This window comes from Mesorhizobium sp. P2_E6, from assembly GCF_056403835.1.
This window is the reverse complement of the sequence record NZ_JBFUEQ010000005.1, coordinates 451,349-505,495: the sequence shown is the minus strand read 5'-3', so window position 1 is coordinate 505,495 and position 54,147 is coordinate 451,349. Positions and strand designations below refer to the sequence as shown.

The following is a 54,147-nucleotide window of genomic DNA, read 5'->3' as shown; positions in this document are numbered from 1 at the left end:
CAATGTCATCTGGACCTTCCACTCCTACGATCCGTTCCTGCTCACCCATCAGGGCGCGACCTGGGCCGGCGACTTCATCCCCTATGTGACCGGCCTGCCCTTTCCGCTGACCGCGGTGCCACAGGCACAGCTCGAGGTGACGCTCGACACCATCCGCGCCAGGATCAAGGCCGAGGCACCGTGGACACGGCGGAGCGGCCTGCTTGCCTATCTCGACGAACAGGTCGCCAGCATGGACAGCCCCGACAAGCTGCTCGGCCTGATGGATGCGCCATTCAGACAAGTCGAGGCGTGGGCGAAGGCAAACGGCATCAAGCCGCAGAACGTCACGCTGGGCGAATTCGGCATGATCCGCCAGGAATATGGCAACGCCTATGTGATGCCGGCCGCGTACCGCGCCGCCTATGTCAGGGACATGATCGCACGAGCCGAAGCGCATGGCTTCTCATGGTCGGTGTGGAGCTATGGCGGCGCCTTCGGCATCGTCGATGCCTTCAACGGCGACAGAGCCGAGCCTGAGGTGATGGATGTGATCCGCGCCCTGCATTGACCGCTCAGCCAAGGTCGATCGACAGGATTTCAGGGCGCATCCCGAAACGCACCGGCACAATGCTGAAGCCAAGCCCGCCCGAGACGATCAGATTGCCGTCGTTCTCGACGACATGGCCATAGGCATAGCGATTGCCGAACCGCGACGGCACGACCGGCGAGTAGCCGAACAGCCGTACCTGTCCGCCATGGGTGTGGCCTGACAGGGTCAGCGACACCCGCGACGGTACGGTGGGAAAAATATCGGGTTCATGTGCGAGCAGGATGACCGGCGAGGCATCACTGACTTTGGCGAGCGTGCCGTCAAGATCGTCAAGCCCCTTGAAGCCGGCGCGAGCCCTGGTCGGCAGCAGGGCCAGCTGATCGGCGAGCCCGGCGATCCAGACGCCATGCCCGTCCTTCTCCAGGCGCATGACGTCGTTCTCCAGGACCGGGATGCCGACTTTCTCCAAGGCTTTACGCGCTATGGTCGGGCCGGCGCCGGCCCGCTGCGCGAAGCCATCGCCCCACCAGTCGTGGTTGCCAAGGATCGACAGCACCCCGAGGGGTGCCTCGAGGCCCGACAGCGCCGATGCCCATTGTGACGGCATCACCGGCCCGGTCACCAGGGGCATGCCGGCGATGTAGTCGCCAAGCAGGACGATCAGGTCCGCTTGCTGCGCATTCGCGTCTTCGACAAGCGAAGCGATCCGCTCCGGTGTCATCCACGGCCGGCAGGCATGGATGTCGGCGAGCGCGACGATGCGCAGTTTCAATCCCGCCGGCCAATGCGGCGGGGTCAGCGTGTAGCGCTTCACATGCGTCAGCAGCATCGGTTCGATGCCGACCGCATAGGCGCTGAGCGCGGCGACCGACAGAAACGACCCGCCGACGAAGCGCAGGATCCCGCGTCTGGTTATCATGCTCGGCTCCGGGACAAAATCGCGGCGACAGTCGCCAAGGCCGCGTTAAAGTCCATGATTGCGCCGGCAAACCGGCGAAGCTGAGGAGATTTTGCGCAAGGACGGTCACGGATCCTTGATCGCCGATCCCAGTCCAATCGTCCGGACCGCTACTCTTCCTGGAACAGGTTGATCTGCTGCTGCGCCAGATCCTTCGGCGCATCGAGGCCGAGGTGCCGCCAGGCATTGGCCGTCAGCATCCGGCCGCGCGGCGTGCGTTGGATGAAGCCCTGCTGGATCAGATAGGGCTCGATGATGTCCTCGATGGCGTCGCGCGGCTCGGACAGGCCGGCTGCGATCGTCTCGATGCCGACCGGGCCGCCGCCGAAATTGCGGGCGATCATCGACAGATACCGGCGGTCGAGGGCGTCGAGGCCGAGCGCGTCGACCTCCAGCCGGGTGAGCGCCTCATCGGCAATCTGGCGATCGACATGGCCATCGCCGGCGACCGAGGCGAAATCGCGCACCCGGCGCAGCAGCCGTCCGGCAATGCGGGGCGTACCGCGTGCGCGCCGCGCGATCTCCAGCGCGCCATCGTCGCCGAGCGGCATTTGCAGGATGCGGGCGCCACGCCGGACGATCTGTTCCAGTTCATCGACCGTATAGAAATTCAGTCGTACCGGAATGCCGAATCGGTCGCGCAGCGGATTGGTCAGCAGGCCAAGCCGCGTGGTGGCGGCGACCAGGGTAAAGCGAGCAAGGTCGATCTTGACCGAGCGCGCCGCCGGTCCCTCGCCGATGATCAGGTCGAGCTGGAAATCCTCCATTGCCGGATAGAGGATTTCCTCCACCGCCGGGCTCAGCCGGTGGATCTCGTCGATGAACAGCACGTCGCCTTCTTCGAGATTGGTGAGCAGGGCCGCGAGATCGCCGGCCTTGGCGATGACCGGGCCGGAGGTCGAGCGGAAATTGACGCCGAGCTCGCGCGCCATGATCTGCGCCAGCGTCGTCTTGCCGAGACCCGGCGGCCCGACGAACAGCACATGGTCGAGCGCTTCGTTGCGGCCCTTGGCGGCTTCGATGAACACTTTGAGATTGGCCCGCACCGCCGCCTGGCCGACGAAATCGTCAAGCGTCTGCGGCCGCAAGGTCTGCTCTGCATCCTCGCCGCGTTTTTCGGGCGTAATGAGACGGGGTGACAGGCTCATGGCACCTTCCTTGCACGCGGCAAGGACCTGAACAAGCGACGCCTCACCGCGCCAGTTCCTTCAGGCCGAAACGGATCAGCTTCGGTGCATCGGCATCCTCGCCCGCAGTCTTGAGCGCCGCCGCCACCGCATTGGCGGCTGTGTCGCGCGAATAGCCGAGATTGACCAGCGCCGAGACGGCGTCGGTGATCGGCGCCGGAGCAACGCCTTCGCCGAGTTCCTGCTTCAAGCCGATGGTGCCCGAGGCGGTGCCCGCATAGGCCGGCGCCTTGTTCTTCAACTCGGTGACGATGCGCTCGGCCACCTTCTTGCCGACGCCAGGCGCACGAGAGACCATGGCGATGTCGCGCAGCGCAATGGCGTTGGCGAGATCGGCCGGCGCCAATGTCGACAGGATGGCCAGCGCCACCTTGGCGCCGACGCCTGGCACATTGTTCATCAGCAGCCGGAACCATTCGCGCTCCAGCTGCGACTGGAAGCCGTAGAGCCGCAGCATGTCCTCGCGCACATAGGTCTCGATGAACAGCACCACCGCTTCGCCCGGCGCCGGCAATGCGGCCAGCGTACGCGCCGAGCAATAGGCGACATAGCCGACACCGTGGATATCGACGAGGCAATGATCCTCGTCGATTTCGTCCAGCGTGCCCTTGAGTTTGCCGATCATGCCAGATCTTTCATGGAAGATGGGCCCTCATGGGTACGTTTGAGGAGAGATGATGTCGAGATCCGGGAAGTAACTGCGATAGCGGGCAGCGTCGCGGGTCAGCAGACGATGTCCGGCAACGGTCGCATGGGCTCCGATGAAAAAGTCTGGCAACGTCCGCTCGCGAACCCCGCCAGCACGGCGATAGCGGGAATGCGTAACGCCTGCAAGGAATGCCGCGTCCCAAGGCAGGAACTCACGATCCATCTCAAGCATGTCGACTGCTTTTCGAAGCGCTGTCTCTGTCGCTATCAGCGGCGCGAGCTCGGACCAGATGATCGTATTGATCAGCAAGGCTCCATCGCGGCGACAGGAAACAATCGCCGATGCCGACCATTTTGTCAGCGGTCCGGCCGGTCCCCAGACGTCGATCAGGACATTTGTGTCAATCAACGTCGAGATCTTCACGCGGCCCCCTCAACCAGTCCATGTATTCGTCGGTCGTCATGCCCCCCAGATCCAGAGTCCCCTCCATCCGGTCAAGCACATCACTGAACCTGCGGGATGCCTCTTCCTCGGACAGGTTTTCGTTGACGGCGACAAGACGAGCGCCCTCGTCGGTGGCCACGAACTCCACCTCGGAGCCCGGGCCGATTCCCAGATGGTCTCTTATCTGTTTGGGGATTGTGACTTGCCCCTTGGTGGTCACGCGCATGGTAATACCTCTGAAGTATTACTTATCGCAGGAGGAACGGGAACAAGTCAAGAACATTGCTACCCGGCGAGCGCCATCCGATAGGCGACACTTTGCCGGTGATGCGCATGGCAGATGGCGATGGCGAGAGCGTCGGCGGCGTGTTCGGTATCGAAGGTGGCCTTTGGCAAAAGCACCTTCACCATCATGTGGATCTGTTTCTTGTCGCCATGGCCGACACCGATCACCGCCTTCTTGACGGCGTTGGGCGCATATTCGGCGACGACGAGACCAGCGCGCGCCGGCACCAGCATGGCGATGCCACGCGCCTGGCCGAGCTTCAGTGTCGCCACCGCGTCCTTGTTGACGAAGGTCTGTTCGACCGCTGCCTCGTGCGGCATGGCGGTGTGCAGGATTTCGGCGAGCCCGTCATGCAATTGGCAAAGCCGCGTCGCCAGAGCCGCCTTGTCGTCGGAACGCACGGTGCCTGAGGCAACGAAGCGCAGCGAATTGCCGAGGCTCTCGACGATGCCCCAACCGGTACGCCTGAGCCCCGGATCGATACCGATGATGCGAATCGCTTCCCCCATGCTGCCAGTCTACCTCCGACGGACAGCGATGCCAGCGAAATGTGAACAAACCGGAAACGAATGGCGCCGCCCAGGTTTAGCCGCGAGCGAAAGCCGTGTTCAGCAGGCTGATCTGGTCGGAAACCGGATTGGGGCGGCGGGCCGCCGGTTGCATGTCGACCACGGCGTCGGAGCCGTAGATCTCCTCGTCCATGCGGCGCACCAGCGCCTGCAGGCGCAGCGAGCGGGTGACGAGGTCGAGGAAATCCTCGGGCAGTTCGGCCCAGCCCGCGGCTTCGTCATGGGCGGAAGCGGTGTCAAGGCGCACCTTGGACTTCTCAGACGCAACCTGGTCGCGGGTCATCTCACCGGAATTCGCGGCGCGCTGCAAAAGCAGCCACGAGGCAACCTGCATCAGCCTTGTGGTCAGCCGCATCGATTCGGCCGCATAGAGCGTGGCCCCCAGCCTGGACAATTTCTTTGCCTCGGCCCGGCCCTTGCCGTCGAGATACTCCGCCGCCTGTTCGACCAGGCCCATACCTTCCTGGTAAAGCGGCTTGAAGGATTGCGTGAAAACCCGGCGCTCCGCCAGCTTGACGGTTTTCGCACTGCCCGTCGAAGGCTCGTTCATTGCTACGCCCCTGCACCTACAGCCGGCTGATTCGGCTCACTGCCGATACACCCGGCAGCCTATATGACTGAAGCTTCAAAATGCGCTTCGTCACCCGCGATGGCAAGCACATGTTTAACAGAAGGTTAACGGCGAGCCGACATCGGACGCCCCCGGAATCCAGACAAAAAAAGAGCCGCGGATAAGGCGGCTCTCAGGAGTTTAACAGGGAGGCGTCAAACAAAGTGGCTCCAACCACTCGGTAAGAATCCAGATCACTGGATGGACATAGTAAACACCTGTAAAGCTTAATGAAGCCTTAACGGCGCGCGTGTTTTTTGATCCAACGCCGCTGTCCTGTGCCGTAACAGCACAGCCCGAACCTCACCTCCAGAGTCCGTTTCGAAATTCGCTCTGGCGAGTCACATGGCGGTGGTTTCGAGAACCGGAGCGGAGCGGACATTTGGTCCGTGAGCACCGGAGGCGCAGAAAACCCCATCAGATGGCCGCCAGAGTAGAGTTTCCGGACAGGCTCTCGGCTCAGGCTTTCTTCCAGACGGCCGGCAAGGCGATGAAGGCAAACAGCAGCATGGCCGCGTAGAAGCCCATCGAAGAAATCCCGACCAGCGGTTCGATCGCGGCATTGCCGGCAAGCAGGAAATAGAGACCGATCAACAGGCCGATGCCGCTGATTGCCGTCAGCCAGAAATGGATCGTGGCGAGCATCTTTTGTCCGACTGCCGGAAATAGATGGTAGAAGAAGGCGAAGACCGCCGACATCAGCCATCCGGCCACCATCGTGTGGGCGTGGGTCGGCATCTGGCTATGGTCCTGACTGATCGCCATGTGCAGGCCGAGCGCCATCCCGCACAGCGAATAGATGATGGCCAGCGTGAAGAAATTCCGTGCTACCCCTTGCATAATGTCCCCTCGAATGCCTCTTCCCGTGTGCGGGAATGGGTTGTTGTCAGGCGAATCTTGTCGCCACCGGGCTCCCGGCATTGGCGCACTAGCATCGGCACTGTTTCCAGACGATGTCGCGCCAACCCCTCCCGACACTTCTCCCAATAGCAGAAAACCAGGAAGCGCATTCACCATCTCAGTGGCTTCGTGTGCTGGCTGCAAACTGAAACAGAACCGGCTTTTCGCGACATCGTTCCGAAACAGGCGCGGCGCTAAACGCTCGCTCGTCTGACGGCCGGCGCAAATCGCCCCTGCCGCATCCCCTCCAGAACACTCCGGGAGCAACCATGGACTGGTACTCGATCGTAAAATTCCTCCATGTCGTCACGGCCATTCTATGGGTCGGAGGCGGCTTCGTGTTGTTCCTCCTCGGCGTGCTTGCCGAGCGCGCCGGCAACATCGAGGAAAAGTTGCAGGCGATGCGCGCCAGCGGGCAGTTGGGTGGCCGTTTCTTCGCGCCGATGTCGATGCTGACCCTGATCTTCGGCCTCATCATGTGCAGTTTCTGGGTTGGCTTCTCGGATCTATGGATCATCATCGGTCTGGTCGGCTACGCGACGACCTTTTCGATCGGCATGTTCATCTTCAAGCCAACGGGCGAGCGCATGGGAGCGATGATCGCCAAGGACGGTATCACGCCTGCTGTTCTGGCCATCGGCCAGCGCATGATGAGCGCCGCACGCTTCGACTACGCAGTGATGCTGGTAGTCATCGCCGACATGGTGCTCAAGCCGACTGTGCATGACATCGGCATTCTTGCTGGCATGGTGCTGGTCGTCGTGGTCGGCGCCACACTGGCCCTTGGCGTCGACCGTCGCCTCGTGCCGAGCGCCGCCTGACACCGCCGAGATGATGCGGGCGGCTGCACGACCGCCCCCTCTACATGAGGCCGGCGATGCCGTCCCACAGTAGCTTTAGCGCCACCACCGCCACGGTAGCGTAGGTGAAGGGATAGAAGGTTTCCTGGCGCATGCGCCGCACCAGCCAGGCGCCGGCGACGGTCGAGAGCGGCGCCAGCGGCATCAGCACCGCCGAAGCCGTCAGATTGGCGGTGTCGAACTGGCCGAGCGCGAAATAGGGAATGAGCTTCAGCGCATTGGTTGCGGCAAAGAAGATCGCCGCGGTGCCCGACAGAATTTTGGGATCGAGCCGGATCGGCAAGGCATAGACCTGGAACGGCGGGCCGCCGACATGGGCGACGAAGCTGGTGAAGCCGGCGACCGTTCCCCAGATGGCAGCAGCGACGCGATTGGGCGCGACCGCGTGGTCGGCGCCATGGCGAAACTGCAGATAGAGCCAGCGCAGGACGAAGATGATGGCGACGGCGCCGACGATCAGCCGTACCGCCTCCTCGGTGACCAGTGCTGCCGTCAGCCAGCCGAGTCCGATGCCGACGACCGCGCCCGGCATCATGTCGACCAGCATCTTGCGGTCGTAGACACCCCACCATGTCCACACCGACACGATGTCCATCAGGCACAGGATCGGCAGGAGGATCGCCGCCGCCTGCACCGGCGGCATGGTCAGCGCCATCAAGGGCACGCCGACGAAACCAACGGCGCCGCCGAAGCCGCCCTTGGACAGGCCGACCAGAATGACCGCCGGAATGGCGGCCGCGTAGAACCACGGTTCGAGAAGCAGGCCTGACATGGGGAGGGGCTGGGCTGGAGGGAAAGCGTATCGACGTCTGAATAGCCCAGATTCCCCAGCGGAGCGACAGCAAATATACCGCACCGACCGCCGGCGTTTCACCCGGCGTCGATCAGGAAGCCTGCAAGATCTTTGCCTTGTCACGCGGGGCGGTTACGTCGAGAGGTGGCGGCCGCCGCCGGATCGGCTGCGCCTTGATGATGGCGGTGCTCGTCTCAGCCTTGTCGGCGATGCGGTCGAGAATGCCGTCGAGATCGCCGATCGAGCGCACGAACAGCCGGGCGACGAAGCAGTCATCGCCCGTCACCTTGTCGCATTCGCCAAATTCGGGGATCTCCTCGATCAGCTTCTGGACGATGTGCAGCTTGCCCGGCAAAGGCCGGATGCGCACGATGGCCTGCAACGTATAGCCTAGCGCCAGCGGATCGATCTCGACGGTGAACGCCCGGATGACGCCGCGTTCCTCGAGCCGTCGAAGCCGTTCCGAGACGCTCGGCGATGACAGCCCAACTTGGGCAGCCAATTCCTTCAGCGAAGTCCGCGCGTCCTTGATCAGAATTTCGAGGAGGCGTCGGTCGAGATCGTCAAGCATTTTACATTTCCCGCAAATTTGGAGGCGAGGCCTAATATAATTAGGTCAATCGTCTATACTACCTTTCTCATCAGATGGAAAGCTTCGTTGCCGCATGAGATTATACCGGCTCAACGGGTTCGGAGGTTTGTCGTGAACGATACAGTGCGCGGTACGGTCGAAATGTCCGCCGCAATGGCGATCCTGGGGACGATCGGATGGTTCGTCGTCATGTCCGGCCAGCCGATCATGGACGTGGTGTTCTGGCGTTGCGCGTTCGGCGCGCTGACGCTGCTTGTCATCTGCGCCGGGCTGGGGTTGCTGCGCAACAGCTTGTCGCTGCGCATCATCGGCTTCGCCGCGCTCGGCGGCGTCGCCATCGTCGTCAACTGGCTGCTGCTGTTCAGCGCGTTCTCGCGCGCGTCGATCTCGATCGCCACCGCCGTCTACAACACGCAGCCCTTCATGCTGGTCGGCTTCGGCGCACTGTTCTTCGCCGAGCGACTGACCCTGACCAAGCTGACCTGGCTGGCCATCGCCTTCGCCGGCATGGTGCTGATCGTGCAGGCCGCCCCTGATGCCGGCGATGTCGGCACCGATTACTTTACCGGCATCGTCATGGCGTTGGGCGCGGCTTTCTTCTGGGCCGTCGCCGCCATCGTCACCAAGAAGCTCAAGGGCACGCCGCCGCACCTGATCGCGCTGATCCAGGTCTGCGTCGGCGTCGTCATGTTGGCGCCCTTCGCAAATCTTTCCCAGCTTCCCGCCGATGCGTGGAGCTGGGCCATGCTGGCGACGCTCGGCATCGTCCACACCGGCCTGATGTACATCCTGATGTACGGCGCCATCCAGAAGCTGCCGACGCATCTGCAGGGGTCGCTGTCCTTCATCTACCCGGTGGTGGCGATCCTGGTCGATGTCGTGGCCTTCGGCCATCGGCTGCATCTGAGCCAGATTGTCGGCGCCACCGCCATCCTGATCGCCGCCGCCGGCATGAATCTCGGCTGGACGCTCTGGAAGTCGAAGGCGCCCGTCGCGAGCCCGCACCCGATCAAGTGACACAGGCCCGCCGGCGGCCCGGCGGGTCACAATCGCGATCCCGGCTGCCCGCCTGTTCAAAGCGGGCACTTTGCTCTATGCCGCAATCCAACCATCTTCGCCCGGCATAGGCGAAACGCGGGATCGAAGAACCATGAATGACGCAACGCCCCCCAACCGCTGTCGCATCGTGCTGATCGCGCCGCCCGGCGTGCCGGCGGCCCGTATCGCCGCGGCATTCGAAGGCGGCGATGTCGCCTCGCTGATCCTGCCGGAGAACGGCATGGACGAGGGCTCCTTCCAGGCTTTCGCCGAACAGATCGTGCCGGCCGCGCAGGCCGCGGGCGTCGCTGTCGTCATCGCCGGCGATACCCGCATAGCCGGTCGCGTCCAGGCCGACGGCATCCATGTCGAGGTCTCCAAGGCCGAACTCGCCGAGACGATCGAACATTTCCAGGCAAAGATGATGGTCGGCGCCGGCGGCGCCAAGACACGTGACGACGCGCTCGAGCTTGGCGAGACACGGCCCGACTACATCTTCTTCGGCCGCTTCGGCTACGACAACAAGCCCGAACCGCACCCGCGCAACCTGTCGCTCGGCAAATGGTGGGCCGACATGATCCAGATCCCTTGCATCGTCATGGCCGGATCCGACATCGCCTCGGTGGAAGCGGTGGGCGCCACCGGCGCCGAATTCGTGGCACTGTCGAGCGCCGTGTTCGCCGACGCCGCCGACCCCAGGGCAGCGGTCGCCAGCGCCAACGCGCTGCTCGACGAGACCGCGCCGCGTTTCGAGGACTGACGTGCCTTCGGCGACGCTTCCCCTCCAGGCTCTGCTTGCGGTGCTCATGGTCCAGGCAGCGGCCGCGGAGAACATCCCGCTGCCGCAACCCAAGCCGGAAGCCGGCGTGCATACGGACAAGCCGATCGACAAGCCGCTGCCGCAACCCGCCACCACGGCCGAGCCGGCGCCGCTGCCATCGGCCGATGCCATCAACCCCGATCGCTTCGGCGCAAAGCCTGCCGACGCCGCCTATGGCGCTTTCCAGCGCGGGCTATACAAGACGGCCTACAATCTCGCGTTGATCCGCGCGCAAAACGGCGACCCGGCGGCGCAGACGCTGGTCGCCGAGATCCTGTCGCGCGGGCTGGGAGTACCGCTCAATGCCGCGGAAGCGGCGAAATGGTACGCGCTTGCCGCCGAGCAGGGTGTGCCGGAATCGCAGTTCCAATACGCGCTGATGCTGCTCGATGGCCGGTACGTCAAGAAGGACGAGAAAGGGGCCTATGCGCTGATGCAGGCAGCCGCCGAAGCCGGCAACCAGCTGGCGCAGTTCAATTTCGGGCAGATGCTGGTCCAGCAGGACCCCGGCGACGCCGGCCTCGCCAGGGCGGTCTCCTACTACGAGCGTGCCGCCGCCACCGGCCTCGCCGACGCGCAATATGCAATGTCGCAGATCTATGCCAATGGCGTCGGCGGCAAGCCGCGCGACGACGCGCAGGCAAGGCGCCTGCTGGCGCAGGCTGCACGCCAGAATTACGACACCGCGCAGATCGATCTCGCAGCCTGGATGATCGAGGGACGCGGTGGCGGCCGTGACCTGAAATCCGCCTTCGGCTGGATGAAGCGAGCGGCGGAGGGCGGCAATGTCGCCGCGCAGAACCGCCTTGCCAAGCTCTATATGCAAGGCATCGGCACCGATCCGGATCTTGTCCTCGCCGCGGCCTGGTACATCGTCGCCCGCCGCGCCGGTCTCATCGACCCGCAGATGGACGACTTCCTGCAGGGGTTGGATGACGACCAGACCAAGCAGGCGCTGCAGAAGGCGAACCGCCTGCCCTGACCGGGAATCCAGGACCCGGCCATGCAGATGGAGTGGGTGCACCGGGGTCACGGGCTCGGCCTCATGCCCATGCATCTACTCCCTCAGCATCTGCCGAAGGGCGTGATGCGCGTCGCCGATGCGATCGCCAAATCGGTCGGTGCGGTCATCGACCAGAATGCCTGACCCGGCCTTCTTCGGCACCGCATCTCCAGACCCCGCCTGGGTGTTTCATCCCTGCCGCTTGGCCCCAGCCTGCCCCGCTCCCTTGCCTCTTCTGGCGATTTGTGGTCTTGGGAGCCCGAAATCGCTTTCCCAGCGAACATCTCATTCCCGGATCAGATCACTATGGCCAAGATCAATGGCAACGAAATCCGTCCCGGCTACGTCATCGAGCATGACGGCGGCCTGTGGGTGGCGGTCAGGACCAACACCGTCAAGCCAGGCAAGGGCGGCGCCTACAACCAGGTCGAACTGAAGAACCTCATCAACGGCACCAAGCTCAACGAGCGCTTCCGCTCGGCCGAGACCGTCGAGCAGATCCGGCTCGATCTCAAGGATTTTTCCTTCCTCTACGCGCAGGAAGACGCGCTGGTGTTCATGGACACCCAGAGCTACGAGCAGCTCGAATTGGCGAAGGACTTCGTCGGCGATCGCGCCGCCTTCCTGCAGGACGGCATGATGGTCACGGTCCAGCTTTATGAAGAAAGGCCGATCGGCATTTCTCTGCCCGACTATGTGACGCTGACCATCACCGAGGCCGATCCCGTGGTAAAGGGTCAGACGGCCGCGTCCTCCTACAAGCCGGCGGTACTGGAGAACGGCATCCGTGTGCTGGTACCGCCGTTCATCGGCGCCGGCGAACGCATCATCGTCGACACCAACGAAATCACTTACGTGCGCCGCGCAGACTGATGCATGCCGCCCAAAAGTGGCCCCGGTTTTGGGTCACCGACATGCATCAAGACAGCGCTTGAAGCGCAGCAGCAGGAAGAAGCACGATGGCACGCTCAGCCCTTCTCAACGTCATGGTCCAGGCCGCAATGAAAGCCGGCCGCTCGCTGTCGCGCGACTTCGGCGAGGTGCAGAACCTGCAGGTCTCGATGAAAGGCCCTGGTGACTATGTCAGCCAGGCCGACCGCAAGGCCGAGGAGATCGTCTTTGCCGAACTGTCGAAGGCACGGCCGGGCTACGCTTTCCTGATGGAGGAGCGCGGCGTGGTCGAAGGCGACGACGGCCAGCACCGCTGGATCGTCGACCCGCTCGACGGCACCACCAATTTCCTGCACGGCATCCCGCTCTTTGCCGTTTCGATCGCCCTGGAACGCCAGGGGCAGATCGTTGCCGGCGTCATCTACAATCCGGCAATGGACGAGCTCTACACCGCCGAACGCGGCGGCGGCGCCTTCATGAACGACCGCCGGCTGCGCGTCGCCGGCCGCATCAAGCTGGTCGATACGGTGATCGGTTGCGGCGTGCCGCATCTCGGCCGCGGCCACCACGGCAATTTCCTCGTCGAACTGCGCAACGTCATGGCTGAGGTCTCCGGCGTGCGCCGCTTGGGGGCCGTCTCGCTCGATCTCGCCTATGTCGCCGCCGGCCGCATGGACGGGTTTTGGGAAACCGGCCTGTCGGCCTGGGACGTCGCCGCCGGCCTGCTACTGATCCGCGAGGCGGGTGGCTTCGTTTCGGATATGGACGGTGGTCAGGACATGCTCGACAACGGCTCGGTGGTCGCCGGCAACGAGGTCATCCAGCGCGCTTTGCTGAAGGCCGTGAAGAAGCCGCTCTCGGCACGCTGACTGACACGCCGCGCTGATGCGCCGCAGTCGCAAAACCGCAATGGAAGCTTGAAATACTGCCCGGCAAGCGCCCAGATCATAGTGCGCGGCGCAGGAACCCGGCAGTGAACGACATCAAGCCCCACCACGACATCCCGTTCATCGGACGCTGGCACTATTCGCGTGCCGAGATGATCGCCGACGGCATCGTCCATGCGGTCGGCATCGTGCTGGCGATCTCGGCGGGTTCGGCGCTGCTGGCGCTAGCGGCGTTTCGCGTCGGGCCGGGCGAATACATCGCCGCTGCCTTCTATGTGGTTTCGCTGCTCACCGTGCTGTCGGTGTCGCTGACCTACAATTTGTGGCCGGTGTCGTCGCCGGCGAAATGGATCCTGCGGCGCTTCGACCATGCCGCGATCTATCTCCTGATCGCCGCGACCTACACGCCTTTCCTGGCTCAGCTCGAAGGCTCGCCGCTGGCGCACTGGATGATTGTCCTCGTCTGGGCCGCTGCAGCGCTGGGCATCGCCATCAAGGTGTTTTTTCCCGGCCGTTTCGACCGGCTGGCGATCGTCTTCTATCTCGCCATCGGCTGGAGCGGCATCGTCCTGGTAAAGCCGCTTGTCCAGACCCTGCCGACGACGTCGATCGCGCTGATCGTTGCCGGCGGCATCGTCTATTCCTGCGGCGTCATCTTCTTTGCCTGGAAGGGATTGCGCTTCCACAATGCGCTGTGGCACGGCTTCGTCGTCACCGGCGCCGGCCTGCATCTGGCCGCCATGGTCGACTGTCTGGTCATCAATCGCCTCTGACACAGGCTTATAGACGCGGCAATATTGCCAAGCGCCATTCAATTTGGTCACAATTCCGTTTAGAGTCGCGGTCTACGTGATCGGCGGCGGCATCGGAAACGGGGCACGGATGGCTTTTCTCAGATCCTTCGGCATGGGCAGACGCTCTGATGTCCTGATCTACGATCCGCATAAACTGTCGAGCCCGCAGGTCTTTCTGCTGACCATGATGATCTTCCTGGTCATCGTCGCCTTCATAGCCGCCATCCTGACCCGCCAGATCTCGACCGCCTTTGGCAGCAATCCCGGCCTCAACGGCCTGATCGTCGGCGTGTTGGTGGTCGGCATCCTCTTGGCCTTCGCTCAGGTCGGACGGCTGTTTCGCGAAGTGCGCTGGGTGAATTCGTTCCGTGCCGGCTCGGAGACCACCGAACCGGTGCTGCTGGCGCCGATGAAGGCGATGATCGGCCGCTCCTCGGCGACGGCCTTCTCGACCAGTTCAATGCGCACCATGCTCGATTCCATTGCCACGCGGCTCGACGAAAGCCGTGACACGTCGCGCTATCTCGTCGGCCTGCTGGTGTTCCTCGGCCTGCTCGGCACCTTCTGGGGTCTGTTGAACACCATCGCCTCGATCCGTGAGACCATCGAATCGCTCGATCCAGGTACGGGCGATGCCGCTGCGGTGCTCGATTCGCTGAAGCAAGGCCTTTCGGCGCCGCTGGCCGGCATGGGCACGGCCTTCTCGTCCTCGCTGTTCGGCCTGTCCGGCTCGCTGGTGCTCGGCTTCCTCGACCTGCAGGCCGGCCGCGCCCAGACGCGCTTCTACACCGAACTGGAAAACTGGCTGTCCTCGGTCACCGATCTGTCGTCCGACATCGTCGTCTCCGACCAGGCCAAGACCGAATCCTCGGACGAGATCCGGGTCTTGTCGGAAAGGCTGCGCAGCATGCAGGAGAATGGCGGCGGCTCCAATCCGCGCGTCGCCACCGCCATGGCCAATCTCGCCGACGGCATTTCCGGCCTGGTCAAGAACATGCGCTCGGAGCAGCAGATCATGCGCGACTGGGTCGAGGCCCAGTCCGACGAGCAGAAGGCGATGCGCAACACGCTGGAAAAGATTGCCGACGCCCTGAAGAAGCCCGGGGTGCATTGACGTGGCGCTGGCGCGTGGACGGCGCACCGATCGCCGCATCGATTACTGGCCGGGCTTCGTCGACGCGCTGTCGACGCTGCTTCTGGCGATCATGTTCCTGCTCACCGTCTTCGTGCTGGCGCAGTTCCTGCTGGGCCGCGAAATCTCCGGCAAGGACACGGCGCTCTCGCGACTCAATTCGCAGATCAACGAGTTGACCCAGCTTCTGGCGCTGGAGCGCTCGACGGCACAGGACAAGGAAGATTCGCTCGCCAATCTGCAGGCTTCGCTGTCGGCGGCGGAAGCGGAAAAGAGCCGGCTCGAACAATTGCTGGCGCAAGGTGCCGGCGCCGGAGACGCCGCCAACCAGCGTGCCGTAGCACTTTCGGGCGAACTCGACAGCCAGCGCCAGATCAGTCAGCAGGCGCTGAGCCAGGTCGAGATTCTCAACCAGCAGATTGCAGCACTGCGCAAGCAGATCGGTGCGCTCGAGGATGCGCTCAACGTCTCCGAAACCCGCGATCGTGATTCCAACACCAAGATCGCCGATCTCGGCCGCCGCCTGAACGTCGCACTGGCGCAGCGCGTCCAGGAATTGAACCGCTACCGCTCCGACTTCTTCGGCCGCTTGCGCGAGATCCTCGCCGACCGCGAGAACATCCGCATCGTCGGCGACCGCTTCGTCTTCCAGTCCGAAGTGCTGTTCCCGACCGGCTCCGAAGTGATCAACGATGCCGGCAAGGTGGAGATGAAGAAACTTGCCGACGCCATCATCGAATTGCAGAAGGAAATCCCGCCCGAGATCAACTGGGTGCTGCGCGTCGACGGCCATACCGACAACAAGCCGCTCTCCGGCACCGGCCGCTACCGCGACAACTGGGAGCTGTCGACGGCGCGTTCGACCTCGGTGGTGAAGTTCCTGATCGAGAACGGCGTGCCGGCCAACCGCCTGGTCGCCGCCGGCTTCGGCGAGTTCCAGCCGCTCGACCCCGCCGACACCGAAGAGGCGCGCAACAAGAACCGGCGTATTGAACTGAAGCTCACCGAACGTTGATCCATCATCACGCGGCATCACGCGAATTTGTTCGCCGGCTCAACTCTAGGGCGTAGAGCAAGGCCGGCAAGGCCTGAAAAGATTATCTTTTTTTAATTACACATCGTCGAATTGCGGTCCTAGCTTCCCCACCTGGGCCGAGAACCGCCGGCGATGAACCCCATCGCGACGCGACGGAACCGGACGGCCCGCAGCCGGAGGGCAGGCGAGACAATCGCCGCCTTCCTCTTCAGGAGGAGAACGCAACGATGCGCTCTTTTATTCCCAGCACCTCGCTTAGAACTGCAACACTCACGGCGGTCCTCATCGCCGTTCCGCTTGCCGGCGCCTATGCCGCGGGCCATCACAGAGGCGCTCTGGACGCCGGCGATCCGACCGACTTTACGGGGCCGCGCGTCGAAGGACTCATCCAACAGGTTCAAGGCGTCCGCCAGGGCATAGTCGATGCAAGGCAGGCCAACAACATCACGCCCGCCGTCGCCGAACGCCTGGAAATGCGGACGGTCCGCATCAGTCAGGCGGCCGAGAAGATAGCGGCATCGGATCACGGCAGGATACCGGCCGCGCAATACCATGAGCTGCTGCGCCGTCTCGACAATGTCGACCAGCGTCTGAGGGTCGGTATTGGCAGCGATTTCCTGATGGGCGATGGCTCCGACGGCGGAAACTATCCGAACGGCTGAAAGCTTGAACGCCAAGCTCTAGCACTTCGATCTCGCGCATGATTCCTTCCGAGATCCTGCGCCAGGAAAGGACCACCTGGCGCCCTCGGGGCCCCCTCTCCCGCGGGCGTCCTTTTTCCCTCGGCCCAGCTTGCTACCAGCCCAGGTTCCTGCCAGCCCAGTTTCCTACCAACCAAGCCAGACGGCAATCAGGGCGACGACCGCCGGCACGGTCTGAATGAACAGGATCTTGCGGCCAACCGTTGCCGCGCCATAGAGGCCGGCAATGGCCACGCACAACAGGAAGAAAACCTTGACCTGAAAACCGGCTGTCCCGAGGAAAAGCCCCCAGATCAGGCCGGCGGCGAGGAAGCCGTTGTAGAGACCCTGATTGGCGGCGAGCACCTTCGAGGCGCTGGCGAATTCCGGCTTCAGATTGAACGCCTTGTGCCCGCGCGGCGTGTCCCACAGCACCATTTCGAGATAGACGATGTAGACATGGATCAAGGCCACCAGTCCGACCAGGATGTTGCCGATCATGTTGTTCCCCCTTCAGGCGTGGCCGGCAGCATTTCACGCGTGACCTCACCTGTGCAAGATGCTTCCACCGCACAGGGCCGCAGGCTTGCAAACGCTTTTGCGTTGGTATCTTTTCGCGCCGTCCTCAATCACGGAACCTGCCATGTCCTTTCAGAAACTCGATGATCTCGGCCACAAGCTCGAAGCGCTCGAGCATGCGCTGGCCATTCTCGGCGCCGACGAGGCCACCCATATGGCTGTCGGTGGCGGCGAGAAGCGCGCCGAGGCAATGTCGGCGCTGGCCGGCATGTACCACACCAGGGCAACGGCGCCGGAAATCGCCGACTGGCTCGCCGCGGCCGAACAGGAAGCGTTGAGTGAGGAGCAACGGGCCGCGGTCGCCGAATTGCGGCGGCAGTACACCAACCTGACCTGCCTGCCGGTCGAGTTCGTCGAACGTCAGACCACCGCGCGCATGCGTTGCGAGCAGCTGTGGCGCGACCTGCGCGCCAAGAACGACTGGGCAGGCTTCCTGCCGGCGCTGGAGGGCGTGGTGGCGCTGGTGCGCGAAGAGGCGGCGCTGCGTGCCGACGTGCTCGGTCTTGCCCCTTATGACGCGCTCATGGAGCAATACGACCCCGGCAACCGCGCCGCCGACATCACGCCTGTCTTCACCGACCTCAAGGCTTTCCTGAAAGGCTTCGTGCCGGAGGCGCTGGCGATACAGGAAGCCCGGCTGCGCAAGCGCCCGCTGAAGCCGCTTTCGGGGACCTATGCGATCGACCGGCAACGCGAGCTCGGCCTTGCCATGATGACGGCGGTCGGCTTCGACCTGACGCACGGGTCGCTGTCAGTATCGCACCATCCCTTCTGCGGCGGCGTGCCGAGCGACGTGCGCATCACCACCCGCTACAAAACCTCGGACTTCCTGTCGGCATTGATGGGCGTGCTGCACGAGACCGGCCATGCGCTGTACGAACAGAACCTGCCGAAGGCATGGGGGCACTGGCCGCTCGGCAAGGCGCGCGGCATGGCCGTGCATGAAAGCCAGAGCCTGTTCGTCGAAAAGCAGCTCGGCCGCAACCCGGCCTTCTGGCGCTGGGCGCTGCCGGTGGTCGAAAAGCATCTCGGCGAAGCCTGGTCGCTCGACGACATCCTGCCGCATGTGCATCACGTCGAGCGCGGCCTGATCCGTGTCGATGCCGACGAGGTGACCTACCCGCTGCATGTCATCCTGCGCTACGAACTGGAGCAGGAGCTCGTCTCGGGCAGGCTGGAGGTGGCAGAACTCCCAGAAGCCTGGGACGCCAAGATGCGCGACTATCTCGGCCTCTCGACCATCGACAATCCGGCCGACGGGCCGATGCAGGACGTGCACTGGCCGGGTGCCGCCTTCGGCTACTTCCCGTCCTACACGCTGGGCGCGATGATGGCGGCACAGCAATGGGCGGCGCTGACGCGTGAGCATCCTTCCGCCGATGACGATCTCGCCAAAGGCAATTTCGCGTCAATCAACGCCTGGCGTCGCGAAAAAATCTGGTCGCAGGGGTCTCGCTGGTCGACACCAGATCTGCTCGAACGCGCCACCGGCGAAAAGCTCGACGCCAGCTATTTCGTCAACCATCTGAAGCAGCGATACGGAGCCGCGTAAGGGCTGTCGGCACATCAGGGGGGCAGATGTTTGCGACTACTCCGCCGCGCCCCTGAAGGCGCTGGCGCCGGTTTCGAACTGCAGCTTGGCCAGCCGCGCGTAGATGCCGCCCTTGGCGACGAGGCTCTGATGCGTGCCTTCCTCGACGATGCGGCCGCCATCCATGACCAGGATCCTGTCGGCCTTCAACACCGTCGCCAGCCGGTGGGCGATGACGATGGTGGTGCGGCCCTGCATCAGCCGTTCCAGCGCCATCTGCACCAGCGTCTCGCTTTCGGCGTCGAGCGCCGAGGTCGCCTCGTCGAGCAGCAGGATCGGCGCGTCGCGCAGGATGGCGCGAGCGATCGCCACCCGTTGGCGCTGGCCGCCGGACAGTGTCACCCCGCGCTCGCCGACCTGGCTGTCATAGCCTTTTTCGAGCTTGAGGATGAATTCGTCGGCGAGCGCATCCTTCGCCGCCGTCTCGATCTGGGCCTCACTGGCGCCCGGCCGGCCAAAGCCGATATTGTCGCGCGCGCTTGCCGCGAAGATGGTGACGTCCTGCGGCACGATGGCGATGCGTTCGCGGACCGAGACGGGATCGGCTTCGCGTACATCGACGCCATCGATCAGGATCTTGCCGGTTTCAGGATCGTAGAAGCGCAGGATCAGCGAAAAGACCGTGCTCTTGCCGGCCCCTGACGGACCGACGATCGCCACCGTCTCGCCGGGCATGACCTGAAAGCTCAAGCCGTGCACGGCAGCGCGGTCCGGCCTTGCCGGATAGGAGAAGGAGACGTCATCGAAGGCGATCGCGCCCTTGGCGACGGCAGGCAGCGGCTTCGGATCGGCCGGCGCCTGGATTGCCGGCTTCTCGGCCAGGATCTCGGTCAGGCGTTCGGCAGCACCCGCCGCCTGTGCCAGCTCGCCCCAGACCTCCGACAGCGCGCCGAGCGCACCGGCGGCAAACACCGAATAGAGCAGGAACTGGCCGAGCGTGCCTGGCGACAGATTGCCGTCGAGCACGTCGCGCGAGCCGAACCACAGCACCGCCACGACGGACGAGAAGATGGTGAAAATGGCAAAGAAGGTGAGGAAGGAGCGCGCGAAGATCGAGGCACGCGCCGCCTCGAAAGCGGCTTCCACCGCGCCCGAGAAATGCCCGGTGACGAGCTTTTCATTGGTGAAGGCCTGCAAGGTGCGCACCGCGCCGATCTGTTCGCTGGCATAGGCGGTGGCATCGGCAAGCGTATCCTGCGCCTGCCGCGACTTGCGCCGCACCGAGCGACCGAAGGCGACCAGCGGCAGCACGATGACCGGAATGGCCGCAATGACCAGGCCGGACAGTTTCGGGCTGGTGACGACCATCATCCCCAACGCGCCAAGGCCGAGAATGACGTTGCGCAGCGCCACCGAGGCTGTCGCCCCGACCGCCGACTTGACCTGCGTGGTGTCTGCGGCGAGCCGCGACACGATCTCGCCCGACTGGGCGGTGTCGAAGAAGGACGGCGACAGCGTCGTCACATGGGTAAAGACATCGCGCCTGATATCGGCGACGACGCGCTCGCCGAGCGTGATGACGAAATAGTAGCGGCTGGCCGAGGCGGCCGCCAGCACGGCGGCCATCGCCACCAGGGCTGCGAAATATTCGGCGATGAAGATGGTGTTGGCCGACGAGAAACCATGATCGATCATGCGCCGCACGGCCAGCGGCAGCGCCAGCGTCGTTGCCGCGGCGATGACCAGCGAAATGAGCGCGCCGACGACCAGCGTGCGATAATGCGTGATGTACGGGAACAGGCGCCTGAGCGGCTTGAGCGAGCGCCGGCGCTCGTCTGCGCTGCTGGTTTGCGCCATTCCTGCGTTTCCTCTAGCCGCCTCTGGCTATGCGCCTCAATATATGCGCTTGCCGCGGCCTTGTGATTCAATTCCGGCTGATGTATAGGCTCGCCGACCGTTTTAGAAGCCGTGGCTCCTCAATAGCTGCGGCTTCGAGTTTTAAAAAGGGGCGCATCGACGCAGGCTTATGCCCGTCGGCAGCGCCGGCAAGCCAGGAACCGAACCATGAAGACCGACATCCATCCCGATTACCACACCATCAAGGTCGTCATGACCGACGGCACCGAATACATGACCCGTTCGACCTGGGGCAAGGAAGGCGATACGATGAACCTCGATATCGACCCGACGACCCACCCGGCCTGGACCGGCGGCCAGCAGACCCTGCTCGACCGCGGCGGTCGCCTGTCGAAGTTCAAGAAGCGTTTCGAAGGTTTCGGCCTCTAAGCCCGACGACCTTTTTCGCAGATCGAAAAACCCGCCCTTGTGGCGGGTTTTTTTGTTGACCGCATTCGACCTTCCATCGCGTCCTACTCGGCCAACAGTTCCCGCAGCGCCATCCGCTTGTAAGCAACCACCAGTCTGTCGCCCTCTTGCCTGTCGACCGAGATCGCCAGCCGGACGGCGGCCTCGCCCATCTGCCAGACCAGGAACGCCGTGGTTTCCAGCGCCGTCGGATCGACTGCCGGCCGCAGCCGCTTCAGCACCGCGGTGAGGAATTCGGCGTTGGCCCGGCTGTCGGCGAGTTCGAGTTGGCGCAGCGCCTTGTCGGCCTGCGTGCCCGACCAGATGTCGCGCATCACCGGCTCGGCCAAGAACAGCCCGTAGTAGATATCGACCAGCTCCGAAAACGCTTGGCGCAGGCCTTCGGCGTCGCCGACATCGGCGAGTGCCGCCGAGATGCACGCCTGGCTTTCGGCGGTGTAGCGCTCGGCCAGCGCCCAGACGATCGCCCGCTTGTCCGGAAAGAACTGGTAGAGCGAGCCGATCGACACCCCTGCCCGTTCCGCCACTTCGCCCATGCGCATGGCGTCGCTGCCTTGCTCGGCAATCAGCGCCGAGGCGGCGGCGAGCATGCGTTCGACCCGCTCGCGGCTGCGCTGCTGGCTCGGCGCCCGGCGCGGCGAAGCAATCTGCTCCTGTGACGAAACCGGCGCGGCCGTGTCTTCCATGGTTATCTCCAATGCCAACAAAATCGCTTGACTCGCAAAATACGAGGGTTTATCACGTTTTGCAAATGTGAGGATTACTCATGTTTTGAAACAGAGGAAAACAGCTATGAACAACACGACAACAAAACCCATCCTGATCCTCGGCGGCACCGGCAAGACCGGCCGCCGCCTTGCCGAGCGGTTGACGGCGCAAGGCGTGCCGGTGCGCATCGGATCGCGCTCGGGCACCCCGCGCTTCGACTGGGAGGTCCCCGCGACCTGGGGCCCGGCAATGCAAGGCGTCAGCGCCGTCTACATCAGCTACTATCCCGATCTGGCCGTGCCGGGTGCCGCCGAGGTGATCGGCGCCTTCGCCAGGCTTGCCGTACAAAACGGCATCACCCGGCTGGTGCTGCTGTCCGGGCGTGGCGAGGTGGAAGCCCAGCGTTCCGAAGAGATGCTGAAGGCCTCTGGCGCCGACTGGACGATCCTGCGCTGCGCCTGGTTCTCGCAGAACTTCAGCGAAGGCTTCCTTGTCGAGTCCTTGGCTGAGGGCGAAGTGGCTTTGCCGGTCGGCAATGTCGGCGAGCCGTTCGTCGATGCCGATGACATCGCCGACGTCGCCTTTGCCGTGCTGACTGAGGCAGGGCATGCCGGCCAGCTCTATGAACTGACCGGGCCGCGGCTGCTGAGCTTCGCCGACGCCGTCGCCGAGATTGGCAAGGCCGCCGGGCGCGATATCCGCTTTGTCAGGATTTCGCATGAAGAATTCACCGCCGCCGTGGCCGCGCACGACCTGCCGCCCGAATTCGCCTGGCTGCTCAACGAGCTGTTCACCGAAGTGCTTGACGGCCGCAACGAGACGCTGGCCGACGGCGTCCAGCGCGTGCTTGGCCGTGCACCGAAAGACTTCTCCGTCTACGCAACCGAAACCGCCGCTAGCCGAATCTGGAGCAACTGACATGATCACGAAACTTCTTCCCACCCTTACCATCATTGCCGCAATCGGCTCGGGGGTCGTCGGCGGCGTGTTTTTCGCCTTTTCCAATTTCGTCATGGCGGCGCTTGCTCGACTGCCCGTCCCCAGCGGCATCGCGGCGATGAATTCGATCAACGTCACGGTGATCACCCCGACCTTCATGACGGCGCTTTTCGGTACTGGCCTGCTCTGTCTGGTGCTTATCGCCGCCGCCATCATGGGCTGGAGCCAGTCCGGCTCGTACTGGTTGCTTGCCGGCGCGGTGATCTACCTGATCGGCAATCCGATCGTGACCATGATCTTCAACGTGCCGCTCAACGATGCGCTCGCCGCCGTCGACCCGGCCAGCAGCAACGGCGCCGCTGTGTGGGCGAACCATCTGAGCCAATGGGTGATGTGGAACCATGTCCGCACCATCACCGCCATCATGGCGATGGCCTGCTTCATTCTCTCGTTGCTCTAAGCAACTCCAGGAAAAGTGCGTAACCGTCCGGATTTGCGTCGAGACAAAGAGAGAAGCGTTCTGCGAAATGCAAAAGATCCTGCTCAGGCGGGGTCTTCTTGCGTATGACCCTTGCGGTCGGAATGGCCGAGATCGCGATCTGGGTCGATGACATCACGGACCAGTTGCTTGAGCTTGGCCGCTTCCGGAAAGCCGCCGTCGCGCTCGCGGTCCCAGACCAGCGTATCATTGCAGGAAATGGTGAAGATGCCGCCGGTGCCGGGCACCAGCGTCACTTCGCCCAGATCGGTGCCGAAGGTCGACAACAGCTCCTGCGCCATCCAGCCGGCACGCAGCAGCCACTGGCACTGCGTGCAATAGGTGATGCGGATGGCGGGAAGCTGAGCTTCGCTCATGTCTCTGGCTGAGCTCCGCTCATGCCGCGCTGAGCTTGGCCATGGTCTCGTCGTCGACTTCGAAGTTGGCGTAGACGCTTTGAACGTCATCGTCATCCTCGAGCGTGGCGACCAGCTTCATCAGCGACTGTGCCCGATCCTCGTCGACCGGAACGCTGTTCTGCGGCTTCCAGATCGGCTTCACCGATTCAGCTTCACCGAGCGAGGCTTCCAGCGCCTTCGACACTTCGCCGAGATTCTCGAAAGCGCAGTAGATCGTGTGGCCTTCCTCATCGGATTCCACGTCGTCGGCGCCGGCTTCAATCGCCGCGTCCATCACCTTATCAGCGCTGCCAGCCGATGCCGGATAATAGATCTCGCCGGCACGATCCCACATGAACGACACCGAACCGGTTTCGCCCATCGCCCCGCCGGCCTTGGTGAAGGCGGCGCGCACGTTCGAGGCCGAACGGTTGCGGTTGTCGGTCAGCGCTTCGACGATGACCGCGACGCCGCCGGGTCCATAGCCCTCATAGCGCACGGCTTCGTAATTCTCGGCATCGCCCATCGAGGCCTTGTTGATGGCGCGCTGGATGTTGTCCTTCGGCATCGACACCGCCTTGGCGTTCTGCACGGCCAGGCGCAGGCGCGGGTTCATCGATGGATCGGGCGTCCCGCTCTTGGCGGCAACGGTGATTTCGCGCGCCAGCTTGGAAAACATTTTCGACCGCACCGCATCCTGGCGGCCCTTGCGGTGCATGATGTTCTTGAACTGTGAATGGCCAGCCATGGCACCCCTGTCGTCTTCTCGGCTAGAGCATCCCGAAGCGAGGCGATCTCACCTCGTCTTCTGCAAAATGCTCGAATTCAAAATTTCAGAGCGTCCCAGGTGCAACTCGTGGAAGCACGGCGTTCTCTGTCGGAATGGCCGGCTTATAGATAAATCGGCTCAATTCGTCCAGCCGCGAGGCCGCCGCAATCGCTCACGCCTTCAGGTCGGACTTCAGCCGGTCTATGATGCTGATCGCAGGGCTGGCATGTCGGCTGATCCAGCGATCCTACGCGACAGCGACAAACTCCAAGGTCTCGTGACGCGGCTATGCTCTTGCCAACCTCAATGTCCCTCGCCGGACTTCGCTTTTCTCCGTCGCCGCGCCAGCATGTTGAGCCCTTCGACCAAGGCCGAAAAACCCATCGCCGCGTAGATGTAACCCTTGGGCACATGGTAGCCCATGCCGTCGGCGATCAGCGTCATGCCGATCATCAGCAGGAAGCCCAGCGCCAACATGACGATGCTCGGGTTCTTGGCGATGAAATTTGCCAGCGGTCCGGCCGCCAGCATCATCACGCTGACCGCGACGATCACGGCAATGTACATGATGGCGATCTCGTCGGTCATGCCGACGGCGGTGATGATCGAATCTATGGAGAAGACGAGGTCGAGCAGCAGGATCTGGAAGATCGCGCCGGCGAGGCTGATCTGCAGGGTCTCACCCAGCATCGTGTCCCGGTGATCGTCGGGATCGACCGTGTGATGGATCTCCTTGGTCGCCTTCCAAACCAGGAACAGGCCGCCGGCAATCAGGATCAGGTCGCGCCAGGAAAACCCGTGACCGAAGGCGGTGAACACCGGCGTCGTCAGCTGGACGATGATCGAAATCGTGGCCAGCAGCACCAGCCGCATGATCAGCGCCGCCGAGATGCCGAGCCGGCGGGCGCGCGCCCTTTGCGCTTCCGGCAGCTTGTTGGTCAGGATCGAGATGAAGATCAGATTGTCGATGCCGAGCACGATCTCCAGCACCACCAGCGTCAGCAGCGCGACCCAGGCCGTTGGATCGGAGACAAAGTGAAAATGCGGCGCCAGGAATTCGATGAGCTGCATGGAGGTCGTCCCCTCTACGATCTAGAGCAGTGTCGCCGGCAATTAGGTACTGCTTGCGTCCATATCAATGTCGCGACCAGAAGGACGGTGCGGTTTCCTCCAGCCGCGGGCCGCGACGAAACGGCGCGATCCTCTCGGTAAGCCCCGTGCGGTCGGAAATATCGACGCCGACGCCGCACAATGTCGCCGGTCCGGTTGCTGCCTCGAAACGCCCTTTCGGCACTTTCGACAGGAACCGGTTGAGCGGTTCCTCCTTGTCCATGCCGAGCGAGGAATCGTAGTCGCCACACATGCCGGCGTCGGAAATGTAACCCGTGCCGCCATTGAGGATCTGGTGATCGCCGGTCGGCTGGTGCGTGTGGGTGCCGACGACGAGACTGGCGCGGCCATCGACGAAATGCGCAAAGCACATCTTTTCCGAAGTCGCCTCGGCATGGAAGTCGATGATCACGGCATCCGCCTGCTCGCCGAGCGGACAGGCGGCCAGTTCGCGCTCACCGGCCTGGAACGGATCGTCGAGTTCGGGGTGCATGAACACCCGGCCCATGATGTTGGCGACCAGCACGCGCGCACCGCTCCTGGCGATGTAGACGCCGGAGCCGCGTCCGGGCGTGCCCTTGGGGAAATTGGAGGGGCGCAGAAAGCGCTCTTCGCGCGGCGCGAAGGCCAGCGCGTCGCGCTGGTCCCAGACATGGTTGCCGGTGGTGACAACATCGGCGCCCGCCGCGATCGTTTCGCGAAAGATCTCTTCGGTGATGCCAAAGCCGCCGGCGGCATTCTCGCCGTTGACGATGACGAAATCGAGTTTGAAATCGGAGATCAGTCCCGGCAGTTGTTCCCACACTGCCGTGCGTCCCGTTTTTCCAACCATGTCGCCGAGGAAGAGAAGTCTCATATGATCCCGCACCGAATGTCAGCGAAGCAAAAGCTGCATGACGTCTGTGAAAAGATCATGCGTCCATTGCGCTTGTCTACAATTTTGGCGCGAAGCGGCGCAACCCACTCTCCGTGAGTATTTCCGGGATGACGACGTCGTGGTCCTCATCTGGCACCAGCCCCACCTCCTGGCAGTCGAAGGCGATGCCGATCAATCTGGGCGGCAGCCCCTTGTCGACCAGCTTGGCGATGGCGCGGTCGTAGTAGCCGGCACCATAGCCGATGCGATGGCCGCGCGCGTCGAAAGCGGCGAGCGGCACCAGCATCACCGTGGGGTCGAGCACCTCGGCCTCCTCATGCGGGCCGACAGTGCCGAAACCCATCTCGACCATCGGCGCGCCGCGCACCAATTCGCGAAAGACGATGGTGGTCTTGTCGAGGATCGCCGGCAGGCAAAGCCTGGCTCCCTTCTCGCGCAAGGCGAACATCAGCGGCCGGACGTCGACTTCCGAGCGCATCGGCCAGAAGCCGGAGACGATCTGACCCGGCTCGACAGCGAGGTGATCGCGCGCCGTCTCGGCCATTTCGAGGGCGATCTCCACTCGCCAGAATTCATCGAGCGCGTCGCGGCGCCCGAGTGCCTTGAGCCGAAGCTGCTTTTTCAGGTGTTTTGAGGATGTCATGTGCAGACGATAGAAAAGGTCAGATTTCGGTGGAGCTTTAGGAGCGACGTTTTCTACCGCATCATCCACCGAAAGACATGGATGCGTTGCGAAAAGTGACGATCCACACAACCGGTGGAGAGAGCGATCCCGGGAACCTACAAAGTAGGTGGGCGCCGTGTGAGAAAACCCACGGGTCTTCCCAGGGACAGCTCCCTAAGGATCGTTAAGGCCCCGGGGAAAATGTTCTCCTGCCGGGAAGCACAGACCGTCCCGACCAATATAGGCTGCTGGTCGGCTAAGCGCCAGAGAGATGACATTCTTTCCGTGGCGGATCCGCGCCCCTCGCTGCCGCCGACAAGCCACCCTTGCACAGGCGGAGCCGCGTCCTTACGGTCGTCATGACCAACCAAGAGCAATTCCAGGAAAAGTGTGGACGGTTTCCGTCCGGAATTGCGTCAAAACAAAGAGATAGAGCGGTTCGACGTTTCCGTGAAACGGCGAACCACTCTAAGGAGCAACAATGCGTTTCGAAGGCACGGCGGCCTATGTCGCCGACAAGGATCTGATGGTGGCGGTCAACGCCGCGATCGCGCTGGAACGGCCCCTGCTGGTCAAGGGCGAGCCCGGCACCGGCAAGACCGAACTCGCCAGGCAAGTTGCGGCAGCCCTTGGCCTCGACCTGATAGAATGGCACGTCAAGTCGACCACCAGGGCGCAGCAGGGCCTGTACGAATACGATGCCGTGTCGCGGCTGCGCGACAGCCAGCTCGGCGACGAGCGCTTCAACGACATCAGGAACTACATCAAGCGCGGTAAGCTTTGGGAGGCGTTCTCGGCCGGCAAGAAGGTCGTGCTTCTGATCGACGAGATCGACAAGGCCGATATCGAGTTCCCCAACGATTTGCTGCAGGAACTCGATCGGATGGAGTTCTTCGTCTACGAGACCGGCGAGACCATTCGCGCCGCGGTCAGGCCGATCGTCATCATCACCTCCAACAACGAGAAGGAACTGCCGGACGCCTTCCTGCGCCGCTGCTTCTTCCACTACATCCGCTTTCCCGACGTCGAGACGCTGCACAAAATCGTCGACGTGCACTATCCCGGCATCAAGCAGAACCTTGTGCGCGCGGCGCTGACCCAGTTCTACGAGATCCGCGATGTGCCCGGCCTGAAGAAGAAGCCGTCGACCTCGGAAGCGCTCGACTGGATCCGCCTGCTGGTCGCCGACGACATCGCACCGGAAGACCTGCGCGCCGACCCGAAGAACGCATTGCCCAAGCTGCACGGCGCGCTTCTGAAGAACGAACAGGACGTGCATCTGTTCGAGCGGCTGGCCTTCATGGCGAGGCGGCAGGGCTAAGACTGTCCGTGCAGGTGTCCGCTACGAGCGAACCTCGCCAACGGTCTGAGCGGAACGCTGCCCCCTTTCCTCCTGCGGCGCGGCAGTCTTCACACCGAAGATGATGAAGCTGATGACGGCAAGGGCTAGAACGCCGATCCCGCTATAGAGCATGACCCAGCCAAAACCGTTGACCAGGGCTGCATGCGCGATGGCGCCGGATGGGTCGAGGGCCGTGAGCTTGGGCGAGTGCTGTGTCAGGCCGTCGAGGTTTCCGGTGGCGATCTTTTCCGCCAGCGTGCGCAATTCGCCGGGGTCGAAGGCCGTGCCAAATGCGTTCCGCAGATAAGAAACGATCCCCTGCGTCAACAGCAGGCCCAGCACCGCGATGTTGATGGCGAGCGTGATCAGGCGTGCGCTGATATCGATTCCCGAGGCCATGCCGGCACGATCCGGCGATACCGATCCGGTCGTGGTGTTGGTGGTCGGTGAATTGGTCAGGCCGATGCCAACGCCGGCGATCAGCGTACCGGGCAGCATCGTCACCCAATTGGCTCCCTCGAGCCCGGAGCCTATCCTCATCGAGATAAAACCGATCCCCAATGTCAACAGCCCGAGCGGGATCGCAATGCGGGCCTGATAGCGCGCGCGCAGGCGCTCGGCGGTCGAGGACATCAGCATCAGGGGAAGCGTGTAGACGAGCAGCAACAGGCCGGTCGTGGTGCTGTCATAGCCCAGAACGCCAGAAAAATAGATCGGCAGATAGATGATGAACGGCCAGTAGCTGAAATTCATGCCGATGCCGCCCATGATCGCGCCTGAAAATTGGCGGATGCGGAAGACGGAGAAGTCGAACATCGGATAGGGATTGACCCTTTCGGCAACAAGAAACCCGATGAAGGCCGCTATCGCCGCGACGATCACGCCGACACGGGCGCCGGACCCGAGATCGGCGCCTTGCGTGATCAGATAGGAAAAGCCGAACACCGCCAGCGAAAGCGTCAGGATGCCGGCCCGATCGAGCTTCTGGGCGTTGTGATCGCGTGATTCCGTGACACCGGCGACGATGAAGACCAGGGCGAGGATCGCGAGCGGCACATGGATGAGGAACACCCATTGCCAGCTCGAGAATGCGACGATCAATCCACCAATGGCGGGACCGAGACCCAACCCGATGCCCGAGACGACGCTCCAGGCAACGAAGGCCTTGCCACGTTCACCACCATCCTGAAATTGGTGCGACAGCACGGCCACGCTGCAGGTGAACATCGCTCCTCCGGCGAGCCCCTGCAAAAAACGCGCAATGATCAGGATTGGCGCGCTCGGTGCGAGGCCGCACAGCAGGGAGGCAAAGCCGAATGCGATGGTGGTGGTCACCATCACCCGTTTGCGGCCAAACCGGTCCGCCAGTGTCCCCGTCGCCATCAGCACCGTGGTGCAGGCGATGGTGTAGGCATTCATGATCCACTGCAGATCCTTGAAATCGGCGGCGAGCACGCTTTCCAGTTTCGGCAGGATCACCGGTACGCTCGAGATTTCGAGGCCGAACAGCAGCGAGGCAAGACAAGCGCCCGCAAGCGCAACGGTGTTTCGGTCGATTTGAAGCATAACAATCCCTTTCCATCGGAGCATTCGCAGGTGAGCCAAGGGCGGATGCTTTCAAACTGCGATGGAGGTGACATAGACGACGCTTGACCATAAAAAAAGACTATGCATCTCTATTTCAGAGATGACAAAAAGGAATGATCGAGATGGCAAGCCTTGATGTCGACGCCGTGCGGACCTTCGTCATGGTGGCCGATCTGCAGAGCTTCACCCGTGCGGCTGCCGCGCTGGGTAGCACCCAGGCGACGATCAGCGTCAAACTGCGCCGGCTCGAAGAAAAGCTCGGCGCGCGTCTGATCGAACGAACCCCGCGCCGCGTGCGGCTGTCGGCAAGGGGAGCGGTTTTTCTCCCGGCAGCTCGCGAATTCCTTGCCGCCCATGAACGTGCCATGGCGGAGTTTTCAGAGGCGCCGTGTCGCCTTGCTCTCGGCTTTGTCGACCACGTCGCGGGGCCCGAGCTTTCCATATTGATAGCCCAGCTTCATGCCCATGATCCGTCGCTTGCCCTCAACATCAGGATCGATACCAGCTCTTTGCTGCAGGAGGCTTTCGATAGGGGCGAACTCGATGCGGTGATCGTGCACCAGGAAGACGACAGTCGCCGGGGCGAAGCCTTGTCGCGCACCCATTATGGCTGGTTCGCGGCCCCTGCCTTCGAATGGCGGCCCGGGACGCCCTTGCGCCTCGCTCTTCTAAGCACCGTATGCAACTGCCCGGACCGGCTGAGAGCAGTCGAGGCGCTGGATAGAGCAGGCATTGCCTGGAGCGAGGCTTTCGTCGGCGGCGGCGGCGCGGCAGTCAACATCGCGGTATCGGCCGGCTTCGTCGTTTGCGCCCTCGCCCAACGTGTCGCTCCCCCTGGCTTGATCGAGGTGGGTCGCAAGCTCGGCCTGCCGCCGATTCCCTCTTCCGATATCGTCTTGCATTCGCGCGCCTTGGCGCCGCGGGCAAGAGAGGCGCTGCATATGCTCGCCACCGCTTTTCGCGAGTATGATTTGCCGGCGGGATAGGCAAGGATGTTCCCGATCGCGATTCTGTTGGTATGGATCGGGTTCCAGATTTCACGGGGATCGAAATGACCGAGATCACTATCCGCCCGCTTGCGCAGTTCGACCATGCCGACTGGCGGCGCCTGTGGACCGACTATCTGACCTTCTACGAGACCAAGCTGCCGGAAGAGGTCTACGCCGTTACCTGGAAGCGGTTGTTCACGGCAGGCGAGTTCGAACCGAAGGGTTTCATCGCCACGCTCGACGGCAAGGCTGTCGGCCTCACCCACTATCTCTACCACCGCTCCTGCTGGGCGGAGCAGAACAACTGCTATCTGCAGGACCTGTTCGCCGATCCGGACGTGCGCGGCAAGGGCATTGGTGCTGAGCTGATCAAGGCGGTGAAGCTGGAAGCCGCAAAAATCGGCGTCAAGAATGTCTACTGGATGACGCACGAGACCAACGCCACCGCGCGCAAGCTCTACGACTATGTGGCGCGCCGGACCGGCTTCATCGAGTATGATCTGCTGTAGATAGACGATGTTCATCCCTTTCTTCCTCGAACTGAAGGCAGCGCGTGTTCCCGTCTCGCTACGGGAATATCTGTCGCTGCTGGAGGGACTGGAAGCCGGGTTGGTCGACTACGACGTCGAGGGTTTCTACTATCTGGCCCGCACCGCGCTGGTGAAGGACGAACGCCACATCGACCGCTTCGACCAGGTGTTTGCCCATGTATTCAAGGGCGTTGAGGCGCTGGGTGGGCCGGACGCTGTCGATGTCGCCAACATTCCCGAGGAATGGCTGCGCCGGCTCGCAGAGAAGCACATGACCGACGAAGAGAAAAAACTGGTCGAGGCGCTCGGCGGTTTCGAAAAGCTGATGGAGACCTTGAAACAGCGGCTGGAGGAGCAGAAAGGCCGCCACCAGGGCGGTTCGAAATGGATTGGCACCGGCGGCACCTCGCCCTTCGGCGCATATGGCTACAATCCCGAAGGCGTGCGCATCGGCCAGCACGAAAGCCGCAACCGCCGCGCCGTCAAAGTCTGGGACAGACGCGAGTTCAGGAATTTCGACGATGCCGTCGAACTCGGCACCCGCAACATCAAGATCGCGCTGAAGCGCCTGCGCCGCTGGGTGCGCGAGGGTGCCGAGGAAGAGTTCGACCTGCCGGGCACCATTCACGCCACCGCTGAACACGGCTATCTCGACGTACAAACGCGGCCCGAACGGCGCAACGCGGTGAAGCTCTTGATGTTCTTCGATGTCGGCGGCTCGATGGACGACCACATCAAGAGCGTCGAAGAGCTGTTTTCGGCCGCCCGCGCCGAATTCCGCCAGCTCGAATATTTTTATTTCCACAACTGCCTCTATGAAGGCGTGTGGAAGGACAATCGCCGCCGTCATGCCGAGACGATCCCGACCTTCGACCTGATCCATAAATATGGGCCGGACTACAAGGTGATCGTCGTTGGCGACGCCTCGATGAGCCCTTACGAGATCGCCCTACCCGGCGGCTCGGTGGAACACTGGAACCCGGAGGCCGGGACCGTCTGGCTCGGCCGCCTGTTGCAGCAATGGCCCAACGCGGTATGGCTGAACCCCGAGAACGAGAAGAACTGGGGCTATACCCATTCGATTGCCATGATCCGCGACGTCTTCGGCGGCCGCATGTTCCCGCTGACGCTGGCCGGGCTCGAAGGCGCGACCAGGCAGCTTTCAAGGAAGCATTGAACAGACAGGAAAAACGATGACCTGCTTTCTCTGCCTGCAATGCGGCGTCCAGTTCGCGGCAACGAAGGCACCGCCGAACCGCTGCCCGATCTGCGAGGACGAGCGGCAATATGTGCGCTGGGAAGGCCAGGCCTGGATCACACCGGAAGAGCTCGCCGACGGAAACCGGGTCGTGGTCAAGGACGATGCCGGCGTTCTCGCCTTCGGCATCGAGCCGCGCTTCGCCATCGGCCAGCGCGCGTTGCTGGCGCAGACGCCGCACGGCAATGTGCTGTGGGACTGCATCTCGATGGTCAGCGACGAGGCGGTGGCCGAGATCAACCGCCGTGGCGGCCTGACAGCGATAGCCATCTCGCACTGCCACTATTATTCGGTGATGGTCGAGTGGAGCGAGGCTTTTGGCGGTGTGCCGATCTTTCTCCACGCCGATGACCGCCAATGGATCATGCGGCCGCACAAGGCGATCGTCAGTTGGGAGGGCGAGACGTTGCCTATCAACCCTTCGCTGACACTTGTCCGCTGCGGTGGCCACTTTGCCGGCGGCCAGGTGCTCCATTGGGAACGCGATGGCGGCAACGCCCTGCTGTCCGGCGACATATTGCAGGTAACGCCGACGCGCCGCCATGTCAGCTTCATGTACAGCTATCCCAACTATATCCCGCTCAACGCAGCCGCCGTCCGCCGCATCGCGAAGGCATTGGAGCCCTTCCAGTTTAACCACATCTACGGCGCATGGTGGAACCAGAATGTGATTGGGGACGCAAAAGCGGCATTCGATATATCGGTCGCGCGCTATCTTGCAGCCATCGCGTGAAGGCACGATCGAAAATGCGGGCAAACCTCGTAACAAATGCCTATCTTGGTGCGAATATGAGGTTGCAATCAACAACGAGCCGGCAAGGCTGAGGAGATCAAATGGACACCCACACCTACCCCGTCACCCGCACCGACGCCGAATGGCGCGCCCGGCTGACGCCGGAGCAATATGCCGTCATGCGCGGCCATGGCACCGAGCGGCCGGGAAGCTGCGCTTTGCTCTACGAGAAGCGCGCCGGCACGTTTTCCTGCGTCGGCTGCGACCAGCCGCTGTTCGAATCCAAGCTGAAGTTCGAGAGTGGCACCGGCTGGCCGAGCTTCAACGACCCGGTGCCGGGCTCGGTCGAGAACACCGTCGACCGCAGCTATGGCATGGTCCGCACCGAATGCCATTGCGCCCGCTGCGGCAGCCATCTCGGCCATGTCTTCGAGGACGGCCCGCCGCCGACCGGCCTGCGCTATTGCATCAACGGCGTGGCGCTGAAATTCGAGCCGACGGCCTAACCCGATCGTCGGATGAATCGAAAGGGCGGCTGCGGCCGCCCTTTTTCATTGCGCGATAGGTGCCCCGTATCCGCACTGTCAGACCACGACCGACAGGATCAGCCACAATGTGGCGCCGAGCGTCATCAGCGAGGCCTTGGCGCCGGTGGCCTTTTCCGTGGTTCGCCATACGGCAAAGGTCAGGAAGATGTTGTAGGGCACCGGCGCGAAATGCACCGCCAGAACCAGCGCGAGCGGCAGCTTCAGTCCGAGCAGGATGAGCGCGGCCACCGAAGATACGACATTGATCGCCGTGCCGACAAGGACGAGGTCGCGCCAGAACAGCCGATCGAGCGGCACCAGGCCTTGCCAGCGTGCGCGGAAGAAGCCCCGGCTGGCCGTGTCGTTCTCGTCTTCGGGGAGCTTTGAAACATTCATCGGCGCAACCCTCGCTTCGGCGTCGGCAGGAACGTCAAACGCAACAAACTGTCAACACCAGGCGACGATGGACATCGTGACCTGACCGGATGTCATCACACGGTCGTGAAACCTTTCTACGCCGCTTCTTTTCGATATACTTTTGCCAAGCGGCGACGTCCCGACGGAATTTGCCGCTCAATCATCCAGTCGCCTGCCAGGGAGGTCTTGAGATGAGCGACAATTTCTACAACGTGCTGTTTCTCTGCAACGCCAATTCGGCACGATCCATCATGGGGGAAGCCATCCTCAACCGGATCGGCGCCGGCAGGTTCAGGGCCTTTTCCGCCGGCTCTCAGCCGAAGGGCACGGTCAATCCCTACGCACTTCAACTGCTCGAAACCCTCAGCTTCGACACCGGCTTCGCCCGCTCGAAAAGCTGGGACGAATTCGCCGCGCCCGACGCACCGGAAATGAACTTCGTCTTCACCGTCTGCAACAGCACTGCGAACGAAGCCTGTCCCATATGGCCCGGCCATCCGATGACGGCACTTTGGGCGATACCGGACCCGGCCAAGGCCCACGGCACCGACGCCGAGGGCACCTCGCCTTCGCCGATGCCTTTCGCATGCTCAGCAATCGCATCTCGCTGTTCGTCAATCTGCCGGTGGGCACGCTCGACCATATGACCCTGCAGCACCATCTGGACGAGATCGGCCGCGATACGGCGAAGGCGAGCTGATCGCAAAAGCCCCGTCTCGCTCATCGGCCGGCGGACGCGAGCTCACGCTCCGACTTCGTCCGCCAGAACCTCGGTGACCGCGCGCTCGATGCGCGAGGCCTCCGTCACCAACCAGTCGGCCATCGCAGGCCAGTTGTCCTCGGCAAAGCAATTCACCCGCCACATCGAATTGATGCCGAGCCCCTGGCAACTCTGTTCGGGCCTGAGCTTCAACTTGCCTTCGATCGCCGGCTGGAACGGCTTCAACCGCGCCCACGCTCCCGTGGCGCCGAACTTCTCGTTGCGCCCAAAGAAGACGCCGACATGGTTCTGCGCCGGCGCGACATACATGGAAAGGACCAATGCGAAGTCGGGCAGCCCGCGCTGCCAGAACCAGGGTCCGCGCCTCGCCAAAAGAGCCTTTTCCTCCGGATGCCGTTCCTCGAACAGCGTCCAGAAACCGCGCTGGCGGAATTCAGAGGCGCGGCGGGCGCCGAAGTCGAATTCGCTCATGGTTCGAACCGTATCTCCGGCAACCGCATGGGGCGCCGGGCCGGTTAGTCTTACACCATGCCGAGCGCGGCCTTGTACAGGTCGAGGATGGTTTCCTCCTCCTGCCGCTCTGCCTGGTCCTTCTTGCGCAGCCGGATGATCGTACGCATCGCCTTGGTGTCGAAGCCGGTCCCCTTGGCTTCGGCGAACACTTCCTTGATGTCGTCGGAGATGGTCTTCTTCTCTTCCTCGAGCCGCTCGATGCGCTCGATGAAGGCACGCAGCTGGCCGGCGGCAACAGTCTGGCTGGTCTCGGTGATATCGTCGGCCATGTTTTCTCCACATCGTTTCTGCGCCGCGACTCGGGGGACTACGGCGGCAAATTTGAGCCGGTTCGATGCCCGACCAGCGGCGGCGGGTCAAGCTGTTATCGAACAAGCCACAGGGGCATGATCCCGAAAAGTGAGTACCGGTTTTCCCTGGAGTTCATGCCCCAACACAGAGATGGAGCCCAAACTCGATTCCATCGGGATGGAACACGCTCCAGGCTGCCGACAGACGCCGACAGCCTGCCCGTTCTTTGCCAGCTCTCAATTGAAGGCGATCAGCAGATCCTTGGCATCGATCTGGTCTCCGGCCTTGACCAGCACCTCGGCGACCGTGCCGTCGCGCTCTGCATGCAGCGCCGTCTCCATCTTCATCGCCTCGATGGAAAGCAGCACGTCACCGGCCTTCACGGCCTGGCCAGCGGCAACCGAAAGCGCCGAGACGACGCCCGGCATCGGCGCGCCGACATGCGCCTCGTTGCCCGGCTCGGCCTTGCGGCGGGCCTTGGCGGCGGACGCGCCATGCGCCCTGTCGGGCACCTTGACGCGGCGCGGCTGGCCGTTGAGCTCGAAGAACACGGTGACCATGCCCTTGTCGTCGACATCGCCGATGGCCAGACAGCGCACCACCAGCGTCTTGCCCTTCTCGATGTCGACGAAGATCTCGTCCTCGGGCTTCATCCCGTAGAAATAGGTCGGCGTCGGCAGGACGCTGACCGGCCCATAGGTCTCCTGCGCGCCGGCGAAGTCGGAAAACACCTTCGGATACATCAGCCAGGAGGCGAATTCGAACTCCGAGAGCTTGCGCTCGAGCTTCTCCTCGATCTCCTTGCGGCTGGCCTTGAGGTCGGCCGGCTTGAGCAGCGAGCCAGGCCGCACCGTGATCGGCTTGTCGCCCTTCAGCGCCTTCTTCTGCAGCGCTGCCGGCCAACCGCCGGGCGACTGGCCGAGATCGCCGCGCAGCATCGAGACGACAGAATCCGGAAAGGCGATATCCCTGGCCGGATTTTCGACATCGGCGACAGTCAGGTCCTGGCTGACCATCATCAATGCCATGTCGCCGACGACCTTGGACGACGGCGTCACCTTGACGATGTCGCCGAACATCAGGTTGACGTCGTGGTAGGTCTGCGCCACCTCGTGCCAGCGTGTCTCGAGCCCGAGCGAGCGCGCCTGTTCCTTGAGATTGGTGAACTGGCCGCCCGGCATTTCATGCAGGTAGACTTCCGAGGCCGGTCCCTTGAGGTCGCTTTCGAAGGCGGCGTACTGGTTGCGCACCGCTTCCCAGTAGAACGAGATCTTGCGGATCCATTGCGGGTCGAGGCCGGGGTCGCGCTCGGTGCCTTTCAGCGCCTCGACGATCGAGCCAAGGCAAGGCTGCGATGTGTTCCCGGAGAAGGCATCCATCGCCGCGTCGATGGCGTCGACGCCGCTCTCCACCGCAGCCAGCACCGTCGCTGCGGAGAGGCCCGACGTGTCGTGGGTGTGGAAATGGATCGGCAGGTCGGTCGCCTCGCGTAGCGCCTTGAAAAGCACGCGTGCGGCGGAAGGCTTCAACAGGCCGGCCATGTCCTTGACGGCGATGATGTGGGCGCCGGCAGCCTGCAATTCGCCGGCCAGGCCGACATAGTATTTGAGATCGTATTTGGCTCGCGCCGGGTCGAGTATGTCGCCGGTGTAACACATCGCCGCTTCGATCAGCTTGCCTTCGGCGCCGACCGCGTCCATGGCGACGCGCATGTTCTCGACCCAGTTCAGGCAGTCGAACACCCGGAACAGGTCGATGCCGCCGCTGGCCGCCTGCTTGACGAAATGCTGCACGACATTGTCGGGATAATTGGTGTAGCCGACACCATTGGCGCCGCGCAGCAGCATCTGCAGCAACAGATTGGGCGCTGCCTCGCGCACCAGCGACAGCCGCTCCCATGGATCCTCGGTGAGGAAGCGCATGGCGACGTCGAAAGTGGCGCCGCCCCAGCATTCGAGCGACAGAAGCTGCGGCAGGGCGCGCGCATAGGTGCCGGCGATGCCGGCAATGTCATGCGTGCGCACACGCGTGGCCAGCAGCGACTGATGGCCGTCGCGCATCGTCGTGTCGGTAACCAGCACCTCCTTTTGCGCGCGCATCCAGGCGGCGAATTTCTCCGGCCCGAGCACGTCCAGCTTCTGCTTGCTGCCGCCCGGCACATTGCCGTTGAGGTAAGGCACGATGGGTGCGGCCGCGTCGGCCTTCGGCTGCGGCCGGCCGCGCGCCTCGGGATGGCCGTTGACCGACACGTCGGCCAGATAGTTGATGAGCTTGGTGGCGCGGTCCTGGCGCTTCACCTGCTGGAACAGTTCCGGCGTCGTGTCGATGAACTTGGTCGTGTAGGAATTATCGGCGAAGCTCGGGTGGTTGATGATCGCTTCGAGGAAGGTGAGGTTGGTGGCGACGCCGCGGATGCGGAACTCGCGCAAGGCCCGGTTCATGCGGGCGATGGTCTCGGCCGGCGTCGGCGCCCAGGCCGTCACCTTCTCCAGCAGAGGATCGTAGAAGCGGGTGATGACCGCGCCTGAATAGGCGGTGCCGCCGTCGAGGCGGATGCCGAAGCCGGTGGCGCCACGATAGGCGGTGATGCGGCCGTAGTCGGGAATGAAATTGTGCTCGGGGTCTTCGGTGGTGATGCGGCACTGCAAGGCATGGCCGTTCAACCGGATGTCCTTCTGCGCCGGCACGCCCGATTCCGGCGTGCCTATGGCGAAGCCGTCGAGGATATGGATCTGCGCCTTGACGATGTCGATGCCGGTCACCTGCTCGGTGACGGTGTGCTCGACCTGGATGCGCGGATTGACCTCGATGAAATAGAACTTGGCGGTATCGGCATCCTGCAGGAACTCGACCGTGCCGGCACCGATATAGCTGGTCTCGCGCGCGATCTTCAGCGCGTAGCCGCAAAGCTCCTCGCGTTGCGACATTTCGAGATAGGGCGCCGGCGCCCGCTCGACGACCTTCTGGTTGCGGCGCTGGATCGAGCAGTCGCGCTCGAACAGGTGCACGGCATTGCCATGCGTGTCGCCCAGCACCTGCACCTCGACATGGCGGGCGCGTTCGATCAGCTTTTCGAGATAGACCTCGTCCTTGCCGAAGGCGGCTTTCGCCTCGCGCTTACCTTCCATAACCTCGCGGGCAAGATCGGCCTCGGAGCGGATGGCGCGCATGCCGCGCCCGCCGCCGCCCCACGATGCTTTCAGCATGACCGGATAGCCAATCTCCTTGGCCAGTGTCTTGACCGCCTCAATGTCGTCCGGCAACGGATCGGTGGCGGGGATCACCGGCACGCCGACCTCGATCGCCAGATTGCGCGCGGCAACCTTGTTGCCGAGCCGGCGCATCGTGTCCGGCTTCGGGCCGATGAAGGTGATGCCGGCGACCGCGCAGGCTTCGGCGAATTCGGGACTTTCCGACAAAAGCCCGTAGCCGGGATGGATGGCATCGGCGCCTGAAAGCCTGGCGACGCGGATCACCTCCTCGATCGACAGGTAGCTTTCGATCGGTCCCATGTCGCGGGTCAGGTGCGGTCCGCGCCCGACCTGGTAGCTCTCGTCGGCCTTGAAGCGATGCAGCGAGTACTTGTCCTCCTCGGCCCAGATCGCCACGGTTTTGAGACCAAGTTCGTTGGCCGCGCGAAAGACGCGAATGGCGATTTCGGATCGGTTGGCGACGAGGATCTTCGTAATGGCCAAGGACGAACTCCGGACAGTGTCGGGGACGAAACTGGCGTCATGATTAGCGCGAAAATGCTGCAGTGCAAACAAAATTGACGCTGAATTAAATCGATTGAAACGGAATCTTTGCGCCAAAGTCGGTCGCATTCGGTCGAACGCGCAAGAAAGCCCCGGCGCGGCCATTCAAGGCCTGATCTTTTTCCGGCTAAAGGCCGGCTTTATCGGCTTGCCGGATCATCCGGAAGGGAGCGGGGCTCAAACGAAAAATGCCCGGCGCAAAGCGCCGGGCATTCTGTAGAGATCAAGGCCGACAGGCTTACATCTTCTGGATGTAGGTGTACTTGCCGTCGTCGCCCTTCTTCCATTCGTACATGACGTAGCCGGGCAGCGTCGGGTCGCCCTTGGCGTCATAGGACAGGTCGCCGAGCACGGTCTTGAACGGGCCATTCGCATGCAGCGCCTTGGCAACTTCCTGCGGGTCGTTCGACTTGGCGGCTGCTGCTGCTTCCGAAAGCGCCTGCACGGCAGCGTATGCGTAGAGCGTGTAGGCTTCCGGCTCGAAGCCCTGCGCACGGAACTTCTCGACGAGTTCCTTGTTCGCGGGGATCAGGCGCGGATCCGGGCCGAACGTGTTGAGCGTGCCCGCAACCGCGTCGCCCGCGATCGAAGCCAACTCGTTCGACACGATGCCGTCACCGGAAACCAGCGTCGCCTTGAGGCCTTGGTCGGCCGCCTGGCGGATGATCAGGCCGGCTTCGGTGTGCAGGCCGCCCCAATAGATGATGGAGACGCCGGCTTCCTTCATCTTGGCGATCAGTGCCGAGAAGTCCTTGTCACCGACGTTGATGCCTTCATACATGACTTCCGTCACGCCCTTGGCGTTCATCGCCTTCTTGGTTTCGTCGGCAAGGCCCTGACCGTAGGTGGTCTTGTCGTGCACGACGGCGATCTTGGCGTCCTTGAAGTTCGCGGCGAGATAAGCGCCGGCGATGCTACCCTGCTGGTCATCGCGTCCGCAGGTGCGGAACACGTTCCACAGGCCCCGCTCGGTGAACTGCGGGTTGGTTGCAGCCGGAGTGATCTCGACGATGTTGTTTTCCGCATAGACTTCGGATGCCGGGATCGAGACGCCCGAGTTGAAGTGGCCGACCACGAACTTGACGCCGTCGCCGACGAACTTGTTGGCGACCGAGATGCCCTGCTTCGGATCGGAGACGTCGTCGCCAACCTCGAGCTTGATCTGCTCGCCATTGATGCCGCCCTTGGCATTGATGTCGGCGACAGCCGCTTCCGCACCCTTCTGAAGCTGTGCGCCGAAGGCTGCGTTCGGACCGGTGATCGGACCGGCAACGCCGATCAGTACATCAGCCCACGCGCTGCCGCCGAACGCGACGAGCGCGGTCAGGGCGACGGCGGACAAAAGTGATTTTTTCATTTAAACGCTCCCATTTACGGAGTGGGCGTGGATGAAGCTTTCATGCGATGCCCACCCTTATCGCAGAAAGCATAGTTTGCCGATTTTCAGGCACTTGTCACGCCGATTCATCCCCGAAGCGGCGTTAATGATGAACCTCAGCCTTTCGGCTTCCAGCTCAAGATTGAAGCTCTTTCGTAGAGCCAATTATACTGCGTCACCATCTGGTTTGTTCGTGTGTATTGATAGCCGACGAAGCCAAGGATCATCAGCACGATGGTGTCGACGATATAGTAGTGCAGCGAGAACATCGTGCCGCCGAACAGCGCGTGATGGATGAAGCGGATGCCGATGCCGAGGCCCAGCATATAGACGAACAGATGGATGAAGCTGCGCCATGTCTGGGCGCTGGCCTTGCCCGTCATCCAGGCCGCCCAGCCGCCGAGCAGGCAGGTGACGAAGAAGAACTGCCAGATCGACGGCTCCTCATAAAGAATGCCCTGCATGGTGAAGTCTCCCTAGCATGATCCCGAAAAGTTGCAGACTTTTCGGACAAAGATCATGCGACAAACAAACAACTTGGAGCGGAATATCGGATGCACACGTTCCGCTCCAAACTCAGTGGTGTCCGCCTTCGAGATAGGCAGCGCGCACTTCCGGATTGGCGAGCAGTTCCTTGCCGGTGCCGCTCATCGTCACATTGCCGTTGACCATGACGTAGCCGCGCGTGGCAAGCTTGAGAGCGCCGAAGGCGTTCTGCTCGACCAGGAACACGGTCAGCCCCTGGGTGCGGTTCAGTTCGCGGATTGCGTCGAAGATCTGCTTGACGATCAGCGGCGCCAGACCCAGCGACGGTTCGTCGAGCAACAACAACTTCGGCCGCGCCATCAGCGCACGTCCGATCGACAGCATCTGCTGCTCGCCGCCCGACAGCGTGCCGCCGCGCTGGGCGATGCGCTCCTTGAGCCGCGGGAACAGCGTGAACACCTTCTCGACGTCCTCGTCATAGTGCTTGAGGTTGTCGAGGCTGGCGCCCATTTGCAGGTTTTCCATCACCGTCATGCGCGGGAAGATGCGCCGGCCTTCGGGCGATTGGGCGATGCGCATGCGCGCGATCTCGTGCGTCGGCATCTGGGTGATGTCGGTGCCCGCAAAGGTGATGGTGCCGGCCCGCGCACGAGGCGCGCCGAAGATGGTCATCATCAGCGTCGACTTGCCTGCGCCGTTGGCGCCGATCAGCGCCACGATCTCACCTTGGTTGACGGTGACATCGACACCGTTCAGCGCTCGGATGTTGCCGTAGTAGGTCTGCACGCCCTTGATATCGAGCAGCGTTGTCCCGGCCATCACTTGCCCCCTCCGCGCTTGCCCGCCACAGGCTTGGCAGCCGCAGTCTTTCCAGAAGCCGCGCTTGCGGTCTTCCCAGAAGCCTCACTTGCCGTCTTTCCAGAAGAATGGCTGGTCGCCACCTTGCCCGCGTCGACGCGGCGCGAGAATTCCGTGTCCTTGCCCTGGCCGAGCAGCTTGGCCTGCTTGACCCATTCCTCACGCGCGATGCGACCATCGAAGGCAAGATAGGCTTCGGCGGCCTCGACGTCGGCCTTCTTCCAGGCGCCGATCTGGTCGAAGTGGAAGATGCCGTGCTCGTTGAGCTTCTTCTCGTTGACCGTGCCGATGCCCTTGATGCGGGTCAGATTGTCGGCCTTGCCGCCGCGCGGTGCCGCCAGCCGGTTGGAGATTTCCCCAACCTTGGCCGCAGGAGCCTTCGCCGTTGGAGCCTTGGCTGCCGGCTTTGCCGGTGCGGGCGCCGCGGTCGACTTCACTGCCGCCCCAGTTGCCGCCTTTGACGCTGATTTCGGAGCAGGCTTTGCCTTTGCCGCTGGAGCGGGCTTCGCCGCCGGTACAGCAGCCAGCGAGGCCCCCTTGTTTGCCGCTGCGATCGATCTTGCGTCGACCTGCGCCGCCTTGGAGGCGCCCTTCGACACGGTGACCCGCTCGCCCTCGCTATGGCCGACCGTGTCGGTAACCGGCCCGGCGAGATACGAGGACGATGTCCCCGGACCGTGCGCGGCATCAGGCCCCGTATCGAGCTGTTCGATGACGTCTTCGTCGCCGACTTCGGTGAGGACCGCCTCGACTTCCTCGTCGTCGACGCCGAGATAGGCGGCGATGACGCGCGGATCGGTACGCACCGATTGCGGATTTCCGTCCGAGATCTTGCGGCCATATTCCAGCACCACGACGTGGTCGGATATCTGCATGACCACCGACATGTCATGCTCGATCAAAAGGATCGAGGTGCCTGACGTGTTCTTGATGTCGATCAGCAGTTCGTTGAGCGACGCCGATTCCTTCGGATTGAGGCCGGCCGCCGGCTCGTCAAGGCACAGAAGCTCTGGACCAGTGCACATGGCGCGGGCGATCTCGAGACGCCGCTGCGCGCCGTAGGGCAGGTCACCGGCCGGATCGTCGGCACGGTCTACGAGATCGGCCTTCTCCAGCCAGTGCCTGGCAAGCTCGACTGATTCGGCCGAGGCCTTGCGATAGCCGCTGAAGCCGAACAGGCCAAGCACCGTATAGCCCGAGGCCTTCATCAGCTTGTTGTGCTGGGCAACCAAAAGGTTCTCCAGCAGCGTCATGCCCGAGAACAGGCGGATGTTCTGGAAGGTGCGCGCCACCTTGGCGCGCGCCGGGATCTCGTGGTTGGGCAGACGTTCGAGCAAATAGCTCGAGCCGTCGTTCCGGTTGAGCGTGATCATGCCCTCCGACGGCTTGTAGAAGCCGGTGATGCAGTTGAACACGGTTGTCTTGCCGGCACCGTTGGGTCCGATCAGCGCGGTGATCTCGCCACGCTTGGCGGTGAAGGACAGGTCGCCGATGGCGACCAGGCCGCCGAACTTCATCGACAGGTGCTCGACCTGCAGGATGGCTTCGTTCATGGGTGTGCTCGCATTCATCAGCCGTGGCCCTCCTTGGTGAAGGAACTGGAGACAGCCCTTCGCTCCTTGAGGAAGGCGGTCGGTTCGCGACTGCCGACGAAGCCGCGCGGCTTCCACAGCATGACGATGACCATGGCCATGCCGAACAGAAGCATGCGGTAGAGTTCGGGGGTGAAGTCCGGCCCGAATATCTGCTTGAGGAAGTCGAGTTCGCGCAGCGCCTCGGTGCCGCCGATCATCACCATTGCGGCAACCGCTATGCCGACCAGCGAGCCCATGCCGCCGAGCACGACGATGGCCAGGATGATGGCCGATTCCAGGAAGACGAAGGATTCCGGGCTGACGAAGCCTTGCCGCGCGGCGAAGAACGAGCCGGCGAAGCCGCCGAACATGGCCCCAGTGGCAAAGGCCGTAAGCTTGGTCGTCGTCGTGTTGATGCCCAGAGACCGGCAGGCGATCTCGTCCTCCCGCAGCGCTTCCCAGGCACGGCCGACCGGAAGGCGGCGCAGCCTGATGGTGACGAAGGCGGTGAGCAGGCACAGGCCCAGGATCAGATAATAAAGGAAGATCTTATAGTAGGCGCCTGACTGAGCGATGTGCAGCACCTTGGCTATGTAGTTCGAATCCGACACGTTGAACGACATCAGGCCGAAGAAGCTGACCTTGGGAATGCCGGAAATGCCGGCCGACCCGTTGGTGACCTCGCGCCAGTTGATCAGCACCAGGCGGATGATCTCGCCGAAGGCCAGCGTCACGATAGCCAGATAGTCGCCACGCAGGCGCAGCACCGGGAAGCCGAGCAGCACGCCCCAGAGGGCGGCCATGGCGCCAGCGGCTGGCAGCAGGATCCAGAACGACAGGCCGTATTCGGTGGCGAGCAGCGCATACGCATAGGCGCCAAGTGCATAAAAGGCGACGTAGCCGAGGTCGAGCAGGCCGGCGAGGCCAACAACGATGTTCAGGCCCCAGGCCAGCATCACATAGATCAGGATCTGGATGCCGAAATTGTCGACCCATTTCAGCGAGCCCTGCAGCCCTCCGACAATCGACCACGCGTTCAGCGACAAAACCGTGACCACGAGGATCGGGTACAGCACAAGCGCGGCAATGCCGAGCTTGGTGAAGTTGGCGTGGATGAAGGCCCTGAAATAGTAGATCACGCTGGCCAGCACATAGATGATCGCCAGGGCGCGCAGGAATTGCAGATAGCCGGCCGGTTCTGCTCCGACCCATCCGGCGAGCGAGTTGTTAAAAACGAACAGCAGCACCGCCGCGATGACGGCCGCGATGAACCACGGCACCTGGAAGAATCGAGACGCCACGCTGCCCGGCAACAGGCCGGTGGCAACGTCGGCGATCTTCTGGTTGGCCATGAAGGGCTGGCCATAGGCGACATAGAGGAAGCGTCCGACAGCCGTGGCGACCACCACGCCGGCAAGCAAACCCCAGCGCGTGGTGACGACCAGTTCATTGGAGATGTTCTGGCCGGTCTTCAGGCCAATGAACAGCACGAACAGGCCGAGCGAAATGGCGCCGGCATAGAAGCCTTCCTTAAGGCCGCGTTGGACAGGGCTGGCGACGACGTCGCTTTCCGGAGATACGGTAACCGCCATGATCTCAGACCTTTTCGACTTCTGGCCGGCCCAGAATGCCGGAAGGCAGGAAGATCAGCACGATCGCCAGGATCGAGAACGCGGCGACGTCCTTGTAGTCGATCGAGAAATACGCCGACCACATGCTTTCGATGAAGCCGATCATTAGCCCGCCGAGCACCGCGCCCGGCAGCGAACCGATGCCGCCCAGCACCGCCGCCGTGAACGCTTTGACACCCGGCGTGAAGCCGTCCGAGAAGGCAATGACGCCGTAATACATCAGGAACAAGGTGCCAGCGACTGCGGCGAGCGCCGCACCCATGATGAAGGTGATCGAGATCGTGCGGTCGACGTCGATGCCGAGCAGTGCGGCCATCTTGCGGTCCTGCTCGCACGCTCTTTGCGCTCGACCCAGTGATGTCCTGTTGACCAGGTACCAGAACAGCGCCAGGAGCGCCGCCGTGACGAGCACGATGATGATCTGCTTCAGCGACACGCTGATGCCGTTGATGTTATAGACCTGGCTGACCATCGGCGGGATTGGCTTGTTGCGCGGCCCTTGCGTCACCTGGACGAAGTTCGACAGCGCGATCGACATGCCGATCGCGGTGATCAGCGGCGCCAGCCGGAACGAACCGCGCAGCGGCCGGTAGGCCACCTTCTCGATCGTCCAGTTGTAGAGGCTGGTGAGCAGCATCGCCACGATCATCATGACCAGCAGCGCGATGACGACGGGCACCGAATAGAACAGTGCACCGAGGACGAGGAAGACGATCAGCGCCGTGAAGGCGCCCACCATGAAGATGTCGCCATGGGCGAAGTTGATCATGCCGATGATGCCGTAGACCATCGTGTAGCCGATCGCGATCAGCCCATAGATCGATCCCAGCGTCAGCCCGTTGATAAGCTGCTGGACAAAGTACTGCATGTGTACGTGGCTCCCCTGGAATGTCGCCCATGCAGACGCATTCCTTTTCGTATTTCCCCTAGTCGTAAAGTTTCGAGCCCGGATTGCAACGTCATTTTTCAACCGTCATGCGTGTTTTGCCGGCACGCCGTTCGATTGCCCGTTTTTCCCATCCGGCCCCTTGGACTATCGCGGACCCTACCATTGGCATAACGCAATGTCTTTGACGATTCGACCGCATCATGCGCCCCATTTCGAAGAAATCACCGTCAAAACTAGGTGATGAGAGGAATCGTTGCGTTCCTGACACGATCCGTTTTTCGTTCCGTTGCTTTCCCCTGGGTCAGGATTCCCCTTAGCTGACCACAAAACTATGCGCGAACCGGATCGTGGTCGTCGATGAAGCTGGTGTTGATCCGGCCGTCGGCGACCGGCCGCCGATCGATGCAACGATGGGCGCCTCGGGACTCAGTAGGCGGATCCGCCATTCTCGCTCAGGACATGCCGTTCGGTGCCATCAAGCGGAGGATTGAAGACGCTGACCAGGATCATGTCGCCGGCGGCGTCGGCACGCAGATAATGATCGTCATGTTCGTCGAGCACATAGATCGTGCCTGGCTCGATACGATGCACTCCACCGGACATGTCTTCGACCTCGCCGGCGCCGGCGATGCAGTAGCAGGCCTCGAAGTGCCGTCGATAGTGGAGGCGCGATTCGCTGCCTGCACGCACAACGGTATGGCAGACGGTGAACCCCATGCCGTCCTTTTGTGTCAGCAGTCGGTGGCTGGTGCCATTGCCCCAATCCACGAAGAAGTCAGATTTTTCTACATCAGCCAGTTGTCTGGTGAACATGATCGTTTTCCCTGCATATCGTCAAAAGCTCGGAACCTTCGGTGCATCTGAGCTTGCTCCGGAGTCCGATTGCAGAAATGCCGCAAGACATGCGCGCCTTCAAATGATTGCTTCTCACCCGATATGTTAGTAAATTTTACATATGGACTACATCCCGCTGAACGCCGTCCGTGCTTTCGAGGCCGCTGCGCGCCATCTCAGTTTCTCGGCTGCCGCAGAGGAGCTGCACGTCACTCACCCGGCCATCAGTCACCAGATAAGGCGGCTGGAGGAGTGGTTGGGCGTGCCGCTCTTCCATCGCGATGCGCGCAAGGTACGGCTGACGGATGCCGGAGTTATCCTCCAGACCTCGGCGAGCGGGGCACTTGCCGAACTCGGCGCCACATGCCGGCGTATCAGGCGCAATGCGGCCGTCGCGACCGTATCGGTAGGCTGCATACCTTCCATTGCCAGCCGTTGGCTCGTGCCCCGCCTGCCGGACTTCACCGCCAGCCATCCCGATATCGGCATGCGGGTGGCCTATGCCCGGGCAGAGGAAAGGCTCGGCGATGGTGAGAACGACGTGCTGATCACGCTTGGGGCTGATTCCACTCCTGGCGTCACCAGCCTCAAGCTGTTTTCACGCCTGAACCGACCGGTGTGCAGCCCCTACTATTTCGCCGGCAAGGACCATCTGCGAACGGCCGCGGGAATAGCGGGCGCGGACCTGCTGCATGACGAGACCCGTCACGGCTGGCGCGAGTGGTTCTCCGAGGCCGGACTGCCCAATGTCGACGTCGGCAACGGACCCGTTTTCGCCGACTTCAACATTCTGGCAACCGCGGTCATCGCCGGCCACGGCGTGGCGCTTTGTCCCGTCGACGTTTTTCGGGACGAACTGAAGCGGGGCGATCTGATTGTTCTGTCACAGATCGCAACCAACCGCGACAAGGGCTACTTCCTGACGATGTCGGTGGATGCCTCGCCCGCCGCGTTTACCTTCGCCGATTGGTTTCGCCGGGAGGTCTCGGTCGATGCCGACGCGCATCGGCTTTAGGTCCTGCAGTTCGTTCGCCTAAACCCGCGCCCCCTTTGGGCGACATGCAAAGCCTGTCGATATCACTTGACGACGAAGCCATGCGCGAACGGATCGCGGTCGTCGATGAAGATGGTGTTCAACCCAGTCATCCGTGCCCAACCGCCGATCGAGGGAATAATGGCCGGCTTGCCCGCCACGGTGACATCCTTTTCGACCCTGCCCTTGAAAAGCGAACCGATGATCGATTCATGGACGAAGCTGTCGCCGGCCTTGAGTTTGCCCTTGGCATGAAGCTGCGCCATGCGCGCCGAAGTGCCGGTGCCGCACGGTGAGCGGTCGATCGCCTTGTCGCCATAGAAGACGGCATTGCGGGCGTCCGCGCCCTCCACGGTCGGCTTGCCGGTCCACAGCATGTGCGACAGCCGGTTGATGCCCGGGTTTTCCGGATGCACGAAGGAATATTTTTCGTTGAGCCGCTGCCGCACCACCGGGCTCCAGGCGATGAAGTCGCCCGCCGAATAGTCTGCCATGTCGCGATAGTTCTTCTGTGGCTCGACGATGGCGTAGAAATTGCCGCCATAGGCGACATCGACGGTGATTTCGCCGAGCTGCGGACACTCGACTGTCAGGCCCTCGGCATGGAGGAAGGACGGCACGTTGGTGATGCGCACCTCCTCGACATAGTCGCCGACCTGTTTGTACTCGGCGATGACCAGGCCGGCCGGTGTGTCGAGCCTCAGCACGCCAGGCGTCTTCGGCTTGATCAGCCCGTGCTCGATCGCCATCGTCACCGTGCCGATGGTGCCATGGCCGCACATCGGCAGGCAGCCCGAGGTTTCGATGAACAGGATGGCGATATCGCAATCCTGGCGCGTCGGCGGATAGAGGATCGAGCCGGACATCACGTCATGTCCGCGCGGTTCGAACATCAGCCCGGTGCGGATCCAGTCATATTCGGCGAGAAAATGCGCGCGCCGCTCCATCATCGTCGACCCCTGCAGCAGCGGGCCGCCGCCGGCGACCAGCCGCACCGGATTGCCGCAGGTGTGGCCGTCTATGCAGAAGAAGGATTTCTTGGCCATGACGCTCCTCGAAAAATCAAAACCCGAAAAATCAAAATCGTTGTGGACTGAAGGGGGCCAGATCGATCGGCGGAGTCTGCCCCAGGACGAGATCGCGGATCAACCGTCCGGTGGCTGCCGCCTGGGTCAGGCCGAGATGGCCATGGCCGAAGGCATAGACCACCGGCCGGTTTCCCGACACGCGACCAATGACGGGCACCGAATCCGGCAGCGAGGGACGGAACCCCATCCATTCGCGCCCGCCGGCCGGATCGAGCCCCGGCAGGAAGTTCTGCGCTTTCTGCAGCAGCGCCTTCGATCGCGCATAGTTGGGCGGCCTCTCGATGCCGCCGAGTTCGACCGCGCCGCCGACGCGCAAGCCGGTTTCGAGCGGCGTGATGACGAAGCCATGGCCGGAGAAGATCAACTGCCGCTTCACGTCGAAGGCAGCCTTCGGCAGCGTCGTGTTGTAGCCGCGCTCGGTCTCCAGCGGAATGCGATCGCCGAATTGCCTCGCCAGCAGATGCGACCAGGCGCCGGCGGCAATGATGAGATGCCTGGCTTGCCTGGTCGTGCCGTCGGCCAGCGTCAATGTGGCGCCATCCTCATCCGCCCCGACGCGCTCGATCCGGGCCATTTCAAAGCGCGCGCCCCTGGTCTGCGCGTAGGCCCATACCGCCTTGCCGAGCAGTTTTGGATCGGCGATGGTCTTCCATCCCGGCACGAACGTGCCCTTGACGAAGCGCGGCGAGAGCCCAGGCTGCAGGGCTGCAAGTTCATCGCCCTCGACATGGCGAAAACCAATGTCGAACCGCTCCCGCGCGGCCCAGCCGGGCAGCGAGGCGCGGAACTCGGCCTCGCTCTCGTAGAGTTCGAGCGAGCCGTCCTCGCGAAGCATGCCGCGCGTGCCGGAGCGATCGAGCAAGCCCATCCATTCGGCTTCGGCAAGCTTCATCATGCCCGCCTGGGCGGCGAGGCTCGCTTCATATTTTGCCGGCGCGCCGGCACGCCAGAAGCGGAACAGCCAGGGCAGAAGCTTCGGCAGATAGGCGGGCGGGATGCTGAGCGGGCCGAGTGGGTCGGCCAGCCATTTCGGCAACTGCCGGATCATGCCCTTGTGCGCCATCGGCAGCACGTCGGAAAAGGCAAAAGCGGCGGCGTTGCCGGAACTCGTTTCCTCGCAAATGCCGGTGCGATCGAAGATCGTGACCTTGCGCCCCGCCTCGGCAAGACAGGCGGCGGCGCAGATGCCGATGATGCCGCCACCTATGATGGCGATGTCTTCCCCCTCTCCCCGTTCACGGGGAGAGGGTGCCCGAAGGGCGGATGAGGGGCGGCGCCCCTCTTCTGTCGACTTCGAACTTCCGTGCACGTAAACGCTGCCTCTCTTCTGGCTGCCGCCATCTTCTCCTCATGAAGGGAAGAAGAAAGCTTTAGAACTGCGGCAGTGTCGGCCGAACCGCCAGCGCGTCCTTGACGATCTTTTCGACTGCCTTGCGGCGTTCGCCCGACAGCGGCTGGCGCGGCATGCGCACGCGGTCATTGGTTTGGATGGCGAACACTTCGGCAAGCTTGATGTTCTGCACCAGATAGGTCGAGACGTCGAGATCGAGCAGCGGCCGGAACCAGCGGTAGATGGCGAGCGCCTCTTCGCGGCGGCCCAGCTTCATCAGCTGGTAGATGGCGACAGTCTCGCGCGGAAACGCGGTGACCAGCCCGGCGACCCAGCCGATGGCGCCGACCGACAGTGCCTCGAAAGCGAGATTGTCGACGCCGGTGAACAGGTCGTAGCGAGTGCCCAAGCGATTGATGATCTCGGTCGAGCGGCGGATGTCGTCGGAGGATTCCTTGATGGCGACGAAACGCTTGTCCGATGCCAGCTCCTCCATCTGGTCGACAGTGACGTCGACACGGTAAGCGAGCCGGTTGGAGTAGATCATGACCGGCAGGTCGCCAGCCTCCGCGACGGCGCGCAGCGCCGCGACCGTCTCTTCCGTATTGGTGTGATAGATCGGGCTCGGCACCACCATCAGGCCGTTGGCGCCTTCCTTGGCGGCGCGGCGCGCAATGCTGGCCGCCTCACGGGTGCCGGCCTCATTGACTGTCAGCAGCACCGGCTTCTTGCCGGCGACCTTCTGCGCGGTCTTCAGCACCTCGATCTTCTCGTCAGGCGACAGCATCGGCCCTTCGCCGAGCGATCCGCAGACGATGATGCCGTCGCAGCCGGCCTCCATCTGCAGGCCAAAGCAGCGCTCCATCTCGGCATGGTCGAGACGATCGTCGGCAGTGAATTTTGTAGTGACGGCGGGGAAAACTCCGGTCCACATGGTCATTTCTCCATCTGATATATCAGCCGTATATCTGCTAGAAAATCATCTGTCAATGCGGAATCTCTTATGATATATCCTGGATATATCAGGAGATCGCCTTTGATATCCATGGACTCAAGCACTGCATTCGAGCCGGCGGCGGCCAAGGCCTACCGTGTGCTCGAGCACCTGATCGTCACGCTCGAACTGGCACCGGCGAGCTTCGTCACCGAGGGCGCCTTGATCGAAAGGCTGGCGCTTGGCCGCACACCGGTGCGCGAGGCAATCCAGCGGCTGGCCTGGGAAGGGCTGCTCGACGTGCGGCCGCGCGCCGGCATCGCAATCGCTCCGCTGCATCCCGGCGACTGGCTGCGCGTGCTCGATGCACGCCGCGGCGTCGAGGTGGTGCTGGCCCGGTCGGCCGCCCGCTTCGTCACCCGCGAAGCCGCCGACATGTTTCACGAAGCAGCCCTGGCCATGCAGAAGGCGGTGATCTCGGGCAACGTGCTTGCCTTCATCCAGGCCGACAAGGCGCTTGACGAAGCGCTGGCGCTGGCCGCCGACAATCCTTTCGCCGCCCGCCTGGCGGCTCCCTTGCAAACCCACAGCCGCCGTTTCTGGTTCCGCTACAAGGCCGACACCGGGCTTGCTGAATCGGCTGAGCATCATGTCGCGCTGATCCGCTCGATCCTCGACGGCGACGAGGAAGCCGCGGCCAAGGATGCCAAGCGGCTGATAACCCTGCTGCGCGGCCACGCCGAGGTGGCCGCTACCCGCCGCTGATCGGGCGGTTCAGATCCCTTGCGCCGTTGCGGTGATGGAGACGGTATTCTCCCATCCGTCACCGGTCGCGAAGATGCAGCTTCGGCCCTGCACGTCGGTCACCAGCATGGTCCATGTCCCACTTGCCGAGACATAGATCTCGACAATGGCAGCTTGCCCGACCACACCGTAGCCGATCTGCTTCTGCTGGAAGGCCTGCGCCAATCCCGCGACAAGGTCCCTGTGGCCGCCGCAGATGAATTGCGCTTGTGCCGACAGCGTCGACAACGCCAGCGCGGCGCCGATCACGGCCATCCTGATCCATAGAAATGAAAATTTGTGTGCCATCTGGCACCTCCTTCGCCTTCACGTTCCGGCAAAGGGAGGCACATGGGCAGCCTCAATATGCCGGAGCGTTCCAGGCCGGGTCCGACGTCTTCATCACGTCACTCCTTCTGGTTTCCGGTCTGTCGTCAGGGAATTCTTATCGCATTCCCTGGATTCGATATGGTGAGGTCCCGATCCGAAAACAAGCAGCATCTCAACCCTGGCGGCGAGCCGTACGGCTTCGATCCGCGTCAGGTTTCCGCGGGGTCGCGAAGCGCCGCCCATTTCAGCAGGGCGTCGAGAGCCGGACATAGCGCCTGCCCCCAGTCGGTCAGGCGGTACTCGACTTTCGGCGGCACCTGATGATGCACGATGCGGCGCACGATCCCGTCGGCTTCCATCTGCCTCAGTTGTTGAATCAGCATCTTCTGCGAGATCGCCGGGATCGCCCGTTCGAGATCGGAAAAGCGCAGCACCTTGCCGCCGAACAGGTGAAACAGGATCACCAGCTTCCAGCGGCCTTCAAGGATGCGCAGCACATTTTCCACGCCGCTCGCCGCCGACACCGGCGTCAGCGCCTCAACCTTGCTTTCGGGTCCAGACTTCCTTTCTGACATAACCTTACTTTCGGGTAAGTACCTTACTTTTTCGTCGGTTCTTGCCATTTTTTCAGCATATCTCATTTTAGGAGCCGGACAAGGCCGCGGACCTTCGCGTCTACGGCAGGACCTGGAACCGGAGATGAAACCATGATCGCGAAACTTCCGCAGCCGCTGACAGACTATTTTGCCGCTAAGAACAGGCACGACATCGACGCGATGCTCGTGCCCTTCTCGTCGGACGCCACGGTCAAGGACGAAGGTGAAACCCATCGGGGTTCGGCCGCCATCCGCGACTGGATGGAAGCAACGACGAGAAAATACCGGGTGACCGTTGAGGTCGTCGACGCGACGGTCAATGGCGATGCATGGCGGATCGCCGGCATCGTGTCAGGCAATTTCCCCGGAAGCCCGGCGACGCTGCACTACAACTTCACACTGGCCGACGGCCGGATAACGCGGCTGGAGATCGGTGCATGACCATCCTGGGAAATTCCCGGTTCAACGATCAGGAATTTGCCAAGTTGCGGAGCTGGTGAGATTCCTTTTTCCGGACCAGTGCCATTCTGACCGTATGATCCAACGCAAAAAAGGGCGCGACCAAGCCGCGCCCTTTCCTGTGAAATAGCTGTCGGATTTCAGTTCATCGTCGGGATGACGAACTCGGCCCCGTCCTTGATGCCGGACGGCCAGCGCGAGGTGACCGTCTTGGTCTTGGTGTAGAAGCGGAACGCGTCCGG

Annotated in this window: 61 protein-coding genes, 1 other RNA gene and 1 pseudogene (2 of these 63 only partly in view); 26 read left to right on the top strand and 37 right to left on the bottom strand. The window is 62.8% G+C overall.

The genetic code is table 11. The features are described 5' to 3' along the window. Positions 1–550: the final stretch of a glycoside hydrolase family 5 protein gene (locus tag AC1D08_RS15870; protein ID WP_457150859.1), read on the top strand. Its footprint begins 701 nt before the window's first position; the window shows 550 of its 1,251 coding nt (coding positions 702–1,251); the start codon falls outside the window, past its left edge; the stop codon is at positions 548–550. A gap of 4 nt (positions 551–554) precedes the next feature. On the opposite strand, the gene AC1D08_RS15865 is transcribed toward AC1D08_RS15870, so the two are convergent. The 8 genes from AC1D08_RS15865 to AC1D08_RS15830 form a co-directional block, all read right to left on the bottom strand. Further along, entirely contained in the window at positions 555–1,451 is an 897-nt protein-coding gene (locus AC1D08_RS15865; protein WP_457150858.1) for a metallophosphoesterase, read from the bottom strand. Positions 1,452–1,600: 149 nt separating this feature from the next. Further along, positions 1,601–2,638, bottom strand: a complete 1,038-nt coding sequence (gene ruvB, locus AC1D08_RS15860) for a Holliday junction branch migration DNA helicase RuvB (protein WP_477227687.1) — start codon at positions 2,636–2,638, stop codon at positions 1,601–1,603. A gap of 43 nt (positions 2,639–2,681) precedes the next feature. Further along, positions 2,682–3,302 (bottom strand): Holliday junction branch migration protein RuvA, encoded by a 621-nt coding sequence (gene ruvA / locus AC1D08_RS15855; RefSeq protein WP_095089529.1) that lies wholly within the window; start codon positions 3,300–3,302, stop codon positions 2,682–2,684. Positions 3,303–3,329: 27 nt separating this feature from the next. Then, a complete protein-coding gene (locus tag AC1D08_RS15850) occupies positions 3,330–3,749 on the bottom strand; it encodes a type II toxin-antitoxin system VapC family toxin (protein ID WP_457150856.1) in 420 nt (139 codons plus the stop codon). Then, complete coding sequence (locus AC1D08_RS15845) at positions 3,727–3,996, bottom strand: AbrB/MazE/SpoVT family DNA-binding domain-containing protein (protein ID WP_095089533.1); 270 nt, start codon at positions 3,994–3,996, stop codon at positions 3,727–3,729. The genes AC1D08_RS15850 and AC1D08_RS15845 overlap by 23 nt, the downstream gene beginning before the upstream one ends. A 59-nt stretch (positions 3,997–4,055) precedes the next feature. Beyond that, positions 4,056–4,565, bottom strand: a complete 510-nt coding sequence (gene ruvC, locus AC1D08_RS15840; RefSeq protein ID WP_095089535.1) for a crossover junction endodeoxyribonuclease RuvC — start codon at positions 4,563–4,565, stop codon at positions 4,056–4,058. A 76-nt stretch (positions 4,566–4,641) separates the two neighbouring features. Further along, on the bottom strand, positions 4,642–5,175 hold the full coding sequence (gene rcdA, locus AC1D08_RS15835; RefSeq protein WP_095089536.1) for a protease adaptor protein RcdA: 534 nt from the start codon (positions 5,173–5,175) through the stop codon (positions 4,642–4,644). Between the two features lie 519 nt (positions 5,176–5,694). Beyond that, complete coding sequence (locus AC1D08_RS15830; protein ID WP_457150855.1) at positions 5,695–6,075, bottom strand: hypothetical protein; 381 nt, start codon at positions 6,073–6,075, stop codon at positions 5,695–5,697. A 329-nt stretch (positions 6,076–6,404) separates the two neighbouring features. Here AC1D08_RS15830 and AC1D08_RS15825 point away from each other — a divergent pair, with 329 nt between their 5' ends. Next, complete coding sequence (locus tag AC1D08_RS15825) at positions 6,405–6,956, top strand: DUF2269 family protein (protein ID WP_457150854.1); 552 nt, start codon at positions 6,405–6,407, stop codon at positions 6,954–6,956. A gap of 40 nt (positions 6,957–6,996) precedes the next feature. On the opposite strand, the gene AC1D08_RS15820 is transcribed toward AC1D08_RS15825, so the two are convergent. Together AC1D08_RS15820 and AC1D08_RS15815 are read right to left on the bottom strand one after the other, a co-directional pair. Beyond that, the gene (locus AC1D08_RS15820) at positions 6,997–7,767 is read right to left on the bottom strand and encodes a sulfite exporter TauE/SafE family protein (RefSeq protein ID WP_457150853.1); all 771 of its coding nucleotides are present in this window, start codon (positions 7,765–7,767) and stop codon (positions 6,997–6,999) included. 112 nt (positions 7,768–7,879) lie between these two features. Further along, the gene (locus tag AC1D08_RS15815) at positions 7,880–8,359 is read right to left on the bottom strand and encodes an Lrp/AsnC family transcriptional regulator (protein WP_457150852.1); all 480 of its coding nucleotides are present in this window, start codon (positions 8,357–8,359) and stop codon (positions 7,880–7,882) included. 132 nt (positions 8,360–8,491) lie between these two features. On the opposite strand from AC1D08_RS15815, the gene AC1D08_RS15810 reads away from it, so the two are divergent. The 10 genes from AC1D08_RS15810 (at position 8,492) to AC1D08_RS15765 (ending at position 16,643) form a co-directional block, all read left to right on the top strand. Then, positions 8,492–9,397 carry a DMT family transporter gene (locus AC1D08_RS15810; RefSeq protein ID WP_457150851.1) on the top strand — a complete coding sequence of 302 codons (906 nt, stop codon included), beginning with the start codon at positions 8,492–8,494 and terminating at the stop codon, positions 9,395–9,397. A 133-nt stretch (positions 9,398–9,530) separates the two neighbouring features. Continuing rightward, positions 9,531–10,178 (top strand): thiamine phosphate synthase, encoded by a 648-nt coding sequence (locus AC1D08_RS15805; protein WP_457150850.1) that lies wholly within the window; start codon positions 9,531–9,533, stop codon positions 10,176–10,178. Between the two features lie 46 nt (positions 10,179–10,224). Continuing rightward, entirely contained in the window at positions 10,225–11,220 is a 996-nt protein-coding gene (locus AC1D08_RS15800; RefSeq protein WP_457150849.1) for a tetratricopeptide repeat protein, read from the top strand. Between the two features lie 21 nt (positions 11,221–11,241). Next, positions 11,242–11,385 carry a hypothetical protein gene (locus AC1D08_RS15795; protein ID WP_457150848.1) on the top strand — a complete coding sequence of 48 codons (144 nt, stop codon included), beginning with the start codon at positions 11,242–11,244 and terminating at the stop codon, positions 11,383–11,385. A 162-nt stretch (positions 11,386–11,547) separates the two neighbouring features. Continuing rightward, the gene (efp, locus tag AC1D08_RS15790; RefSeq protein WP_095084240.1) at positions 11,548–12,114 is read left to right on the top strand and encodes an elongation factor P; all 567 of its coding nucleotides are present in this window, start codon (positions 11,548–11,550) and stop codon (positions 12,112–12,114) included. Positions 12,115–12,200: 86 nt separating this feature from the next. After that, positions 12,201–13,001, top strand: a complete 801-nt coding sequence (locus AC1D08_RS15785) for an inositol monophosphatase family protein (protein ID WP_457150847.1) — start codon at positions 12,201–12,203, stop codon at positions 12,999–13,001. A 104-nt stretch (positions 13,002–13,105) separates the two neighbouring features. Continuing rightward, positions 13,106–13,792, top strand: a complete 687-nt coding sequence (gene trhA, locus AC1D08_RS15780; RefSeq protein ID WP_457150846.1) for a PAQR family membrane homeostasis protein TrhA — start codon at positions 13,106–13,108, stop codon at positions 13,790–13,792. 109 nt (positions 13,793–13,901) lie between these two features. Beyond that, a complete protein-coding gene (locus tag AC1D08_RS15775) occupies positions 13,902–14,927 on the top strand; it encodes a MotA/TolQ/ExbB proton channel family protein (protein WP_095084237.1) in 1,026 nt (341 codons plus the stop codon). Between the two features lies 1 nt (position 14,928). After that, positions 14,929–15,960, top strand: coding sequence for a peptidoglycan -binding protein (locus tag AC1D08_RS15770; RefSeq protein ID WP_095084236.1), 1,032 nt, complete (start codon positions 14,929–14,931; stop codon positions 15,958–15,960). Between the two features lie 248 nt (positions 15,961–16,208). Beyond that, positions 16,209–16,643: a hypothetical protein gene (locus AC1D08_RS15765; protein ID WP_095084235.1), complete on the top strand. Its 435-nt coding sequence runs from the start codon at positions 16,209–16,211 to the stop codon at positions 16,641–16,643. Between the two features lie 165 nt (positions 16,644–16,808). On the opposite strand, the gene AC1D08_RS15760 is transcribed toward AC1D08_RS15765, so the two are convergent. Beyond that, entirely contained in the window at positions 16,809–17,162 is a 354-nt protein-coding gene (locus AC1D08_RS15760) for a DUF1304 domain-containing protein (protein ID WP_457154390.1), read from the bottom strand. 142 nt (positions 17,163–17,304) lie between these two features. Here AC1D08_RS15760 and AC1D08_RS15755 point away from each other — a divergent pair, with 142 nt between their 5' ends. Further along, the gene (locus AC1D08_RS15755; protein WP_457154391.1) at positions 17,305–18,792 is read left to right on the top strand and encodes a carboxypeptidase M32; all 1,488 of its coding nucleotides are present in this window, start codon (positions 17,305–17,307) and stop codon (positions 18,790–18,792) included. A gap of 36 nt (positions 18,793–18,828) precedes the next feature. Here AC1D08_RS15755 and AC1D08_RS15750 read toward each other — a convergent pair whose 3' ends face one another. Next, positions 18,829–20,628: an ABC transporter transmembrane domain-containing protein gene (locus AC1D08_RS15750; protein WP_477423530.1), complete on the bottom strand. Its 1,800-nt coding sequence runs from the start codon at positions 20,626–20,628 to the stop codon at positions 18,829–18,831. A 207-nt stretch (positions 20,629–20,835) separates the two neighbouring features. Between AC1D08_RS15750 and rpmE the strand changes: the two genes are divergently transcribed. Beyond that, entirely contained in the window at positions 20,836–21,057 is a 222-nt protein-coding gene (gene rpmE, locus AC1D08_RS15745) for a 50S ribosomal protein L31 (RefSeq protein ID WP_006327661.1), read from the top strand. Between the two features lie 83 nt (positions 21,058–21,140). On the opposite strand, the gene AC1D08_RS15740 is transcribed toward rpmE, so the two are convergent. After that, positions 21,141–21,782 (bottom strand): TetR family transcriptional regulator, encoded by a 642-nt coding sequence (locus AC1D08_RS15740; protein WP_457154516.1) that lies wholly within the window; start codon positions 21,780–21,782, stop codon positions 21,141–21,143. A 106-nt stretch (positions 21,783–21,888) separates the two neighbouring features. On the opposite strand from AC1D08_RS15740, the gene AC1D08_RS15735 reads away from it, so the two are divergent. Continuing rightward, positions 21,889–22,722, top strand: a complete 834-nt coding sequence (locus AC1D08_RS15735) for a Rossmann-fold NAD(P)-binding domain-containing protein (RefSeq protein WP_457154517.1) — start codon at positions 21,889–21,891, stop codon at positions 22,720–22,722. Position 22,723: 1 nt separating this feature from the next. Beyond that, entirely contained in the window at positions 22,724–23,203 is a 480-nt protein-coding gene (locus AC1D08_RS15730) for an anthrone oxygenase family protein (protein ID WP_457154518.1), read from the top strand. An 83-nt stretch (positions 23,204–23,286) separates the two neighbouring features. On the opposite strand, the gene AC1D08_RS15725 is transcribed toward AC1D08_RS15730, so the two are convergent. The 6 genes from AC1D08_RS15725 to ssrS all read right to left on the bottom strand — a co-directional run bounded on the left by AC1D08_RS15725 (position 23,287) and on the right by ssrS (position 27,270). Further along, entirely contained in the window at positions 23,287–23,598 is a 312-nt protein-coding gene (locus AC1D08_RS15725) for an Rdx family protein (RefSeq protein WP_457154519.1), read from the bottom strand. A gap of 19 nt (positions 23,599–23,617) precedes the next feature. Further along, positions 23,618–24,367: a YebC/PmpR family DNA-binding transcriptional regulator gene (locus AC1D08_RS15720; RefSeq protein WP_184872386.1), complete on the bottom strand. Its 750-nt coding sequence runs from the start codon at positions 24,365–24,367 to the stop codon at positions 23,618–23,620. Between the two features lie 324 nt (positions 24,368–24,691). Continuing rightward, positions 24,692–25,459, bottom strand: a complete 768-nt coding sequence (locus AC1D08_RS15715; RefSeq protein WP_457155215.1) for a TerC family protein — start codon at positions 25,457–25,459, stop codon at positions 24,692–24,694. Between the two features lie 64 nt (positions 25,460–25,523). Then, positions 25,524–26,354, bottom strand: coding sequence for a TIGR00282 family metallophosphoesterase (locus tag AC1D08_RS15710; protein ID WP_477227671.1), 831 nt, complete (start codon positions 26,352–26,354; stop codon positions 25,524–25,526). A gap of 76 nt (positions 26,355–26,430) precedes the next feature. After that, positions 26,431–27,018, bottom strand: coding sequence for a 5-formyltetrahydrofolate cyclo-ligase (locus tag AC1D08_RS15705; RefSeq protein WP_457155536.1), 588 nt, complete (start codon positions 27,016–27,018; stop codon positions 26,431–26,433). A gap of 96 nt (positions 27,019–27,114) precedes the next feature. After that, a non-coding RNA gene (gene ssrS / locus AC1D08_RS15700) (6S RNA) lies at positions 27,115–27,270 on the bottom strand. 250 nt (positions 27,271–27,520) lie between these two features. Here ssrS and AC1D08_RS15695 point away from each other — a divergent pair. Continuing rightward, positions 27,521–28,360 (top strand): AAA family ATPase, encoded by an 840-nt coding sequence (locus AC1D08_RS15695; RefSeq protein WP_477227669.1) that lies wholly within the window; start codon positions 27,521–27,523, stop codon positions 28,358–28,360. A 21-nt stretch (positions 28,361–28,381) separates the two neighbouring features. Here the strand turns inward: AC1D08_RS15695 and AC1D08_RS15690 are convergent, their stop codons facing one another. After that, a complete protein-coding gene (locus tag AC1D08_RS15690) occupies positions 28,382–29,947 on the bottom strand; it encodes an MFS transporter (RefSeq protein WP_477227668.1) in 1,566 nt (521 codons plus the stop codon). Positions 29,948–30,090: 143 nt separating this feature from the next. Between AC1D08_RS15690 and AC1D08_RS15685 the strand changes: the two genes are divergently transcribed. The 5 genes from AC1D08_RS15685 (at position 30,091) to msrB (ending at position 33,984) form a co-directional block, all read left to right on the top strand. Beyond that, entirely contained in the window at positions 30,091–30,954 is an 864-nt protein-coding gene (locus tag AC1D08_RS15685; RefSeq protein WP_095084433.1) for a LysR family transcriptional regulator, read from the top strand. 65 nt (positions 30,955–31,019) lie between these two features. Beyond that, the gene (locus AC1D08_RS15680; protein ID WP_457152458.1) at positions 31,020–31,466 is read left to right on the top strand and encodes a GNAT family N-acetyltransferase; all 447 of its coding nucleotides are present in this window, start codon (positions 31,020–31,022) and stop codon (positions 31,464–31,466) included. Positions 31,467–31,473: 7 nt separating this feature from the next. Beyond that, on the top strand, positions 31,474–32,664 hold the full coding sequence (locus tag AC1D08_RS15675; protein WP_477227667.1) for a vWA domain-containing protein: 1,191 nt from the start codon (positions 31,474–31,476) through the stop codon (positions 32,662–32,664). 16 nt (positions 32,665–32,680) lie between these two features. Then, positions 32,681–33,478 carry an MBL fold metallo-hydrolase gene (locus AC1D08_RS15670; protein WP_477227666.1) on the top strand — a complete coding sequence of 266 codons (798 nt, stop codon included), beginning with the start codon at positions 32,681–32,683 and terminating at the stop codon, positions 33,476–33,478. Positions 33,479–33,579: 101 nt separating this feature from the next. Continuing rightward, positions 33,580–33,984 carry a peptide-methionine (R)-S-oxide reductase MsrB gene (gene msrB / locus AC1D08_RS15665; RefSeq protein ID WP_023688927.1) on the top strand — a complete coding sequence of 135 codons (405 nt, stop codon included), beginning with the start codon at positions 33,580–33,582 and terminating at the stop codon, positions 33,982–33,984. A 78-nt stretch (positions 33,985–34,062) separates the two neighbouring features. Here the strand turns inward: msrB and AC1D08_RS15660 are convergent, their stop codons facing one another. Then, entirely contained in the window at positions 34,063–34,401 is a 339-nt protein-coding gene (locus AC1D08_RS15660) for a hypothetical protein (protein WP_457152461.1), read from the bottom strand. 212 nt (positions 34,402–34,613) lie between these two features. Here AC1D08_RS15660 and AC1D08_RS15655 point away from each other — a divergent pair. Beyond that, positions 34,614–35,122, top strand: a pseudogene (locus tag AC1D08_RS15655) (arsenate reductase ArsC). 42 nt (positions 35,123–35,164) lie between these two features. Here the strand turns inward: AC1D08_RS15655 and AC1D08_RS15650 are convergent. From AC1D08_RS15650 to AC1D08_RS15605, 10 genes are all read right to left on the bottom strand, one after another. Next, entirely contained in the window at positions 35,165–35,614 is a 450-nt protein-coding gene (locus AC1D08_RS15650) for a hypothetical protein (RefSeq protein ID WP_095084218.1), read from the bottom strand. A gap of 50 nt (positions 35,615–35,664) precedes the next feature. Continuing rightward, positions 35,665–35,925 (bottom strand): DUF2312 domain-containing protein, encoded by a 261-nt coding sequence (locus AC1D08_RS15645; protein WP_027027312.1) that lies wholly within the window; start codon positions 35,923–35,925, stop codon positions 35,665–35,667. A gap of 258 nt (positions 35,926–36,183) precedes the next feature. Further along, positions 36,184–39,642, bottom strand: a complete 3,459-nt coding sequence (gene pyc, locus AC1D08_RS15640; protein WP_457152462.1) for a pyruvate carboxylase — start codon at positions 39,640–39,642, stop codon at positions 36,184–36,186. Positions 39,643–39,940: 298 nt separating this feature from the next. After that, a complete protein-coding gene (locus tag AC1D08_RS15635; protein ID WP_095084216.1) occupies positions 39,941–41,059 on the bottom strand; it encodes a branched-chain amino acid ABC transporter substrate-binding protein in 1,119 nt (372 codons plus the stop codon). A 137-nt stretch (positions 41,060–41,196) separates the two neighbouring features. Continuing rightward, positions 41,197–41,544: a DUF6867 family protein gene (locus tag AC1D08_RS15630; protein WP_095084215.1), complete on the bottom strand. Its 348-nt coding sequence runs from the start codon at positions 41,542–41,544 to the stop codon at positions 41,197–41,199. A 112-nt stretch (positions 41,545–41,656) separates the two neighbouring features. Continuing rightward, entirely contained in the window at positions 41,657–42,385 is a 729-nt protein-coding gene (locus tag AC1D08_RS15625) for an ABC transporter ATP-binding protein (RefSeq protein ID WP_184872396.1), read from the bottom strand. After that, entirely contained in the window at positions 42,385–43,995 is a 1,611-nt protein-coding gene (locus AC1D08_RS15620; protein WP_477423527.1) for an ATP-binding cassette domain-containing protein, read from the bottom strand. The genes AC1D08_RS15625 and AC1D08_RS15620 overlap by 1 nt, the downstream gene beginning before the upstream one ends. Then, positions 43,995–45,590: a high-affinity branched-chain amino acid ABC transporter permease LivM gene (gene livM, locus AC1D08_RS15615; RefSeq protein ID WP_457154768.1), complete on the bottom strand. Its 1,596-nt coding sequence runs from the start codon at positions 45,588–45,590 to the stop codon at positions 43,995–43,997. Before livM ends, AC1D08_RS15620 begins: the two co-directional genes overlap by 1 nt. 4 nt (positions 45,591–45,594) lie before the next feature. After that, positions 45,595–46,497 (bottom strand): branched-chain amino acid ABC transporter permease, encoded by a 903-nt coding sequence (locus AC1D08_RS15610; protein WP_095084211.1) that lies wholly within the window; start codon positions 46,495–46,497, stop codon positions 45,595–45,597. 447 nt (positions 46,498–46,944) lie between these two features. Further along, positions 46,945–47,331 carry an ectoine synthase gene (locus AC1D08_RS15605; protein WP_095084210.1) on the bottom strand — a complete coding sequence of 129 codons (387 nt, stop codon included), beginning with the start codon at positions 47,329–47,331 and terminating at the stop codon, positions 46,945–46,947. 142 nt (positions 47,332–47,473) lie between these two features. Between AC1D08_RS15605 and AC1D08_RS15600 the strand changes: the two genes are divergently transcribed. After that, positions 47,474–48,367 carry a LysR family transcriptional regulator gene (locus tag AC1D08_RS15600; protein WP_457155184.1) on the top strand — a complete coding sequence of 298 codons (894 nt, stop codon included), beginning with the start codon at positions 47,474–47,476 and terminating at the stop codon, positions 48,365–48,367. Between the two features lie 62 nt (positions 48,368–48,429). Here the strand turns inward: AC1D08_RS15600 and AC1D08_RS15595 are convergent, their stop codons facing one another. The 3 genes from AC1D08_RS15595 to AC1D08_RS15585 all read right to left on the bottom strand — a co-directional run bounded on the left by AC1D08_RS15595 (position 48,430) and on the right by AC1D08_RS15585 (position 51,737). Further along, complete coding sequence (locus AC1D08_RS15595; protein WP_477423525.1) at positions 48,430–49,431, bottom strand: 4-hydroxyproline epimerase; 1,002 nt, start codon at positions 49,429–49,431, stop codon at positions 48,430–48,432. Positions 49,432–49,462: 31 nt separating this feature from the next. Next, positions 49,463–50,782, bottom strand: a complete 1,320-nt coding sequence (locus tag AC1D08_RS15590; RefSeq protein WP_477423523.1) for an NAD(P)/FAD-dependent oxidoreductase — start codon at positions 50,780–50,782, stop codon at positions 49,463–49,465. Between the two features lie 61 nt (positions 50,783–50,843). Beyond that, a complete protein-coding gene (locus AC1D08_RS15585; RefSeq protein ID WP_457153496.1) occupies positions 50,844–51,737 on the bottom strand; it encodes a dihydrodipicolinate synthase family protein in 894 nt (297 codons plus the stop codon). Positions 51,738–51,848: 111 nt separating this feature from the next. Here AC1D08_RS15585 and AC1D08_RS15580 point away from each other — a divergent pair, with 111 nt between their 5' ends. Next, entirely contained in the window at positions 51,849–52,502 is a 654-nt protein-coding gene (locus tag AC1D08_RS15580) for a GntR family transcriptional regulator (protein WP_457153500.1), read from the top strand. Positions 52,503–52,511: 9 nt separating this feature from the next. Here AC1D08_RS15580 and AC1D08_RS15575 read toward each other — a convergent pair whose 3' ends face one another. After that, entirely contained in the window at positions 52,512–52,829 is a 318-nt protein-coding gene (locus AC1D08_RS15575; protein ID WP_457153497.1) for a hypothetical protein, read from the bottom strand. Between the two features lie 230 nt (positions 52,830–53,059). Then, positions 53,060–53,473, bottom strand: coding sequence for a winged helix-turn-helix transcriptional regulator (locus AC1D08_RS15570; RefSeq protein WP_477423521.1), 414 nt, complete (start codon positions 53,471–53,473; stop codon positions 53,060–53,062). A gap of 84 nt (positions 53,474–53,557) precedes the next feature. Here AC1D08_RS15570 and AC1D08_RS15565 point away from each other — a divergent pair, with 84 nt between their 5' ends. After that, on the top strand, positions 53,558–53,887 hold the full coding sequence (locus AC1D08_RS15565; protein WP_457153498.1) for a nuclear transport factor 2 family protein: 330 nt from the start codon (positions 53,558–53,560) through the stop codon (positions 53,885–53,887). A 158-nt stretch (positions 53,888–54,045) separates the two neighbouring features. On the opposite strand, the gene AC1D08_RS15560 is transcribed toward AC1D08_RS15565, so the two are convergent. Further along, a protein-coding gene (locus tag AC1D08_RS15560) for a CoA-acylating methylmalonate-semialdehyde dehydrogenase (protein ID WP_457153499.1) crosses the window boundary here: on the bottom strand, positions 54,046–54,147 show its final stretch. It continues 1,395 nt past the right edge of the window; the window shows 102 of its 1,497 coding nt (coding positions 1,396–1,497); the start codon falls outside the window, past its right edge; it ends in the stop codon at positions 54,046–54,048.

What these genes read in the sequence shown, in the direction of transcription:
- AC1D08_RS15865 (WP_457150858.1), bottom strand. Translation starts at nt 1,451, where the DNA reads ATGATAACCAGACGCGGGATCCTGCGCTTCGTCGGCGGGTCGTTTCTG.
- ruvB (WP_477227687.1), bottom strand. Translation starts at nt 2,638, where the DNA reads ATGAGCCTGTCACCCCGTCTCATTACGCCCGAAAAACGCGGCGAGGAT.
- ruvA (WP_095089529.1), bottom strand. Translation starts at nt 3,302, where the DNA reads ATGATCGGCAAACTCAAGGGCACGCTGGACGAAATCGACGAGGATCAT.
- AC1D08_RS15845 (WP_095089533.1), bottom strand. Translation starts at nt 3,996, where the DNA reads ATGCGCGTGACCACCAAGGGGCAAGTCACAATCCCCAAACAGATAAGA.
- ruvC (WP_095089535.1), bottom strand. Translation starts at nt 4,565, where the DNA reads ATGGGGGAAGCGATTCGCATCATCGGTATCGATCCGGGGCTCAGGCGT.
- rcdA (WP_095089536.1), bottom strand. Translation starts at nt 5,175, where the DNA reads ATGAACGAGCCTTCGACGGGCAGTGCGAAAACCGTCAAGCTGGCGGAG.
- AC1D08_RS15830 (WP_457150855.1), bottom strand. Translation starts at nt 6,075, where the DNA reads ATGCAAGGGGTAGCACGGAATTTCTTCACGCTGGCCATCATCTATTCG.
- AC1D08_RS15825 (WP_457150854.1), top strand. Translation starts at nt 6,405, where the DNA reads ATGGACTGGTACTCGATCGTAAAATTCCTCCATGTCGTCACGGCCATT.
- AC1D08_RS15820 (WP_457150853.1), bottom strand. Translation starts at nt 7,767, where the DNA reads ATGTCAGGCCTGCTTCTCGAACCGTGGTTCTACGCGGCCGCCATTCCG.
- AC1D08_RS15815 (WP_457150852.1), bottom strand. Translation starts at nt 8,359, where the DNA reads ATGCTTGACGATCTCGACCGACGCCTCCTCGAAATTCTGATCAAGGAC.
- AC1D08_RS15805 (WP_457150850.1), top strand. Translation starts at nt 9,531, where the DNA reads ATGAATGACGCAACGCCCCCCAACCGCTGTCGCATCGTGCTGATCGCG.
- AC1D08_RS15800 (WP_457150849.1), top strand. Translation starts at nt 10,225, where the DNA reads ATGGTCCAGGCAGCGGCCGCGGAGAACATCCCGCTGCCGCAACCCAAG.
- AC1D08_RS15795 (WP_457150848.1), top strand. Translation starts at nt 11,242, where the DNA reads ATGCAGATGGAGTGGGTGCACCGGGGTCACGGGCTCGGCCTCATGCCC.
- efp (WP_095084240.1), top strand. Translation starts at nt 11,548, where the DNA reads ATGGCCAAGATCAATGGCAACGAAATCCGTCCCGGCTACGTCATCGAG.
- AC1D08_RS15785 (WP_457150847.1), top strand. Translation starts at nt 12,201, where the DNA reads ATGGCACGCTCAGCCCTTCTCAACGTCATGGTCCAGGCCGCAATGAAA.
- AC1D08_RS15775 (WP_095084237.1), top strand. Translation starts at nt 13,902, where the DNA reads ATGGCTTTTCTCAGATCCTTCGGCATGGGCAGACGCTCTGATGTCCTG.
- AC1D08_RS15765 (WP_095084235.1), top strand. Translation starts at nt 16,209, where the DNA reads ATGCGCTCTTTTATTCCCAGCACCTCGCTTAGAACTGCAACACTCACG.
- AC1D08_RS15760 (WP_457154390.1), bottom strand. Translation starts at nt 17,162, where the DNA reads ATGATCGGCAACATCCTGGTCGGACTGGTGGCCTTGATCCATGTCTAC.
- AC1D08_RS15755 (WP_457154391.1), top strand. Translation starts at nt 17,305, where the DNA reads ATGTCCTTTCAGAAACTCGATGATCTCGGCCACAAGCTCGAAGCGCTC.
- AC1D08_RS15750 (WP_477423530.1), bottom strand. Translation starts at nt 20,628, where the DNA reads ATGGCGCAAACCAGCAGCGCAGACGAGCGCCGGCGCTCGCTCAAGCCG.
- rpmE (WP_006327661.1), top strand. Translation starts at nt 20,836, where the DNA reads ATGAAGACCGACATCCATCCCGATTACCACACCATCAAGGTCGTCATG.
- AC1D08_RS15740 (WP_457154516.1), bottom strand. Translation starts at nt 21,782, where the DNA reads ATGGAAGACACGGCCGCGCCGGTTTCGTCACAGGAGCAGATTGCTTCG.
- AC1D08_RS15735 (WP_457154517.1), top strand. Translation starts at nt 21,889, where the DNA reads ATGAACAACACGACAACAAAACCCATCCTGATCCTCGGCGGCACCGGC.
- AC1D08_RS15730 (WP_457154518.1), top strand. Translation starts at nt 22,724, where the DNA reads ATGATCACGAAACTTCTTCCCACCCTTACCATCATTGCCGCAATCGGC.
- AC1D08_RS15725 (WP_457154519.1), bottom strand. Translation starts at nt 23,598, where the DNA reads ATGAGCGAAGCTCAGCTTCCCGCCATCCGCATCACCTATTGCACGCAG.
- AC1D08_RS15720 (WP_184872386.1), bottom strand. Translation starts at nt 24,367, where the DNA reads ATGGCTGGCCATTCACAGTTCAAGAACATCATGCACCGCAAGGGCCGC.
- AC1D08_RS15715 (WP_457155215.1), bottom strand. Translation starts at nt 25,459, where the DNA reads ATGCAGCTCATCGAATTCCTGGCGCCGCATTTTCACTTTGTCTCCGAT.
- AC1D08_RS15710 (WP_477227671.1), bottom strand. Translation starts at nt 26,354, where the DNA reads ATGAGACTTCTCTTCCTCGGCGACATGGTTGGAAAAACGGGACGCACG.
- AC1D08_RS15705 (WP_457155536.1), bottom strand. Translation starts at nt 27,018, where the DNA reads ATGACATCCTCAAAACACCTGAAAAAGCAGCTTCGGCTCAAGGCACTC.
- AC1D08_RS15695 (WP_477227669.1), top strand. Translation starts at nt 27,521, where the DNA reads ATGCGTTTCGAAGGCACGGCGGCCTATGTCGCCGACAAGGATCTGATG.
- AC1D08_RS15690 (WP_477227668.1), bottom strand. Translation starts at nt 29,947, where the DNA reads ATGCTTCAAATCGACCGAAACACCGTTGCGCTTGCGGGCGCTTGTCTT.
- AC1D08_RS15685 (WP_095084433.1), top strand. Translation starts at nt 30,091, where the DNA reads ATGGCAAGCCTTGATGTCGACGCCGTGCGGACCTTCGTCATGGTGGCC.
- AC1D08_RS15680 (WP_457152458.1), top strand. Translation starts at nt 31,020, where the DNA reads ATGACCGAGATCACTATCCGCCCGCTTGCGCAGTTCGACCATGCCGAC.
- AC1D08_RS15675 (WP_477227667.1), top strand. Translation starts at nt 31,474, where the DNA reads ATGTTCATCCCTTTCTTCCTCGAACTGAAGGCAGCGCGTGTTCCCGTC.
- AC1D08_RS15670 (WP_477227666.1), top strand. Translation starts at nt 32,681, where the DNA reads ATGACCTGCTTTCTCTGCCTGCAATGCGGCGTCCAGTTCGCGGCAACG.
- msrB (WP_023688927.1), top strand. Translation starts at nt 33,580, where the DNA reads ATGGACACCCACACCTACCCCGTCACCCGCACCGACGCCGAATGGCGC.
- AC1D08_RS15660 (WP_457152461.1), bottom strand. Translation starts at nt 34,401, where the DNA reads ATGAATGTTTCAAAGCTCCCCGAAGACGAGAACGACACGGCCAGCCGG.
- AC1D08_RS15650 (WP_095084218.1), bottom strand. Translation starts at nt 35,614, where the DNA reads ATGAGCGAATTCGACTTCGGCGCCCGCCGCGCCTCTGAATTCCGCCAG.
- AC1D08_RS15645 (WP_027027312.1), bottom strand. Translation starts at nt 35,925, where the DNA reads ATGGCCGACGATATCACCGAGACCAGCCAGACTGTTGCCGCCGGCCAG.
- AC1D08_RS15635 (WP_095084216.1), bottom strand. Translation starts at nt 41,059, where the DNA reads ATGAAAAAATCACTTTTGTCCGCCGTCGCCCTGACCGCGCTCGTCGCG.
- AC1D08_RS15630 (WP_095084215.1), bottom strand. Translation starts at nt 41,544, where the DNA reads ATGCAGGGCATTCTTTATGAGGAGCCGTCGATCTGGCAGTTCTTCTTC.
- AC1D08_RS15625 (WP_184872396.1), bottom strand. Translation starts at nt 42,385, where the DNA reads ATGGCCGGGACAACGCTGCTCGATATCAAGGGCGTGCAGACCTACTAC.
- AC1D08_RS15620 (WP_477423527.1), bottom strand. Translation starts at nt 43,995, where the DNA reads ATGAATGCGAGCACACCCATGAACGAAGCCATCCTGCAGGTCGAGCAC.
- livM (WP_457154768.1), bottom strand. Translation starts at nt 45,590, where the DNA reads ATGGCGGTTACCGTATCTCCGGAAAGCGACGTCGTCGCCAGCCCTGTC.
- AC1D08_RS15610 (WP_095084211.1), bottom strand. Translation starts at nt 46,497, where the DNA reads ATGCAGTACTTTGTCCAGCAGCTTATCAACGGGCTGACGCTGGGATCG.
- AC1D08_RS15605 (WP_095084210.1), bottom strand. Translation starts at nt 47,331, where the DNA reads ATGTTCACCAGACAACTGGCTGATGTAGAAAAATCTGACTTCTTCGTG.
- AC1D08_RS15600 (WP_457155184.1), top strand. Translation starts at nt 47,474, where the DNA reads ATGGACTACATCCCGCTGAACGCCGTCCGTGCTTTCGAGGCCGCTGCG.
- AC1D08_RS15595 (WP_477423525.1), bottom strand. Translation starts at nt 49,431, where the DNA reads ATGGCCAAGAAATCCTTCTTCTGCATAGACGGCCACACCTGCGGCAAT.
- AC1D08_RS15585 (WP_457153496.1), bottom strand. Translation starts at nt 51,737, where the DNA reads ATGTGGACCGGAGTTTTCCCCGCCGTCACTACAAAATTCACTGCCGAC.
- AC1D08_RS15580 (WP_457153500.1), top strand. Translation starts at nt 51,849, where the DNA reads ATGGACTCAAGCACTGCATTCGAGCCGGCGGCGGCCAAGGCCTACCGT.
- AC1D08_RS15575 (WP_457153497.1), bottom strand. Translation starts at nt 52,829, where the DNA reads ATGGCACACAAATTTTCATTTCTATGGATCAGGATGGCCGTGATCGGC.
- AC1D08_RS15570 (WP_477423521.1), bottom strand. Translation starts at nt 53,473, where the DNA reads ATGGCAAGAACCGACGAAAAAGTAAGGTACTTACCCGAAAGTAAGGTT.
- AC1D08_RS15565 (WP_457153498.1), top strand. Translation starts at nt 53,558, where the DNA reads ATGATCGCGAAACTTCCGCAGCCGCTGACAGACTATTTTGCCGCTAAG.